Raw genomic sequence first — 57,671 nt, forward strand, 5'->3', positions numbered from 1 at the left:
GAGCGCTTTCACCCTCAACCGGGCATGCACTGCGCCTGGTGCAGCTTCCGGGGTGAGTGCGCGAAATGGACGGGAGGCGAGCGATGATCCAGGCCATCGTCATCGCCGTGGTCAGCGTCGGCGCTGGCCTCCTCATGCTGGGCAACGACAAGAACGAGCCGCCACCTCCGCCCGCCGCAGTGGTTGAGCAGGCTCCGTTTGTGCCGCTGGCCAATGCCCTGTATTGGGTGGGTGGGTGCTCGGTTGCCTGCTCGCTGATATGGGGCCGGAGCATCGTTCGGGCTGCGCAGTGCCGCAGGCAATAGCCGGTCATGCGCAGTCCGTTAAAAAAAACAACCACCCGCATCCAACCCATGAATGCCATCCTGAAAATCGCCCTGGTCGCGCTCACCGCTTACAGCGTGGGCACGCTCGTGGGGCCTGTGGCCATCGGCGCGGTCAACGAGGCCCAGGAAACGCTCAGCCCGTTCCTGGTCATCTCCGTGGCCATCCTCATCGGCTCCATTGGCTATGCCGTCGGAGCGGTGAGGCGTTCGCCCTTCGTGCCGGAATACCCCGAGTACCCGGAACGCGAACGCTACCGTTGAAGCCACCCGTGTAGTGGACAACCAATACAGCCCCGCTTCGTGTTATCCGAGGCGGGGCTTTTGTTTTTTCGCAAGCGCCAAGTCGGCGCATCACTCACCACCCTCAACTCATCAACACCATGATCACCGATACCATCGAACCCGTCTCAGCCACAACCACCAAGCCTTGCAACCTGCTCCTGCACTGCGGTAGCCACGCCGTCAGCCGTGGAGAGCTCGCGCAGGCACCGACGCCACCCCCGACCAGCACCTGGAGGCCGATTGCTCACTTAAAACTCCTGCAAGTCGTGGAGGTCGCCCTGCTTACCCAGGGCTTTGCCATTGCCGGGCAGGCGCATGGGCTCACCCATGACAACGCCCGTTACTTCGGCCTGATCGAGGTCAGCGGCTTTACCCACAACCCGGACTACCACTACGTGGTCGGCGTGCGAAACTCCCACGACATGCGCTTCTCTGCCGGGCTCGTCGCGGGCAGCCAGGTGCTTGTCTGCGATAATCTGTCTTTTTCGGGCGAGATCCAGTTGGCCCGCAAGCACACCCCGCGTATCCTCGACGACCTGCCCCGGCTGGTTGATGCCGCTGTGGGCAAGCTCAGGCGCTACTGGGACCAGCACGATTACCGGGTCATCCGTTACCGCGAGGCCCGCATCAATGACCGGCGTGCCCATGATCTGGTTATCCGCGCTGTCGATACCGGTGTCATGGCCAACGGATACATCCCCAAGGTCCTCTCTCTGTGGAGAAAGCCCCGTCATGAAGCGTTCATACCCCGCACCCTCTGGAGCCTCCAGAACACCTTTACGGAAGTCTTCAAGGGCCGCGTGGACCTACTCCCGGACAGAACCTGACGCCTGCACCGACTCCTCGACCATGAGGCCGGACTCAACTAGGCCTCACAAGCCCTTGGTGTAAACCATGGTTTACACCGGAGAAGCCCCACCATCGGCCCTGCCGCTACTCGGCAGGAACCAAGGGGGCTTTTTCTTTAGCTGCGGTATCTTAAAGCTCACAAGTAAGTGGACCACGGGGCAGTGCGTTGGGGCTCGGGGGCAGCCTCTTCATTCTTGTCTTAATGACCGGATAGCCTTCTTGGGGTTCACAGTGCTGGCGTCAGCCAAGATCAGGCGTGTGAAAACATTTTTGGGAGTAAGGGCCCTGGCGATGGTTCTCCCGACCACGCCACGATCTGGGGCTTTATGTCGCGTCTTGGGGTTGACGGGATGGTTGGGGTGTTTGAGTTGTTCAACGAGCAACTGCCCAGCCAGGGCTTGATCGCCAGTTTCGGCAAGATCATCGGCGCCAGTTTTATTGAAGCTTCCAAGCAGCGCAACCGCAGCTATGAGAACGAGCAGATCAAACGCGGAGAGGTGCCCGAGCGCATCGCCAAGAGGTCGAGCCGGGCCCGCCGGAAGGATCTCGATGCGAGTTGGACGCAGAAGAACCATGTATCCTACTTTGGATACAAGAACCACGTTAAGGTCGATGCAGCCAGCAAGTTAATCGATACCTTTACCCTCACGCACGCCGCCATTCACGACTCCCAACCGGTCGGGGGACTGCGACACGAAAGCGACCGCGAGACGGTCCTGTGGGCCGACAGCACCGACGTCGGGCCGTTCATCGCCGCGCTACTCAAAGGCTTCGCCATGCTCGCCAACATCTGCGAAAAGGGTACTGCCATCCGTCCGCTCAGCCGTGAACAAAAACGTGCCAACAAGGAAAAGAGCTTGGCATCTGAAATCTCATAGGTGGACTGCTCGCTCAAAATTATGCCCTTAATCGAAGTGGCCTTGAGCTTGCGGCTCCAGGGCAACCTTCGAAGAGAGCCGTAAGTTATTTTCAATAAACAAGAAACATACAAATCCCACACTCCACCATTTCAAGCATTGACCATTTCGATCAAAAACGTTCATTTTCAATCAATGCTTAAATTTGAGCGCACCCAGGCCATTCTCCGGGCCATCCAGCAGAATGGCAGCGTATCTTTATCCGAACTCGTCGAAGAACTCCACCATTCGGAGGCGACGATCCGGCGCGACCTGGCCGAACTCGAGCGGGAGGGAAAGCTCATCCGTACGCATGGGGGGGCCATCCTGCCCCAACGCCTGGCGCTGGAGCCGAGCTATGACGAAAAACGCAGTTGTAACTGGCCGTTCAAAAAGCAAATCGCCGATTGCGTTCTCAAAGCCATCCCCGAAGGCGTCACCATCTATCTCGACGCCGGCACGACCTGCCTGGAGGCCGGAATCCGGCTGCTGGAACGCAATGCCAACCCGATTTTCACAAATTCGATCCCGTTGCTTGTCGCCAGTTGCAATTACCCCGGAACGGTCACGGCAGTGGGGGGAGAAGTGCGTTCCATCAGCCGGGCACTCGTCGGAGCCATGTCGCTAAACTGGCTGGACAAACTCTATTTTGACATCGTCCTGATCGGGGCCTCAGCCATCCGGGATGATGGCGCCGTTTTGACCACAGAAATCCATGAAGCGTCGCTCAAGGCCCACGTCATCGAGCATGCCGACAAGGCATTCCTGCTGGCGGACTCGGACAAGCTCACGGCCTCCGCCACCCTCGAATTTACCACCCTCAAGCAGCTTTCAGCCTGGTACACCGACCATCGGCTGGACCGTAGCAAGTTCGCGCGTCTGCGCAAAAACTGCTCTGCCACTATCATTCGCACTCCCCAACCCTCATGATGTACTCAAAAAGCCTGGATCAGAAACTCGCCCGCATCCGCGCGGGCAAGGATACCCGTGAAGATTTTATCATCGCCGACGCCAAGGACGCCGACATGGCCTTCGGGATCATGGCTCCAGGCCCCAACCGGGCGGGAAGCTGTCCCCACGGCTACGACCAACGCCAGGGCTGCTACAAAACACTAGATGACTACCTGAGCCAGATCCGGGCCGTCATCCGCCAGCAACTCGTGGACATCGTGCTGCTCTCCGCCTCCAACCTGGAGAGGCTTGCCATCGACGAAGGATTGTTCAAAAGCTCCCCCATCACTCCGGCCGCTCGGGCCAATGACACCACAGATGTCTGGGCCGTGCGCCGCGGACAATATTCCAACCATCCCTCACGCCACTTCCGCACAGCCACCCTCGACCACATCAAGTACGGCCGACTTGAGAACAACTACCACCGGCCCTGCCTCGGGGCCGACCTGGGGCTGTACTCGGTGACTTTCACGAACAACCTCGACTGGGACTACGCCGCGCTCGCCGCCTTCCATGACTTTCGGCTGGAGGCCGAGCGCAAGCGTTTCCGCTATTTTTTGGAGGTATTCAACCCGAACGTCAATCCGGGCTTCGACCCGCGGGAAGTCGGCGGCTTCCTCAACGACAACATTATCCGCTGTCTGGCCGGAGTGACGCGAGCCGGCCGCCCCGTCTTTCTCAAAATCCCCTACAATGGCCCTGGGCCGCTGGAGGAACTGGTCTCCTACGACAGCAGCCTGGTCGTGGGCATTCTGGGCGGCAGCGCGGGTACAACGCTTGACTCCTTCCAACTGATCCACGACGCGCAGAAGTACGGCGCCAAGGTCGCGCTCTTCGGACGCAAGATCAACCTCTCCGAGCACCCGCTCGCCTTCATCGAATTCCTCCGCCGCATCACAAACGGAGAAGTCACGCCACGGGAAGCAGTCAAAGCCTACCACGGAGTCCTGCAGCACGACCGGATTGAGCCCAAGCGCAGCCTGCAGGACGACCTCACCCTGACCGAGACCACGATGAGCTATTCGTAGGCACTCAGTGTTTGCCGGTGTTCGCCTTTGCCACCGTACCGCGGTCCTCGTACTGCACCGGGAGCACGACTATGGCCGGACCGGTTGTAAAGCCTTCCGCCTTGAGGATCAGGCGCAGAACGCCCTCTTCCCCCACCCGTTTGAGCGGATACAGAACGGTCGAAATCTGAGTCTCAGATGTCGGAAGATGCGAATCGACGCCAATCGCAATCAGGCTGACGTCTCCGGGGATGGACAGGTTCGCCTCTTGCAAGGCGCGCATAATTCCGAACGGCTTCGAAAAGCCGGAAAACACGGCGGTAAAACTGGCTGCGGGGTTTTCGGCCAGGTAACGCTTGACGGCCTCATAGCCGTCGTCAGCCGAATCGCCATCGCTGCGGACAATGATCACGTTTTCCGCGCTCAGGCCCGCATGCATGATCGCCCGGTTCAGGTGCGAGGACTCAAAAGGAGAAAGTTCGTCGGAATAGGCGGACTTCACGCAAAGGATTTTGCGGTGCCCTTTCTCCTTGAGGATGTTCAGGGTCATCTCGAAAGTCGCCTCGTAATTGGGGATTACCGAGTCCCAGCTCGGATCGACGGTGCCGTTGACGATAACCACCGGGAGGTTGACCTTTTCCAGCTCCTTGAGCAGGGACGGCGGAGGCGGCCCCAGGACCAGAATCCCGTCCGCCTTGCCGCGGGTGAAAATATCCGTGCCGTGCAGGGAGTTTTTGTCGTGGAGCCGCTTGATGATGGCGTGAAAGCCGCGCTCTTCCATCGCCTCCTCGATCCCGCGGTAGATTTCCGAAAAGTAAGGGTTCTCAAAGCAAGACTGGAGATCCTCGAAGGTCGCGACGATGAGGGTCTTGCTCAGGCGGATACGGGCCTTTGAGCGGTAGCCCAACGCTTCAGCCGCGCTTTTGACCTTCGCACGGGTGCTATCCGGGATGGAAATGTCCTGCCGGTTGTTCAGCACCATGGATACGGTCGCCAGAGACAGACCCGTTTTTGCCGAAATATCTTTGAGTTTTGCCATACTCGCTTAATCGTACCTGTGTTCAGCCGGCCTGGGAGCGAAGAATCCGCAAGCCTACAGAGCGTTCTCCCCGTATCATCAGTTCAATTTCACGCTGACAGACAGACAACTAAAAAAAACGCTTCTTTTAGCAAAAAACAGGTCCGCAAGTTTTAATGCTTTTTACTGTGCCGCCCCGGCAACTGGCATTCGTAAGAGGTGACAGTCCGTTTTGATGCTCGGCCCAGCCGAATCCGCCGCGGGTACGGGCTGCGTAAGCCCGCATATATCATGCCGCATACTCTAGATTCATGTGACTAGAGATAATTGTCCAGCATATCGTCCCGGCAGCGCGGCTGAAAGGGGTTTGAGGCCCGCCCGTCCTCCTCCAGTCTCACCACCCGGGAGACTCCGAGTTTTTTCACGGTATCGATCAGCATCGGGGGCGTGGTCACACGTGCCGTCTCCACCAGCCATTCCAGCAGGCGCGTCCGCCCTTCCCAGACCTGTGCCAGAAAGTCCGGGTGGCGATAGAGGTTTCTGCGCTCCTGCGGGTCACACTCCAGGTCGTAAAGCTCCCCCTCCTCCTGGCCGCCGAAGAGCGACCGGGGGTAGAAGACCAGCCGCCATTTGTCCCAGCGCACGGCCTTGCTCCAGGCATTTTCGGTCACGGCGACCCGATCCGTCCCGCCGGACTCCCCGGCCATCAGCGGGCACAGGCTCCTGCCGTCCGCGTACCCCATAACGGGCACGCCGCACAGTTCGGCCAGCGTCGGCCCGATATCGACGTTTTCGACCAAGGCCGGGCAGCATCTGCCCGAATCAGCCAGGCCGGGAACGCTCCAAATCATGGGCACACGGCACACTTCGTCAGAGGGAATCCCGGGAGCTTTCTCCAGTAGCCCGTGAATGCTGTGGTAAGCGCCGTGATCGCTGCCGAACACGACAACGGTGTCCTGCCGCAAGCCGCGCTCGTCGAGAAAGTCCAGCAGCAGTCCGATGACATAATCCACCTGACTGACGCAGGCCAGCGTGCCCCGCCAGCACCGCCGGAAGAAAGCCTCAATATCTTCGCCGGGCGTGCCGTACTCGGCCGGGTACTGCCTCCAGCTTTCCCATGTCTTCCTGAAATGGGGCGGGCGTTGGTCCGGGGGCAGGTTCCAGGTCGGCGGCAGTTCAATATCCTCCGCATAAAGCTCCCAGAAGCGCTGGTTGGGCAGGAGCGGATGGTGGGGCTTTTGCATGGAAGCCTGGACAAAGAAAGGCCGCCCAGGCTCACGGTCGATGAAGGCCATCGTCCTTTCGGCGGTCCACACCTCCTGGGTCCGCTCCAGGGGCAGCAGCGACGGCCTCGCGTCAATGGGCACCCGCTTGGGGCCGTAGACCCCCGAGTCGTTGTGCCAACTGTCCTCATAATCAAGCAGACCGTCCCTTTCCAGTCCCGAGAGAAATTCACTGGAGCCATGCTGATTGTCGGCCGTCTCGTAGCTGTCACCAAAGACATCCACATCGTCGGCAATCCAGTTCCTCGGCGCACAGGGCAGGTGCAGCTTGCCGTAAGCCGCCGTCCGGTAGCCGGCCTGTCGGAAATGCCGGAAGCAGTTCGGCAGGCCGGGGTTGGCATTGCCGCTGAGCCCGTAGTAGCCATGATTGTGGCAATACTGGCTTGAGGCAATGCAGACACGGCTGGGCGTGCAGATCGGGTTCTGACAATAGGCGTTCGTAAAAGCCATGCCACTGCCGACAAGACGGTCCAGATTCGGCGTGAGTGCCTGGGGGTGCCCAAGCGCGTGGACCCAACCCGCATTGAATTCGTCGGCCAGGATCATTAACACATTCATGACGCGGAGTCCTTAGGTTCAACGTTTTCAGAGTAATAAAACCAGTCGTCGGCAAAAGCGCCCGCGCGACCGCTCAAGTCACACTGCCCCTTGCCGGTGACCGGAAAGTCGGCCCCATCCCTGGCGGGATCGACATAACGGGCAAACCATGCGGCAAGCTGGCCGCGCATGCGCTCGGCCAAGGCAAAGCACCGGGGATCCCCGATCAGGTTATGCGTCTCGCCCGGGTCTGACTGAAGGTCGTAGCATTCGTGCGGGCCGTCCGGAAAGCGATGGACGTACTTCCAGCGCTCGTCACGAATCATGCGCACGGGCCCGTACTCGTCGAAGACCACCACCGGCGCGCCGGTGGCATCCGCCCTCCCCTCCCACAGATCCGTCCGGATCGCGCCGGGCAAAGCCGCCGGCACCTGCCGCCCCAGTCCGAGAAAGTCCAGCAAGGTGGGCATAAAATCATAATGGCTGAAGAGAGCCCCGGCGCTCACCCCTTCCGGCACGCGCCCAGGCCGCGAAAGGATAAAGGGCACTTTGACCGACGTGTCGTACATGTTCTGCGGATAGGTGCCGTTGCCCTTGCCGTAAATGCCGTGGTGCCCCATATTCATGCCGTTGTCGCTGGTGAAGACGATGAGCGTTCGCCCGAGCTGGCCGCTCCGCTCCAGCGCATCGAGCAACCGGCCGATAGCCGCATCCATCGCCGTCACGGCGGCATAGTAGCCGCTGAGCATTTCACGGCGAGCTTCCCGTGTGTGCACCCGCGGGGCGGTGTCGATCTGCCAGGGATGCATGGGAAGCTCGGGCACCGACTCGAACGCACAATCGTTGAAATACGGTTCGTAATACTGCGCCGGGTGCTGGTCGCGCCCCCACGGATAATGCGGAGCGGTGTAGTGAACCCCCAAGTAAAAGGGCCGGGCTCCGTCGGCGTACGCCTCCAGGAACTCAAGCGCGTAGTCGGTGATAACATCGGTCACATAGCCGGGAGCCTCGCACTCCTGCCCGTCCCGAATCCAGGGCGCGTGGTAGTAGGAGCCGCCGCCCTTGGCATGAACGTGCCAGAAGACATGGTCCCCGCGCGGCACAGGAGCCTGCCCGAGGTGCCACTTTCCGCTCAAGCCGCAGCGATACCCCGCCTGCGCGAGCGCCTCCGTATAAGTTGGCAAGCCCTCCAAATAATCAATCAGTGAGCCGTCCCCGGACTCACTGGGGCAATTGCCCCGCCGCACCCAGTCGTGCACGCCGTGCTGGGACGGGATGCGCCCCGTCAATAACGACGCGCGCGCCGGAGAACAGACCGGAGAGACACAGAAAGCATTTTCCAGGCGCAATCCGCGGGCCGCCAAGCGGTCGAGATGGGGGGTGTGAATCTCGTTGTTGCCGGCACACCCGAGCGCCCAGGCTCCCAAGTCATCCGCAAGTATGAACAAGACGTTATCCATGTCTATATCCTAATCTACGCTCTGGCTGGCTTCTCACTCGCCCGCAGCCGATGGCCACACTGCACCGGGTGAGCCTGCCTGTTCTTGGCCGCTGGTGGATTGCCCTGACTCACGGCCGGGTCGCTCTCCAGAAGTAATCCGCCGGATCGCTCGGGATATCGCCCGCTTCCCGAAGTTCCAGATGCCCGTCGAGAAAAACGAGACCGACCTGGCCGTTGTTACGGGGATTGATCTGGGCAGTGGTCAGCCCGCTGCTGGTCTTCACATCTCCCAGGTAAGCGATGTTCCCCGGATCATCCAGCAGGTTGTACAAGCCTTCCCTGTATTGGTAAGAGAGGTGGGTATTCGTCCCGAAGGTGCGCGCGGCTGCCCCCTCTTCAATCAGCGGCGTGTAGAAAATGCTCCCTTCCATGTCCCGGCCGTAGCCGGGGAAATCAATATCCGGATAGGCATACGCCCACAGCACATTGAGCCAGGTGGTATTTACCGCCGTCGTAATGGAGTAGGCCGCCGGGTACACGCCTTTGTTTTCCTGCGCGTACAGCATCGAGTAGGTGAAGCACTGACGCATGTTGGCGGTGGACTCCGTGATCTGCGCGCTCATGCGGACCCGGGAGACCGCCGTGATCAGCAGCGCTGCCAGTACAGAGATCACAGCAATCGACACGAGCAATTCCACCAGCCCGAACGCCCTGCCCGCTCCGCACCGTGTGTGTGTCTTTCTCATGGTGGAGTCCCTATCGCTGAAGCCAGGATTCGTCCTGAACGGTTTCCTTTCCCCGCTCCTGCCAGATTTTCACATAATCGACTTCCATCTGGGTTCCGTCCACTTCCGGACCGACTTTTCCCGACCCATAGGTAATGGCCAGACTCAGCCATACGGGTGACTCGTAGAAGGCACAATAATTTTTCAGGCGACGAATCTCCTTCCCATCGAAGTACCAGATAAGCTCGTCCTCGTTCCACTCCAGGGCGTAGGTGTGAAACTCTTCGCTCAGGTCCTTATCTACCACAACATTGTCATCGAGCGAGGCGATCTCTACCCAGTCATTTCCGTTCCAGTACTCGATGCAATAGTCGTTAATGTAGCCGGTGTATCCGTTTTCGGCCGGATTGTTCCAGCCGGTCACGAATTGCACGCAGCCGACCTCGCGCGGCTCATCGCCAAAGTCCAGCTCGTAGACGGCCTCCCCCTGCCCGAGGGAAATCCACGAGGTCGAAATATTACCGTCCACCGCGGCTTCGGGCGGATTCGTTTGGGCGTAGGTGTCGAAGGTCCGGCTATGCCGGACGTTTGCCTCGCGAGCATAGTCCACTAGACCGTCCGGCAACTTGTCGACATAGGGCGAGGGATAGTTCCCATCCATTTTTTTGGGAAACACCCGCAACGAGCGCAGATGAAAATACGAGTCATGCTTCGTGGAAAAACGCAGCTTGGTCGTCTGAACCGGGATATCCAGAATGACTTCGCGGTCTGCCCGACTGTCCGAACGCGAACTGAGCGTATAGCTCTTGGGCCAGTTCGGCCGGTTGCGCCCCCGCGGAGAATTCGGAGACCAACTCACATCGGTGTAATTATGAAGGTTCATATTGATCTCGTCGGGGTAGTGTCCCTCGTTGATATCAATTTCAAAGCGCTTCACACCATCTTGCTCAGGCACATTCTGCCATTTTTGAGTCATTAGCCAGAACGAGTTGTTCGTCCCGCTGGCGGCGGCGTACTTGTAGCGGCACTCGAAGTACCCGTATTTCCAGATGGCCCGCGTCCAGATGTTTCCAGCGGTCCATTCCTGGCCGCCCCGCTTCTCCTTGCGCGCCACCAGCTTCAGCGTTCCCTCTGAGACGACGGCGTTTTCACGCCACCGACTCGAAAGGATGTGCCCTGCATTGGAACGGTTTTCGGAGATCCAGTTTACCTCCAGGGCATCGTCCGGGTAGTCGAAATCGTCTTCGAATACCAGCACCCAGTCACGGCCGGAAGGAGGTTCCGCCAGGCAATGCGCACCAGGCACAACGACCGCAGCACACAGAGTAAACAGGGGCAAACACTTCAGGGATTTAATCATAACAAACGGGATATAATATTAGCAACAAAAACAGGTTCGGACCGGGCTCTCGGGGAAGTTCAGGAGCGACGGCGGCGGCACTGGCAAACCACCACCAACAGGGCTCCCAACGCGCCCATCAGGCCAGAACTGGCTTCAGGCACCACAGTCAAGGTCACGCTGTCGTCCAGGTCGATGCCATAGCTGATGCGGTAGATGTTCGCGCCGATCACGACGGTGTCACCCTCTCCGAGGCCGTCGAAATAACCGGAAACACCCGCCAGCGTCGAAATAATCGTGAACCGGTAGCCCGCGCTCAGCGACGTTCTTCCCTGGTCGCTAACGATCAGGGAGGCCAGGCCCGACCCCAGGTTTGCACTACCGTTGACGTTGATGAGGTCAGCCGTACCGGAATCGGAATTCATATCGACCACATAGGCCGCATCCGTGTAGGCCATGTCGAGCGCCCCCATGCTCAGCGTGCCGATGTCGCCTTCAGCCACGCCCGCGGTCACCAACGCGCTCTGGAAAGAGCCGGTGCCGTCACCAACCTGCACCGCGCCCGTGATGATGCCCGTGCCGCCCAGCAGTCCTTCGCCAACACTGACTGCGGCGGTACCTGTGCCCGAGCCGCTGGCATTATTGACAAACAGGGATCCTCCGCTGATCAGCGTTCCGCCCGAATAGGTATTGCTGCCGGTCAGCACCTGAGTGTAGCTCCCGCTTTTGAGCAGCGCCAGGGTCGTACCCGTGCCCGTGCCGTCAACCATCAGGCCCGCGTAGGAGGAAACGCTCGCACCGGAGCCGTTCAGGGTCAGTGTCGCGGTGGAAGCATTGGACCCGTAGCTCTTGGCGGCGACGGTGCCACTGTTGCCCGAAAGGCTGGAAGCCGTCAGTCCCCCGGTGGAACCACCGGAAATGTCCGCATCATGCACGTACGTCCTACCGTTTACTGTCAGCGCCCCAAAGGTCGCGCTGTCGGCATTCACTCGCAGGGTCGCCCCGCTGGCGACGGTTGTGCTTCCGCCCACGCTCACCGAGGTCATCGCAATCCCGGACGATCCCATTAAGAGGACGCCGCCGTTGGTCTGCACATTCCCGCCAACGCTCAAGGTGTAACCGGGTGAAGTCGTACCGTAGGGGTGAAACAGGAGACTGCCGCTCCCGGACTTGGCCAGATCGCCCTCAATCGTATACGTGCGGGCAACGGACCCCGAAGGGGGGTTCATGATTCGCCAGTTCGCACTCAGGTCCACGGTGAAATTATTGACGCTGTTGCCCGGCACATCGTTGATAGTCGCCCCGGCATACAGGTTCGGGGTGACGATATTGTCCGAGGCGGTCGGTGCCGTGGTGGCGGTCGTCCACGACGAGCCGTTCCACACCTGCCAGTTGCCGGCGACACTGTAGGACGAGGGGTCATAGGAGCTGTTCCAACGGTAGTCGGCGCCCAGCGCACCCGCAACGGGGAAGGCGCACGCGGACACCACCAAGAATGTAAGCAATGAGTTTTTTTTCATCATGGGTAGATAGGGTTAAGGATTCAGATTGAAATCACATAAATCACCCAGCGGACTGGCATCCCGAAAGGGAGAAGAGACACAGACTGCGGATCTGAAAACGAAAAAGCGCAAAGGCGGGATGCGCCTTGGGTTTACTAACAAGCTTCGGCCATCAACACATTCACTTCTAACGCCAGAGTCAAGATTTTTTACTTTAAATTTTACTAAAAAAATAACCTGCTCCACACCCCCAAGAGATAGGACACCGCATACAGCCGGAGCACGCCTTCCCGTACCCGCAAGACGTAACAACACTCCCCCATCCTCTCCGCCTCGAGAGCGACAGCTTCCCGCATCCGAGGACGCACCGACCAGGCGGGCGTCCCGGCCGGCGCCCGGTAATCAATTCGCACCACCTCCGCCCCCCCGGATAAGCGAACATCGGCCACAAAGCCTGGAGACAAACAGAAGCAGTCGATTACTCCCGTCATTCAGGAGCAGCCCGACAAACATAGTAAACTTTTTAGTTAAATTTCCATTTACATAACTAGTGAATTTGCATACAAAATTTAAATAAAAAATAGCCATCGTTTTACTAATAACCCCCAAAGCCCTCTTTTCACACAAGAAGAATTATCGCTTCGATTAAGGCTGGGTTCCCGTCAGCGTGGAATTCACAAAGGGCGGGGAAGGCCGGGAACCACCCCCTTCATTCCGCACGCATCACTTTCAACCATGCCGCATCCGAAATCACCACACACATTGGTCTCACAAGAGCCCGCCTCCCGCTTCAGCCACTGTTTCGAGCAGGGGCCCCTTCCCTACAAGGAATCCCAAATCCACCGGGATCCGGGCTGGCATGTCTGGTGCGGAGCCTTGGTGCGGGACCCCGCCAGCGCCCGCTACCACCTATTTTACAGCCGGTGGCCTGCCGACAAAGGCTTTGACGCCTGGGTCACGCACTCTGAAATCGCCCGTGCCGAGGGCGATTCGCCCACCGGCCCCTTCCGCTACGCCGAGACACTCTGGCCGCGCGACGAAGCCGGTCGGCAGTGGGACGACCACTGCTTTCACAACGTCACCGTCAAGCACTTCGGGGACAAATACTACCTGTACTACATGGGCAACTTCGGCAACGGGGAATGGTGGACGCACCGCAACAACCAGCGTATCGGCCTGGCCGTTGCGAGCCACCCCCGCGGCCCCTGGATACGGCGGGATTCGCCGGTCCTGGATGTCAGCCCCGGTGCCTGGGACGGCCTCATGGTGTCGAACCCGACCGTCACCGACACGCCCGACGGTCGGTACTTGATGATCTACAAGGGCGTAGCCGATGGCCCCACGCCTTTGGGAGGGCGTGTCCTGCACGGACTAGGTCTGGCGGACTCCCCGGAGGGCCCGTTCGTCAAGCACCCCACGCCCATCTTCAATTTCGACGACAGCGCCTTCGGCTTCGAGGACCCCTGCGTGTGGCGCGAGAACAACACCTACTTCTGTATCGTCAAGGACATGGAAGGGACGCTCTCCCCCACCCGTTCGAGCAGCCTTGTCCTGCTTCAGTCCGGCAACGGCACCGACTGGATCCCGAGCCGCCCGCTCCACATCATCGGCAAGACCCTGACGGACAGCACGGGGCGGCAACTGAGCTTCGAGCGCGTCGAACGGCCGCACATCTTTATCGAACCGGGTGCCCCGCCCACGCTGCTGGTGGCCATCCAGCCCCACGATCCTCATGAGCCCGCGTTCAACATCCGGCTGCGCTTCTGAGCGCGCCCCGGATACGACATTGCCCTTTGGCAGCCTTCCCGCGAAAACCTGAGTTTAACCGTCTCGCCCCCCCGTTTCTCATGAATTTCACCACGCTTGACTGGGCCATCATCCTCGCCTTCCTCGTCTTCCTGTTTCTGATCGCACTGTATGCGAAGTCCCTGACCCGCAGCGTGTCCGACTTTCTGGCCGCCAACCGCTGTGCGGGACGCTACCTGCTCACCCTGGCCGACGGCATGGCCGCACTCGGGGCCATCGCCATCATCGCGAACTTCGAGAAGTTTTACAAGGCGGGCTTCGGCGGCGCCTGGTGGGGAATGATGATGGCTCCCGTCGCCATGATTATCGCACTCTCGGGCTGGGTCGTGTACCGCTACCGCAAGAGCCAGGCCATGACGATGGCGCAGCTTTTTGAAATGCGCTACAGCCGGGGCTTCCGGGTCTACGCAGGCATCCTGGCCTGGGTTTCGGGCATCCTCAACTACGGGGTCTTCCCCGGCATCACGGCGCTGTTTCTGATCCACTTCTGCGGGCTGCCCGAAAACTTCGAGTTTCTCGGGTTCATCTGGCAGACCAAGCCCGTCATCATGTTCACCATGCTGGGTATCGCGGTGTGCTTCACCTTGTTCGGGGGGTTAATCGCCGTCATGGTGACGGACTTTTTCCAGTCGAGCCTGCTCAACATCAGCTTTATCACGATATTCTTCATCCTGATCTTTTCGCTTTCTTGGGAGAACATCGGCGCGGTACTCAAGGACGCGCCGCAGGGCATGTCCATGCTCAATCCGTTCGACCAGCACGAACTGACCGACTTCAACGTGTGGTTCTTCCTGATTTTCGCCTTCAAACTCGTCTACAACTGCCTGGGGTGGCAGGGCAACCAGGGCTATAACGCGGCCGCCAAAAGCCCGCACGAGGCCAAGATGGCTCGCGTACTCGGAGAGTGGCGCAACGGCATCACCTACATGCTGATGCTCTTCGCCCCGATCTGCGCCTACGTGCTGCTCAACGGCGGCGGAAGTGAGGAGCTGACACACAGCGTCAACGCCACCCTGGACGCCATCGGCGACCCGCAGACCCAGGAGCAGATGCGTGTGCCCGTGCTGCTCTCGGCCATCCTGCCGGTAGGCGTCCTCGGCATCTTCGGCGCCTCCATCCTCGCCGCAGCCATTTCCACGGATGACACCCAACTGCACTCCTGGGGTAGCATTTTTATCCAGGATGTCGTGCTGCCCTTCCGCAAAAAGGCACTCAGCCCGAAGAGCCATCTGAGACTGCTGAGGCTCTCGGTGCTCGGGGTGGCCGCCTTCGCCTTTCTCTGGAGCCTATACTTCCCGCTCAAGGACTATCTGCTGATGTATTTCCTGCTCACGGGCACGATCTACCTGGGCGGCTCGGGGGCGGTCATCATCGGGGGACTTTACTGGAAACGCGGCACGACGCAGGGTGCCTGGGTCGCCATGACCACCGGCTGGGTCATCGCCGCGGCAGGCATCACGCTTCAGCAGTCCTGGGATCACCTGCCCGCGTTGACGCGTCTCGCGCCGGAGTTCCCGCTCAACGGGGCGTACATTGCCATGATATCCTACCTCGCCTCGATCGTTTCCTACGTGGCGGTTTCGTTGCTCACCTGCAGGAAGCCGTTTCCGATCCGGGAGATGCTCCGCGCCGACGACAGCAAGGACGAGGGTGCCAAGAACAAGCAAATCGTCACGGACACCCGCAACTGGCTCCACCGGATGCTGAACTTCAACCGTGAGTACACCCGCGGCGACCGTGCCATTTACTACCTGCAAATCACCTGGACCATGGGCTGGTTAGCCGTCTTTCTCGTCGGCACCCTCTGGGGCTTGATCACGGATCTTTCCAACGAGGCCTGGCTGAAGTTCTGGAAAATCAATGTCTACATGTATGCGGCTGTCGCCAGCATCACAGTCGTCTGGTTCGTCCTGGGCGGATGCCGGGACATCGTCGTCATGGTCCGCAAACTCAAAACCGCCCCCCGTGACGACGAAGACGACGGAACGGTTTACACGCACCTGGCCGAGTCCAGCCGCGTAGAAGTCGCCCCCCCGCCCGACACCGGCCGCTGAGCCGGTGAGCCCGCCAGACACCGCCTACTCGGGCAGATCCGGAACGGTGAACCGAAGGCGGTAGGCGCGGGGACTGAACCCGCTCTGCTTCTTGAAGGCATGGTAGAACCGGCTCAGGGACTGAAAGCCGCAGGCAAAGGCCACGTCGATCACAGGCAGGTCGCTCAACAGCAGTAGCCGGCGGGCTTCGGCCACTCGCTGGTGTTGCAGGAAGGTTCCCAGCGTCATGCCCCAGCGTTTGCGGAACAGCCGCATCGCGTACTCCGGATTGAGGTTCGCGCTGCGGGCGATTTGCTCCACCGAAAGCGGCTCGCGGAAACGCGCGGTGATCGTCGCGATCATCCGCTCCACATGGTGGCTTTGCAACTCTTCCGCGGGCGGCCCCTGGCGAATCGCACCGTGGTCCTGATCCCTGGCCGCCAAGCGGCGGAAAAACGACTCGACCTCCAGGCGAACCGCCAGATTAAGTTCACTTGAGGCGGAAAAGTCCTCTGCCCAATCCCGAAAAGACGGGATCCGTATGCGCGAACTGGCCCCATCCAGCCGCAGAATATCCCCCCCGATAATCCGCTTGTTGAAAGCAGGGGACAACCGCCAGCCGAGGAACCAGGCCAGCGGTATAACAGCCCAGGAGATTTCCGTGCCGGGAGCGACGGAGACGACCTGGTGCGGCACCGCCGCCCAGTAAACCGTCGTCGCTCCCTGCGGCAGCCTGACCGTCTCCACGCCCCGGCGAAACAACATCTCTCCGCATTCCACATGGTTCAGCTCGATCTCGTTGTGCTGGTCGGCCGTCCGCATCGGATATTGCCTCCCCCTGCCGATGCGAAAGCCGAAGGAAACAGTATTGACCGCAGGATAGGATAATGGCTTTCGCATGGAGGCAGAGATCAGAATCCGACAAAAAACAGGCTGAATACAGCCATTATCCCATCTAGCGGACACCATCCCCGCCGTCAATGATCGAAACCCCGCCGCGGCGAGCATGGCAAGTGCCAACGCCAGTCCCGGGATGTTTCGGCTTCAAGCGAGCTAAAGAGGACATTTCGGCCCGGATAACGGCCTGGGCCCACAAACGGGCCATGTAATCGACCCCTTCCACGTTCGGATGGACGGGATCAACGCCGCACCACCTGGGCTTGCCACTGGCGAACACCTGAAAGAAGTCCGGACATCCTCGATTCTCAGTTCGACGGCCCCTCTCGCACCGTTGAGGCGGATCACGCCCGGATGGGTACATGGACTCATGGCAAAGGACGTTACGAATCGCCCGGTCAGCGCAGGTCTCGAGTTGGTCACCGGCCCGGCCGCATCAGCTACCGTGCGCCCGGGCCAGCGGTGCCAACACCCCGTAGGGAATCGCCACCGAGCCGATGAATAAGGGGGCCTTCCGGAACATGCCGTCTTTGCCGAAGCATTCCCACGGGGCATTGAAATCCTCCCCCTTGCGAAAATCCTCCCGCTGGAAGTGCGTGATCATCTCGCGGAAGATACGCCGTGCCCATGCCGGCTCGCTCTCCATCAGCACGGCTATCAGCCAGCCGCTGGGCGAATGCCAGTAGGCACCGTTCTGGTACTGATTGTGGGGGGTATGCGTGCGTTCCCAGGCGGAGTTGGCGGAGGCATCCCGGTCGCTGGGCACATGCCGGACCCCACCCTCGTGGCAGATCGTCCCCCGCTCCAGTGCCTGCAGTATCGCGGCATGGGCGGCCGCCGCCCGCTTGCCATCCAGCACGCCCAGATAAAGCGCGTAAATCGTCCCCCACACATCCGCCTGTCGTCCAACCTCCGTTGCCGCCAGCAACCACCCGTCCGCGTCACCCTCGAAATGCGAGGCGATGGCGGCAGGGACTCCAGCCACGCTGTCGCGCCAGCGCCGGGCCTCGTCCTCATTGCCCAGGGCGGACTCCAGTTCGGCCAGTTGATGGGCCGACCGCCAGCGCAACAGCGAAGCGAAAAGCAGGTGCCCGGTCATGTAAATGGAGTCGCAGAAAATAAAGCCGACCGCTCGACTGGACGCCTCCGTATAAACCAGGCCCGAATCCGGGTCGATCCTGGGTACGCCGAAAGCCAGTCGCAGGCGATCGATGACAGAAACACCGCCGACTTCCTCTCCCAGAAAGGCCGTGTCGCCCGTGGCCCGCCACAGGTGCCAGGCGATAAGGATGAAGTCGTAGTGGTTATTAGCCGGAGGCAGGAGGCCCCAGGGCTCACCGCCCTGGTCCTCTCCGCTGGAGTAAGTGCCTGGGAAGTAAACGGGTTTGCCGTCAAAAAGCACGTGGTCGGGGATGGCATAGGGAGGAATGACTGCCCCGCTGGCCAGCCGCCGCTCGAAGCCCCCGTTCTGTCCCAGGGCGATGAGATGCAGGTGGTTTTTCATCTCCTGCGCGGTGACAAAGCCGGTCGCCAGCGTGACCGCGAAGTCCTGGGTCCAGACGGCCGGATAGCAGTCCCGCCCACCCGGGCGGATCAGCGGGAACCCGACTGTGTTCGCGGGCGCCTCAGGCCGCCCCAGCTCGCCCGGACGCACCCGGGCGGCTTCAAGGCTCGCCTCGGTGAAATCCGCGAAAAAGCGCATGGAAACGGGGTCAAGTATATCGTTGGCTGTCATTTTCAATTCAGAATAGTTTTTTCGATAATTCGCACAGGGACGCATAGGCCTCCCCGTAAAGGGTAGCCCGTTCCCGGTAAAAGCTCACGCGCTCGGGACACGGCAGCAGGGTTTCGCCCGGCCGGATCCACTCGGCAGCCAGTGCCTCAAGCGGCTCATGATACCGCGCCGCCCGCGCCAGCAGGGCAACGCCCAGGCACCCGGCCTGCGTCACCTGCGGAACCGATACGGGCAGGTTGAAGACATCGGCCTTGATCTGCAACCAGCGGCGGTTTTTCGCGCCTCCGCCCACCACGCGCAGCTCATCGACGGACAGCCCCGCGCCGTCCAGGATACGCAGGTTGCTTTCCAGCTCAAAGCACAGCCCCTCCAGCAAGGCCTTTAAAATCTCACCCCGATGCGTTCCCAGGCGAAGGCCGAGAATCGCCGCCGGCGTCTGCCCGTCAAAGCGCGGCGTCCCCGAGCCCGTGAAGTAAGGCAACACCATCAGGCCCGTCGGGGCCGCCGGCATCTCGGCCAGCATCCGCTCATAGGCAGGTTCACTCGGCGTTTCATTGAGCCACTGCCGGCAGTACCACTGAAGGACGTTGCCGCCGCTGAGGTTGTAGGCCAGCGTCGCGTACAGGCCCGGCATGGCGTGCGCGTAGGTGCATAGATTGTTGTCCCGCAGGGCGGGCTTCATGACGGGGTGGGAAAAGGACGCAATGATGCACTCGACCGTCCCGCTGCCAAGGGCCGCGATCCCCGATCGGACGGCCCCGCAGCCGAGCGCAGCGCACACCTGGTCGTGTCCGCCGGTGACGACGACGGCCCCGGAGGCCAGGTGCAGTTCCCGGCACAGTGCCTTGGGGATCACACCGACCACCTCCCCCGAAGACAGCGGACGGCTCAACTGCGCTTCGTGGATGCCGCAAGCCTCCAGCAACCCGGCATCCCAGCACGCCTGCCGGACATTGAACAGCATCGTGCGCGTCGCCAGAGAATAGCTGATGGCAGGCTCCACGCCGAGGCAATAGTGCACGTAGTCCTCGAAGCATAGGAAACGGGCCACTTGGCGCCAGACATCCGGACGTTCCCGCCGCAGCCAGAGCAGTTTGAAGAGGCTGAAAATGGGATAAGGGGTGTGCCCGGTCGTTTCATACAGCCCGTCGATCTCGCAGGCGTTCACTTGCTCCAGCGCCCGGCTGTCCGAAGACACCATTGCGTTGAAAAGCGGCCGCCCCTTCGCATCCACTCCCGTAAACGCTTCCCCCTGACTGCTGACCGCCAGCGCATCCACCGGATCATCCGTACACCGGGAGGCGACCTCCCGGATCACTTCCAGACAGCGCGCCCCCACCAACTGCGGGTCCAGCTCCGCCCAGCCCGGACGGGGTGACTCGACCGCGTACGCGCGGGCGGCCTCGGCCAACGGCTCTCCACGCGCACTGAAGACAACCGCCTTACAGCCGCTAGTGCCGACATCCAGGCCCAGGGTGCTCATGCCGGGAACCAGGCCTCCAGGTAGCCTTTGACGATACGCTTCATCCGCTCGAAAACCAGTTGCTGACGCCAGGCCGTGGTGAAGTAGCTGAGCGCGGCGGGCGAAGCCGTGTCCGCCTCCGGTCCCAGCAGCCCTACTTCGAGCATTTCCTCAGCAGCGGCGCTGCCCGCCACTTTTCCGGCCCGCCGCGCCATCTCGCGCAACAGGTGGCCGGAGGTGTCGCGCTCGAGCGCTGTCCACAGGTTGACCTTAGCGATACCGTCGGCCGCAAGCCCGGGCAACTGCTCCGGCGACACGGAAGAGGTGCCGTGCAGAACCAGACGCCGCCCCACACTTTGGCTGATTTCCCGGGCACGCTCGCGGGCGTATCTCAGGGCCGAAACGCCGGCCCGGTGTTCTGTCCCCAGATTGGGAACCACCCAGTCCACCCCGGTTTCCAAGCAGAAGCGTTCCGCCTCTTCCTGTGTGGTCAGATGGCTGTCTCCGCCGATGTGGTCGCAGGCCCCTTCGATCACAATCTCGTGCCCGCGTTCCCGTACAAAGCGCCGCGTCGCCGCGATATTCTCCTCGAAGGGCAGACCCGAGGCATCGAACATGAGGGAGGAAAAACGGCTGAGATCGCCTCGCCACAACTCCTCGTCCAAGTCGTGCTGGATATGGTCGAGGTGCAGGAGCACACGCAAGCCACCGAACGGAGAACCCGCCCCGGTCAGCACCCCGATATCGGCCAGAAAAAGTTCTAGCCCGAGGCGCCACTGGCGCGTGTGCGTATAGTAGGCGCTTTGCGTGCGCTCGGGGTAACGATTGGTCATAGCCAGCATAACCGGAAGGTCCGGACGCCCGAGAGCTTCGCCCTGTTGCCGGGCCGCGCTCAGAACGGCCTCCACCGTGGTCAGGTTTTCCACCCCGAAGGCCGGAATGACCCAGGCGTTCCGCCCGGCCTCTGCAAAAACCTCCAGCACCTCGTCACGTTGAGTAATTAGCGGCATGGCCGTTCAAGCGTTGAAGTACTTCGGATAATCCTGCGTGAGCAGATAAAGTGGCGTTTCGTCTTCCTTGATCTCGGGGAAGCGCCCGACCTTTTCGTAAAAGTGGTTGTCAATCCGGTCGTCGTTGACGCGGTTGACTTCACCCACAAGCACTGTCCCCGCCTCTGGATCTCCCCAGAACTTGTGATAGAGTTTCTGCGTCAGGCAGACTGATTCGCCCGGATGCAGGATCAGCGTACCGCCCGCCGGCAAGGTGCGCCGCACCCCATCACAACTCACGGTGACGGGCGAGTCGTCCAGCCCTGCGTCCGGGGTCGAATTCCACAGCTGGATAATCAGGTTCCCGCCGCCACGGTTGATGATATCCTCCATTTTCTGGGTGTGGAAATGCGTCGGCGTGATTTGCCCCGGCTCCACGATCAAGAGCTTCTCGCCATAAATTTTCCCCAGGGGCTTCTTCAACTCGTCGAAGGTTCCGTTGCGCAAAGTGAAGAGCAAAAGTCCGACTTCGGCGAAATCACCGGAACCAAAGTCTGTAATGTCCCAGCCCAACTGCTGCTCCACAATGTCGGAGCATGCTTCGCCGCATGAGCGCCAATGCTCCGGAGTCCAGAATGCGAAAGGAGGCAGGTGAAACTGATGCTCACGCAGGAAAATCGTCGCCTTGCGCATTAACGCGTTAATCTCTGAACGTTTCATGGGGTGAATGGGACTTGAGGTTAATGATGACTGCATTATAGCATCAAAATAAGGAAAATCTTCCCGCTCAGAGTCTATTTATTCCTGAATAATGACATCAAATGGGGCATCGGCTTTTTTCTGCTCTCTGGATGTGGCGGGACGCGGACCAAAATCCATAAGTCACTGACTACCAGTATTCAGCGATTTATTGCATTTCTCAGTTAAGGCTCAATTAAGGTCATTGAGTCGTACGCAGTTGCATTGACGCGCATCGCTCAGTCACTTGCGCGTGCCAGAAGTCCTTTCATTAGAGGGTTGGAGAGGCACCATGAAGAAGTCTATGGCTGCAAGTTGATCGGCGTGAACATGGATAAACGTCTTCCAATCCAAGCGACTGCTGCGCTCCGGCGAAGGCCGGATACCCGCCTCGCGCAGCACCTACCCGATAATCGAGGTACTCAGTTTGGGATAACTGAGATTCTGCGTCACCCCTTGGATACGTGTGTGTATCCCCAGCCTGAATTCTCAACTGCCAGCTTGATGGTGAGCGCATTGCGCTCGGCCCGCCGAGCATGGACAACAGAATGACCGTGGCCCTTCGGGGCATACGCAATCGCAACGAATTGACGATGCTAGCGATAGATCGTCTCTGGTGTCACGAGCGCTGCAATTTTCATCAACATCTTGCGCCCCAGACAACGGCCCTTTCTCTGCAAGCGCCTACGCTAGTTCACATTAAAACCGACACGCTCGCCCTTAGCGTTAATGTTCAGTTGCTCACGAAGGATGCGGTTTGAACGCTTCGCTTTGTCACCGAGGCTGCGCCTCAGTTCGGTACCTCGACCAAATACTCAATGACTTGCTGCTGCTGACGGTTCATAGGTCAGCGCTTAGCAGCTTCCCCCAGCCCGCCAACATGCTCAACAAAAGTAATGCTTGCGGTTTCAAGCTAACTTTGAAAAAAGCCATAAGTTACTGTCAAGGAACAAGAAACCATAAAATCGCATACTCCTCACCACACAATCTCCCTAAGCCATGGACAAATGCTCCTTTGCGGCAAGATCCTGTTGGCTCAAATAGAGTGATGGCCGTATTTTGAGTGTCGCGTATGCGCCTTGATGATGCCTGCCGGAGCATGACAACCGCGCATCGCGCTTACCATCGCAGGAAAAAACATCGCAGCGGGCCGGAGGCTGAGGTCCTCTTCTCTGCCCTTATTGGTTAATCGGGTTCAGGCCGGAACAGGCTGGGGCGAACGGAGCCCAAGGCGTTGAAACTGTTCGTCAGGAGCATCGCAGAGGATGAGCTCTTGGGCCAGAGCCGCGCAGAACCGGGATTCGATTTCAGGGGCTGCCATTGGATGGAGTTGGTGTGGGTCTCTCCCAAGAGCAAAGAGCTGGGTCGGCAGCCGTTGGCGCGCATCGGTGTTGTTTCCCGAAAAACAGCGCGTGGGGATTTTCAGATTCGGGCAATTTTTATCGAAGTCAAAGCGCGGGGCCAAGGATTCCGTTTGGCTGAGCTGCTCGACCGGATAGCGACTACGCATCCGCGCCGGGGTGCACGTATACTCATAGAGGGGTTGGTTATCGACGGAGGTGGGGCCGCGCATGTAGACATAGTCGCCGTCGGTGATGTTTACGTGGCCGCCAAATATACCGAAAATGGCGTGCTCGCGTACGGGTGTATCATCGCAAATGCAGGCGGAGAGATCCTGCCCCGTCATGGCCGCAGTGGGGGTACTCCCAAAGTAGTTCAGGAGCGTGACCGGGATATCGATGGCCGGTTGGATGAGTGCCTGCCGGCGCTCTCCGGCGTACTCGGGGTGCCGGGGGGACCAGATAAAAAACGGGGTGCGCGCGATCTCGTTGTAAAAGGGCATCCAGCACTTGGCCCAGCAGTCGTGCTCGCCCAGGAGAAAGCCATGGTCTGTGCAAACGATGAGCATGGTGTCCTCCCACAGATTGTATTGGTCGAAGGCATCCAGGACACGGCCCAGTTGCTGGTCACACCCGTTGACGAGGGCGGCGTATTCGTAGCGGAGGTGCTCGACCGAGGCAACGGGCTCGCGAACTTCGCGATACTCGGGCCATTCAAAAGGCTGTCCCGTATAGCTGTCGAAGTGGGCGCGGTAGGGCTCCCGGAACTCGTCCAGCGAGAAGAATGGCTCATGCGGGTCGAAGGACTCGATCTGAAGCATCCAGTTGTCGGTGGCGTGGTTGCGCTTCAGGAATTCAAGTCCCTTGTCAAAGGTGACATTCATCGGGTACTGTTTCGCGTCCGAGGTGTAGTTGCGATTCAGGACATCCTGAAGAGCCATGCGGTCAGTGCGCCTGCCTTCGCGCTGTGGCTCAGGCGGGAGACTGACCTGCGCGTACCAGGGGTCGCCCTCCTGGCCGCGTATCAGGTCGAAGGTTGTGTAGCGGGGATGATAGTTCGCGCCGCCGTCCTCCCAGTAGTGCTGATGGTCAGTGGCCAGGTGCGTGTGTATGCCACGCTCACGCAGTATTTCGGGCATGGAGTCGTCGTAGGGCTCCAGCGGACCCCATCCGCGATGGAGGAAATTGGGACGACCCGTGTGCAGATCCCGACGCGCGGGCATGCAGGGCATCGAACAGATGTAGCTGTTGTCAAATGTCAGGCTGCGAGCCGCCAGGCGTTTAAAGTTCGGTGTGCGTGCCCAAGTGCAGCCGTAGGGTTCCAGCATGTGCCGGTTGAGGCTGTCGTACATGACGATGACTGCTTTCATTGTTTCAAAAAGATGATGTATTGATTTTTAAATACATTTACAGGGGGCCGACTGTGTCCAATCACATCAGAGACAGGAAGGCGGGCTCATCCTGAGCGTCCGGCTATTCACCGCCTGAGGCGAGTATGTGGGCCGAAATCGACTGGAGGTGGCGATCATCCGTGGACGGCTGCAGGGCCTTGATCTGCGGGTAGACGGCGGCGGCATCCTTGCCAACCCAGTCGACGATGTTCAATACGCTCAGGCTCGCATAGGACTTTTCTTGCAAAAGCCGGGAGAGGCAGTCCGCAGCGGCGTCTTGCTCCCCAAGGCCAAAAAGCGCCCACGCGGCGACAGCACGAACCTCGTGAGAGTCGTCATCAAGCGCTTCCAGCAACTGCTCGCGCGCGGGCAGTGCGTTCTCTCCGAGCAGGAGGCAACCGCTCACCGCCCAATAGCGCAGGCCGACATCCTCGCTGTCGATATCCGCCACCATGGCCGACAGGTTCTCCGGATTTGCCGACAGGGCGCGGTCGGCGGCATCGAGATAAGCGGGCAGATTGTAGGCTCCGGAATCCCTGGCCCATTCGTAGATCGTGAGGCCGTGCCCGGCAGACAGACGGACCATCTCGCTCTCAGGCAGCAAACCCGTATCATGGATGTCGAGTTGCCACTGGCGCAGCGCCTGCCGCATACGCTCGGCCTCGCCAACGCATGCACCATTGCCGATCAGGTTGTGAATATTGTCCGGGTCCGATTGCAGGTCGTAGAGCTCTTCCGCATCCCCCTTGGGCCGGAAAAACCGGCCGGTCACGCTATCGGCCTTGCCCGCCAGGAAATAGTCTTCCCAGGCGCGGGTGGCCACCATCCTCCACAGGTAGTCAAGATGCTGGCCGTTGGGGACGGCGGGCATGTAGTTTTTGATATAAAGGTAGCGCCCGTCTGTCACGGCGCGAGTATTGTCAATGCGCTCGCCCATCCGCCCGCGGTAGGCAAAGTGATACTCGCGCGGCTGCTCTTCGCCAGGGCCGAGAAACACCCGCCCCTGCATGACCGGGGGGATGTCCGCCCCGGCGAGGCTGAGCCAGGTTTTCGGCATATCGATAAAGCTGACCAAACGCTCAACGGGCGAGCCGGGCGCGTCAGCGGGCCAGAGCGACTTGTATTTTTCGGGGATGCGGATAACAAGCGGGCAGTGCAGGCCGGACTCGTAGAGGAAGCGTTTGCTGCGGGGCATGACGCCGCCGTGGTCGGAATTGTAAATAACGATCGTGTCATCGGCCATCCCGGACTCTTCGAGCTTTTTCAGGACCTGACCGACCTGATCGTCCATTCGCTCGACCGCGTCATAATATTTGGCGTAGTTTTTCCGGATCGCGGGCAGGTCCGGGTGGTAGGCGGGCAGGTCGGTGTCCGCCGGGGAGTGGAGCGTGGACTCGACGTCCCCCTGCGCCCGGCTCTCGTGGGAGTCGAGGAAGTTGACCACCTGAAAGAACGGCTGGTGTTGCTTGAGGGTTTCCCATTCAGGCTGGGAAAAAGGCGTATTGGGCACCCAGCCCTCGGGCTTGCTGTCATCCCAGCAATCCTCATCCAGGCGGCCCGCTATGTTGTAGTCCGTCTTCGTGTAGTTGGCGCAGTAGTAACCGGCCTTACGCAGTTGGTCCGGGTAATACGGTATCTGCTCGTGCGGGATCTCGTAACGACTGCGCATGGGAAAGGTTCCCAGGGAGAGCGCGTGGACCCCCGTGATCCATCCGCTGCGCGAGGGCGCGCAGACCGGCGCGTTGGCATAGGCTTTGGTGTAGCGAAAGCCCTCCTTGGCCAACTGGTCAATGTTCGGCGTCTTGGCAAAGGGATTACCGTAGCACCCGATCCACGTCACTTCGTTGTCTTCACTGGTCAGCCACAGAATATTCGGCTTGGAGTCAGCCGCTGGCTGGGCACATGCGACGCCCGCAAGGGTAACGGGCAGAACCGTGCAAGCGAGCTTGAGCAGGCCGGGTATCCAGTTTCCACAGGGGGGGGGAAAGGAGGGAGATGAATTCATGATGGACGCTAAATGAATGGAGAAATCCGCGGTCACTGCAGCGACAGGACAGGTCGATCTACGGTGCCAGCTGTCTGAGTGGCGCTATATGCTGGCGACAGCCTCACGGGAGGGGCTGGCGGCACTTTGGAGCGCAGGCTTTTGCCCGAAAGGTGTCAGCGGGCGGTTTTCGATCCACTTGCCCTTGACGAGCGTGATGCGAAACGTCTCCGGGATCCCGCGCTCGCCTTGCTGTATCATGGATACGAGGTTGTCGGCGGCGACGCGGCCGATTTGCTCGGCGTCTTCGTAAACACCCGACAAGTCCCAATGGCTGTGAGGCAAAAAGGCGCAGGTGAGCACCAGCTCATCGACGGGCAATCCGGCCTCCCGAATACGCTCCTCTATGTCGGGAGGGCCGATGAGCGCGGTTGGCCGGTAGCGCTTGTACCACTTGGCAATCCCCCGGGGGTGACATTCGGTGGGATGGAGCGGAGGGGTTTTGATGGCTTTCTGGGCGATGAACGTTTCGGAGAGGAAGCCGGAGAGAATGTGGTTGTTCATCCGGTCGTCGTGGATACTCAAGTACCCAATGCGTTCATGCCCGGCGGCATAAAGCTTGCGCACAACGATGATCGCCGCGTCATACTGGTAGGGAGCGACCGTGTGGAGCCGGGGCTTCTTCAGGCTGAAGCCAAAGGTGATGGCTGAAAAGTGCTCCCAACTGAAGTCGATCTCCATGTGCGGGTCAGGCTGGGGGCAGACGAGAATACCCTGAATATTGCGCGAGCGCAGGATCTGGCTCAGGCGGTTGGTGCTAAGCCCCTTCTCGGCGAGATCAAAGGTCTCAATGCCATAGCCATGGGTGCGTGCCTGATCTTTAGCCGCCTCGTAGAAGCGGCGGTAGATGAGCTTCTTCCACTGGAAGTTCGGGGCCGTGTTTACGAGCCAGGCCAGTGTGCCCTGGAAAGACGCGTCATGCTTTTTATGACGGTAGGCCGCCAGAGCGGTGAGCATCGGGTCCGGCAGGTAGCCGATATCTTCGGCTATCTTCTTGATCCGGTCGCAGGTTTCCGAAGCAATGTTGGGGTGACGTTTCAGGGCGAGCGAAACGGTCGAGCGGTGCACCTTGGCAATGCGCGCCACATCCATCTGGGTTGGACGCTGCTTGGGATCGTTGCTCACACTTTCCAGCGTAGGCAGCCCGTCCGGAAGCGTCAAGTAGGGAGCGTACCCCCCCGACTCTGCAAGGGGGAACGACTTACGGGTTGTTCTTGGCTTCATTGCGTTCTAGGGGTGTGAATCTTCGGCGGCCCCCTGGCACTCCAGCGCATTATCCATAGCGGACGCGGCGGCCGAATCACGTTTGCGTTGACGGAGGCGGATGCGATGCGAGGCCAGCAGTAGCAACCCGGCGACCAACAGGACACACCCGGCAACTGAGAGGATGGCGATCCGGCCCGAAAGGGGGTTGGGCAGGAAAAGCAGCAGCAGGATGAAGCCGCCCATGACAAGCGTGGTCATACCCAACATGTGCGCCTGCACATGATCGGTGCTCTCGCCACGCTCTTCCTCGCTCAGTGGGGTGTGCATGCGCTCGAAGAATGCCTCCACCTTTTGCCTGAAAGCCGCTGGTTGGCTTCGGTAGAAAGGCATGCTGGCGAATGTGGCAACCGTCCCGAATATCATGACCCAGATACTCCGATCGACGTAGTTCCAGTCATTGCCGGTGATCGCTTCGTCGATCAGCGACCAAAGCGAAGGAATCATCGCGACACCAAGGATGGAGAAAAAGCCCCAGCGTGGCAGACTCTTGATCAATAGTCCGGCCAGCATGGGTATAATGAGCGGCATGCCGATGATGGAGCCAATGATCAGCATGGAGTCGAACAGGCCAAAGCCCTCCATCTGCGAATACCAGACCGCCATGCCGGTATTAAAAGCCCCCAAAACAACGGTGGCCACGCGCCCAACAAACAGGGAACGTTGGTCGGACAATTCCTCTTTGCCAAACACGCGTCTCAACGCTGGCAGGATATTGCGGATGAAAATCCCGGCATTGGTGTTAATCGTTGTGTCCATCGTACTGAGGGTAGCGGCCAGCATGGCGGAGACCATGATGCCCATCAGCCCGTTGGGAAGCACCTGCATCGCTGCGACCGCATAGGCTGAGCCCCCCACCTGTCCGACATCGATGCTCTGAACCTCGGGCGCCCAGAGCGCGCGGGCTACCAGCGGAGGGGTAAACCAGATCAACGTGCCCAGGATCATTCCGAAACCACAGAAATAAGCGGCCCTGGAAGCTTCCCGGCCATCTGCGGCGGCCAGATAACGCGTGGCCGTCAGCAGGTTGAGCTGCCCGGTGAGTTGGATAAGAAACGCGACCACCATCCACTTCCAGGTAAACTTCCCGTCCGGGAACGCCCCTTCAGGTTTGATGAGCGCAAAATCGGCCTTCAGGTCCGGGCGGGAGAAGACATCGACGAGCCCCTGTACGCCCCCGACTTCCTTTAGGCAGTACCAAGCCACGAGAATCGTGATGGGGAAGAGAACCAGAGACTGCACAAAGTCGTTGCCCATCACGGCCCACTTCCCGCCGCGGATGGAGTAAAGCGTGACGACGGTGCCCAGGATCAGGATCATCGGTACCGGCGGGATGTTAAAGACGCTGGCGCAAAACACCGCCAGCGCCCAGAGCGGAATGGCTCCCGAAAACAACCCGAAGATCAGCCCGTAGTAAGACTTGAACTGTTCGACCGACGGTCCGAAACGCCAGCGCAGCACGTCGGCTACGGTATAAGCCCGCGTCTGCCGCAACCAGCCGGCAATCCATGCCCCCTGGATAAAAAACGCGCAGATCGTCGCCAGATAAATAACGAGCAAAGTGGGGCCGGCTTCATAAGCGGCTGCCGCGTTACCGGTAAAGGTGAAAGCCGAGATGCCCGCCATCAGTGAACTGCTGCCGACCAGCCACCAGGTGGCCTTGCCTCCGCCGCGCACAAAGTCGCTGGAGCTGTGGCTGAGCCGGCCGAAAAACCAGCCGACGGCAACGAGGAAAACCAGGTAGATGCCTATTGTGATGTAATCGCTCGTTTGCATGGCTGGCCTACTCGGTGTAAAGGTCCCAGTCTTCGAGGGGGAGGATGTCCGGGGCACCCCCGTTGACAGAGCCGGGGGTCAGCGTAATGACCAGTGAAAGGTCGTTACCGGAGGCCGGGACGGTTGCTGTCAGTATTTGGCAGCCCTGATTCTGGTGCTCCTTTTTCGTGGGAGGGGCGGCTGATTCGATGCTGAAGGTCGCGTCAGCGGGCTCTATAATCTCAGCTGTCAGCTGTTGACCGTCCAGCGTCAGTTGCGCGCTGCGGCCGTCATCCGCGACCGTGATCGTTGCGCGCGTCATCATGCGCCAGACCAGTGGCTTGTCTCCGGTGGGGGCGTGCCACTCATCCTGAACGAGGACTTGCTGGTTATCGATCAAGGCAATGCCGCGCAGGATTCTTTCAGCGGTGCCGGGAAAGACCTCCGTCATGTCCACGACAGCACCGGCGAAGCCCGGCGCATCGAAGAAATGAATGACCGGGGCGGTGGCGTCCTCCTTCTGAATTTCCTCACCCGGACCGGCGGTGTTGTGGCTGAGGTTCGTCATCCGGAAGTAGCTCCAACGCTGCCCGCCGGGCTCACGTCTCCAGTAACCGGGGAGCGAATACTTGCCCGAGCCCAGGTCCTCGGCCCAGCGGACGCCGTCGGCCTCCATCACAAAAGACCCCAAATCGAGGTGCGCATGGGCAAAGCCGTTCAGCCCGGCCTTCATGGCAACCCAGACCGCGTCCGGATCCTCCCAGGAACTCCGTAAAAAGACCAGCTCGGCCACGCCGCGCTTATGGACATTGAGGGGAAGTGTTTCGAGAACGCCTTCCCCATCACTCCCCTCCCCGGCCGGCATCCACAGCGGGAGGAGAGCGGCGAAGCGGTCAGCCCCCCCCTTGGGCAAAGTGGCGGCGTAGCCGCTGAGAGGTTTTTCCTGCGCGTCGGCCAGTCGCTGGCGAAAAAGCGGGATGTATTCGTCTTGTCCAAAGTGTTTGATGAGCCACGCCGCGACCTTGGAGCCGCCCATTTCGGAAGCCTTGGCCGGGCCGCCGTCACCGTATGTAAAGGCCACCCCGGTCGGGCCAAAGATATAGGCCAGATACTCGCTGTTCTTGTCGAAGCCCTCCATCCCGGAGAGCCCGTAGTCGGTCCCGAGCTGGTCCTCCATCAGCGCAATACATAGGGCATTGAACATGACCCCATAGCCCATGTACGTGGGGCTCTCCGGCCAGACGCCATCGGGCGCGTAGTGGGCCATGGCCCGGGGCAGGCTTTTGCGGGCGCCCTCGACAACGAGTTCGGTCATCTCAGGCTCCTCATCCTGCAAGGCGAAAGCGGCCGTTAAAAACCCGCCATTGCAGACCTGGTTCCAGTTGTTGAAGGATATGTCCGTGTTTCCGACCGCGGACCAGTTGGGACGTTTGTCGCCGCCGGATACGCCATAGGCTACCGGTGCGTAGTCGAGGCACTTGTCCATCAATGCCTGGCGAATCGTTGCCCGGTCTTCGGGCGAGAGTTCATTATAAAACCAGTCGTAGCCGAAGCCGACGGCGGTCGCCATTTCAGCGGTTACAAGAAATTGTTTCGGTGCCCAGTCCGAAAAGGAACAGGCGTTGAGCAGTTCCTCACGGGCGCGTTCGGCGTAACGCTTATCGCCGTCGAGGTGATAGATAAGCCCCCATGTCAGGATGCGCCCAAGGATGGCACGGGCGATCTTCAGGCGATCAGTGCCCTTGGCATTGTATGCGAGCGGGGGCTCATGGTAGTAGCTCTCGGCATTCTCGCGCAACCCATCGATCTGTCGGGCCACGAGCGGGTCCGACTTTGCGAGTTGGCGGATATCCTCCGCGCGACTATCGGTTAACAGGAGCCGCGGATGTTGACGGTTCACGAGGGGGCTGGCGGGTGGCGTAGAAGCGTTTACTGCACGCGCCGGGACCGCTTCCGGTAACGGTGTGCGACTGATGTTGCTATCGCCAGGCTGATCGGAAGCGAATGGTCGATCGCATGCCGCGAAGGAAAAAGCGGCGAGCGCGCAAAGGGTCGATGAAAGCAGGCGTCGAAAGGCAGAAGGCATGGATGATTTGCGTTGTGGTCGTTAAGGATGAAAGCAAGGGCTCCGCGAATTTGGCTGCCGGTGACCGGGTTTTATTGGATCCCCCAAGCGGGAGCATCCATGTCCTGGGGGCAATCTTCTACGGTCCAACGGGTCATGTGTCCGTCGTGAAACATGATATTTGCATATCCGTCATGATTAAAACCGATATAAGACCAGGGACCGTTACTCTGTCTGATGCACCGGACGGAAGGCTTGTTGTTCTCGGCCAGCATGACGACTTTACTGCTATCGACATCGGCCAGTGTTCGGCTCTTCCCGTCCGTCCCAAAGGCAATCCCGACGGCATAATTACTCTCCCACCATCTGTCGGGGTTCTGCTCTTCCTCCAGACTGGGACAGGAGAGGGCCTCGCACATAAGGTCCGTGCCCTGCCCGTAAGCTTGCAGGTCATCAATACCGAGATAAGGCCGGACGACGACCGTCCAGGTCTCGGCCGCAGCCCCGCCCGAAAAGGCGTAGTTGGGCGGGAGTTTACTGCCGTGCTCAGCCTGATAGAGTAAAATGGCCTGTCCGAGCTGTCGCATGTTGCTTGCGCAGGCTGAACTGCGGGATCGTTCCTGGATCGTCTTGATTATAGGGAGGATGATCGCGGCGAGGATTCCAATCACCGCAATGACCGTGAGTAATTCGATCAATGAAAAACCGTTGGGGCGTCGGCGCATCATACGTGGGTAGGTAAAGGTGTGATGGGGGCATGGGGCGGAGGAACGCGCCTCCCTTGTGGACATAACAGTAAACGAACGCCTCATGTTTACAAAACCGTTTTATATAACACAGGTTATAAACCGGGCACATCCTCCCCGCCATACCTTTATTCATGGGGGATCCACGCGATTAACCCGTGTTATCATTCGAACGTTCCCGTGGTCCTGTTTCGGACTCAAGTGTCGTCCTGAATACAACCGCACGCCCGGCCTCGGCGCAGAGTTTTTTACGTAATTACAGAAGCGAACAGGCACAATATAACCTGTGTTACAAACCGGCTTCTTGAGAAGTTAAAGAGAAACGATAGCCTGCGAACCAAGACGAATCACTATCGAGCATGAGGGTAATCCTTCTGCCACCAGCCCCCCCCCCGGATGATGCCACCCCAATGTTCCCCTACCCTTTGCATAAGTCCCGGAATGCGAGCAGCTGTCCGGTAAACGACAACCCCAGACATCCCACCTTTCACTCCAATACCAACCACTCAGAATCACACGAATCATGAATGACCTACCCCGATCAAACCCAACTTCGACTTCAATTTCCTTCTTTCTCAGGAAGGGGCTTGCCCGGCTGTCGCTGAGTGCGCTCGGCCTCTGTGGACTTGGCTCCATGGCCGCAGCCCAGACACTCTACTGGAACGGCGGCTACGAGGGCGATCAGGGCTGGTCCACGACCGAATCGGTGACCCCCTGGGCCCTGACTCCCACGGGTGACCCTGAGACTTACTGGGTCCCCGGCTATGATGCCGTTTTTACCGCCACCACCCCGGATGTGGATGTTTGGACGGCTGTTGCCGGAACCGTTACGATTCAGGATGGTGCCACCTTTACGACCAAGGGCACCAGTGGACACTCCCTGACGGTTAACACCGGCGGCAGCGGCGATTTCACGATCAAGGATAACAGCACGGGTGACGGAATCCTGCGTGTCGTTCTCGACGGCACCTCTGCCTGGGACGGTACCATCACCGTACAGGAATTTAACGATGCGAACAGCGGGCTGGTCATCGATGACAGCAATGACGGCTCTGCCACCTCGACCGGCAAGAGCACGAAGATCGTCCTGGACGGAGGTAAGCTGATGCTGGGGGCTGGTATGGTCGCAACCACAGCGACGATCGGCGAACTCTCCGGCCAAGGCATCGTCAAGATCCGTGGCTCATACAGTAACACGCGCGGGGTGCGTATGCTGAAGATCGATCAGGACACAAACACGACCTTCAGTGGCACCTTTGGCGAAGACACCACGCGTGCCGACAACAGAATCGCAATGACCAAAGCCGGTACCGGCACGCTGGTCATTTCCAGTACCAGCGGCCTGGCAACGGATGCCTGGGGCGGATATTCTGGCGAAACTATCATCGAAGCTGGATCGCTTTACCTGATCGGCTCATCGGCCACCACGTACACGAACGTCAGCGGACAGAACAGCTACACGGTCTTCGGTGGTGCGACCTTCGGACTGGACGGCACCCTTACCTTTGGCAGTAATTTCGACGGTCTGGTTACCGTGCAGGACGGGGGCATCCTCGATCCGGGTCGGCAGAATGCCTCGGGCACGATGACACTGGCGGGCGGTAACGGTGCCGGGGCGGGATTGGTTTTTGAGGGTGCGGCCAATATCCGGTTCAACCTCGGTACCAATCAGGATATGATCGTACTCGAAGAATCTTCGATGGTGGGATCGGCCAACGGAGGCGATGGCAGTGTGACCTTCATCTTTTATAACACGGGCGACGTGGTCATTGGAGAAACCTACAATATCATTAGCTTTGGCGGCACGGCACAGGGAATCAGCCTGAACACCTTTGCCCTGTCCGAGGAAAGCCTGCTGGCAGGCTGGGACGGTACGTTCAGCTATGGCGGTGACGGCAACGAACTGCAGTTCACCGTGTCTGCCGTGCCGGAGCCCGCGGAAGCGGCGCTTTTACTCGGCCTGCTCGTGGGTGGAATCGTTGCACTTCATCGCCGCCGCTCCTGATGTGGACATTGAAGTTCGAGCATTCATTAACCCGCTAAAGCCATGAAGCATTTTACTCTTATCGGCATTCTGGGCCTACTGGCCGGATGCTCATCCCTGTGCTTGGCTCAACCGCTCAACCCGGACCCTGGCTTCGAGACGGGGCAAAGCGGCTGGGGCAAGCCCTTCGTCCCAGCCGACAGTCAAAACCGCGGCTGCACACTGGCCTTCAGCGCGGAAGATCCGCACGCTGGCAACCTCTGCGCAGTCATGTCCTCGGAGTCGGATAGCCGTTTTGCGATTACTCCCAAAGGGGGGACGATCAATGTTTTGCCAGGGCAGACCTATGCGATATCCATCTGGAGCAAGGCTGGCGCGGATTTCAAAATCCACCCCAAAACGCCGGGCTTTATCATCCGCGTGGATATGCTCAAGGGAACGCAACAGGTTGAATCGCTCTACATCGATGCGAGCGGCAAGGTGAGTGGGACGATTGGCCATGACGGGCCCGTAATTCCTGATAGCTGGACCCAGGTCAAGGGGCAGGTCTCCGTGCCCGATGGCACTTCTCGCATGCGCGTGAACATCTTTTTCTGGCGTGCTTCCGGCCATCTGTATCTGGACGATATGGCTATCAATCCGGTCAACGATTGAGTAGGGTAAAAGGCATGCCACTTCATCTCTCCCCGGAGCCACTCTTACTGCTAGTGGTTGGTACACTGTTTTCCTGTCTGGGGATAATCGCATCGCCAGTACAAACCGCTGACGATACGATCACGCTGGATGAGAGAGCTTATGCAGTGGAGTGGCTCCTCAATGAAGAATTTGAGGATGCCGGTTGGAAAACCCGTTGGAAGGTCGAAAGCCAGGGCCCAGGGGTCAGCGTGTCGGATGGCAGCATGCGGATACGGCGTGACGGGATGGAGAAGCCGCAGTCGGGCGTCACCGTCTGGTATGACCAAGACCTGCCGGACGATGTCATCGTGATCGTTGACGCGGTCACGGCTCCGGGGAATCACGCCTGTAATCTCAATTTTTTCCTCCATGCGAGTGAAGCCGGAGGAGCCCCTTTACGCTATACCCGCAGCGGAGCCTATCGGGAGTATCACCAGATCCCGAATTACCTGTTCACCTTTACCGGCGGGTTTATGAGCGGATGGTCTCGCGCCCGACGCAACCCGGGCTTCACGCTGATTGAGTCCGATGAGAAAGTTCGCGCCGAACCCGGCGAACACTACGAGATCACCCTCGTATGCCACCAGGGAGAGCTGAGCTTCTACATCGGGGACACATTAATCCATCGCTACAGAGATCCGAACCCGTTGCCAGGTGGAAGATTTGGGCTTAGGACATGGTTCTCCGACGTGGATTATGATCGCATTCGTATCGGGCATATCCTTACCGATGAAACACACACTTCTGACTGACGATTTCTCCTCGAAGATTTCTCATGAATGCGATTTCCGGGCCACACGCGCAGACTCGACCAACTGCCCCTATCCGTCTTGGCGTCATCGGATGCGGCTGGATCATGCGCGGCATCTACGCCCCCATTCTTAAACGGCTGGAAGGACAGGTCAAAGTCACCGCGCTGTGCGACATCTCAACGGAAGCGCTTACCGTGGTCGGGCAGATTTTTCCCAAAGCCAGAGCTTACGCAGGGGTCGAGCAGATGCTGGCAGAGGGAAATCTGGATGCGGTGATGGTCCTCACCTCCGAAGGCGTTAACGCCCGCACCGCCATTGCCGTGCTGACAGCGAATATCCCCGTCTACCTGGAGAAGCCTCCAGCCCGGGACCGGGAGGAACTGCACCTCCTGATCGCTGCCGTGGAGAAATCGTCGGCCACACTTTACGCTGCCTATAACAGGCGTCATTGCCCCTTACTGCGCGAATTGGAAATTCCGAAATCCCTGCGGCGCGTGAGTGGTCGGATGGAGCGGATGGGAAGAACGTTCCGAAGATTTCCCTATACCGCCTTGCACCTGATTGACTCCCTGCATTACTTCACGCGTACGCAGGCATTGGACATTGAAGCGAGCGTGCAAGACGGCCCGCCGCGTGGGTGGCGACTCAGCTACCGACTCGATACCGGCTGCCCGGCAGAGCTTACCTTTATCCCTGACGGAGACACACACTGCGAAATTCTCGTGCTGGAGGGGGTGGAGAAGAGCGTAGAGATTCACTTCCCAAATCCTGAAAGCGACGACGCGCAAGGGCGGCTGATCATACGCAACGCTAGCGGCGAGGTTCGCGTTATTCCGGGAATAGCGGGTGATCCCGCTGTGCAGATGGGATACGAGCCGGCACTACAAGGTTTTTTGGATAACCTGGCGGCGTCGGGCACCGTACCGGAGGCCTACCGGCTTGATTATGCCGCACCGGGCATCAGTCTGATGAATGCCATGTTTGCAGCGATTCCAGATGCCGAAACGGTCGTAAAGCGCTAGTGTTATGTTAGCTATGTTCTTGCTATAAACCTTGGGTGGAGGTGGCGGGTCGCGGTCGTGCAGCATGTATTTCTTGCCGGTCAGGAATCCTTCGAAAGCATCCGTCAGATTCCGGGCAATCTGAAGCATCAGCTCGCCGGAGTATTGGCAACCGATATGCGTGATCTCCACCTTGCGTGTCAGCAGGTCTATCACGAAATGCACCCGATACATAGCCAGGCCGCGCAACGTCCAAACCGGCACCATGAAGAAGTCAGTGGCTGCAAGCTGATCGGCGTGAACGCGGATAAACGTCTTCCAGTCCAGACTGGTTGCTGCGCTCCGGCAACGGACGAATACCTGCCTCACGCAGCACCTCCCCGATGGTCGAAGTGCTCAGCTTGGGATAACCCAAATTCTGCATCACCCCTTGGATGCGCGTGTATCCCCAGCCCGAGTTCTCCACGGCCAGCTTGATGATGAGCGCATTGTGCTCGGCCCGCCGAGCATGAACTACGGAATGATCTCGACCCTTCGGACCATAAGCCATAGCGACGAATTGACGATGCCAGCGATAGATAGTCTCTGGTGTCACGAGTGTCGCGATCTTCATCAGCATCTTACGCCCCAGGCAACGGCCCTTCTCGGCCAAACGCCTGCGTTGGTTCGCGTTGAAGCGGACGCGCTTGCCCTTGGCGTGGATGTCGAGTTGTTCGCGAAGAATACGGTTCTCCTCGACCAAATACTCAATGACTTGCTGCTGATGACGGTTCATCCAGCCAGCCAACATGCTTAACAAAAGTAAAGCTTGCGGTTTCAAGCTAACTTTTTCAAAAAACTATAAGTTGCCGTCAAGAAACAAGAAACCATGAAATCGAGCGCTCTAGAAAATGGCATAAGGCTCCACTCGCCATAGACTAGGTCGGTTGAAGCTCCTCTGAAGTGATGACTAGGCGCCCAAAGGAAAGCGTCCGGGAAAGCTAGTATTGGTAGATGCGGACCCCCAGCCCACCACGCTTATTGTATGGATGGGGCGGGAGGATGATCACTAAAGTTCGCCCCCGGTCGTCCGGGGAACCGACCTTAAAATGGGTGACCTCTGCACTGCCGTTATCGCTGCTGTCAGTGAGCCTGAGCAAAACACCCTCGAAGGCGTTTTTACTGGAAATGGGCATGTCACGGATTTTTCCTTCCTCGAGCTTCCAACGCTCATCGCCAATCTGCCCGTAAACAACCGTGTTGGTTTGATTCCAGAAGCGGATATTGGAGGCCCCCTGCTTCGAGTCGTTCAGTACACCGATCTGGTACTGGTTGACGTCGCCGGGCGACTCCCTGATATAGAAGAGCAAGCGACGGGCCTCAGGATCGACTCGGGCGCTGCCCACCGCGCGGTAGTTAGGCGTACCGTCCTCCATCGGTGGCAGCTTTTCATAGAGGACAAAAACATCGTCACCCTCATATTTATAAGGGATGGGGCTGATGCGGGTAAAGGATGGCGTAATAGGCTGGAAGCTGCCTTCAGTGCGGTAGTAGAGCTGCTGCTCATGGGATGGTTTCGCGCTATATAAAACACTGAAGTCGAATTGAACCAGTGGCGGTTCATTAAGCTGAGCGCAAACGACCGATGTGCCCAGCGTCATGAAAATGAGGATACACAGTGCTCGTTTTTTTATTACTGCATACATACGATCGTCGGGCTAGTTGGTATTAAATACGGCTTGTTCACGCTGAATATCCGCTTCACTCATCCACCGGAACGCTACTATGGTATAGCGTCGGCCAAATCTTTCGTTAATTGAGCCAGGGGTGGGTAATTCATTCGCAGGAAGTGTTTCGTCCACGTAGTCGGGGGTACGCTGCAGCAGGGCTTCGCACCAGACTTTCGAGTCGTCATATTTACCATAGGCGCGCACACGGAAGGTATCGGACCGAGCCTGCAGGCGAGAGCCGATGCGCGCGAGCAGGCTACCGGCCGTCAGGTATCGGGGCTGGATGGCCGTGGGCTCGGGCAGGCTCTCCGTAATCATGTCGGCGTGCTCATTGATATTCGACGCAGTCAACGCGTCCTCCAGTACCTGGCTGTCAATGAATCCGCTCAGCGACGGGAACGGTCCTCGTTCTTTAACGAGTCGCGCGATTTCGCTCGCCAGCGTTTCCAGTTCATCGGTGCTAACCGGGCGCACACTGCTCCACTCCCGACGGACCGGATCGCTATCGGTATGCAACAGGTCGTAATAGCCCAGCCCCGGATGCGTGTCGATGCGGCTGCTCATGATGTACGGCTGCCCATCATTACCCGGATCGATCTGGACAGAGGCCGCGGGATCGTCGTCATCAGGATCGGCAGGATTATTTTCTGAATCGGGGCGATAGACGTAGAGTGAGTCGAGCGAAGCAGAGCTGAGCAAGGCCAGCCAGGCATCCGGGGAAATCGAGTTCACATTGAAGCTCCCCTTACGGCCCAGCTCAGACGCCATAAGTTCGGGCTGGAGGGACAGCGAGCTGACGGGTTTAGAGTCAAACGTCATGTAGCGGGGACTGATTTCGACATCATCCGGATCTCCCGTATAGCCCGAAAGAAAGCTCTTGTCCCAAAGCTGTGCCTGCAACTGACGTACGGCGGCACGCACCTCGGTATTCATGTCGCTGTCATCCTCTAGGTCGATCGTATCGGCAGCCGTCGTCAGACTCCAGGCCGGCGCATAAGACAAGCCCTCCAGAAGCCCTGTCATATCAGCCTCGATCTGCTCTTCAGACAGATTGGAAAAGCCCGCATGCCGCAAATTGGCGATATTGTCCGGCGACCACGCAGGCACATCAAACAGCAGTGCCCGCTGATGCGGTTCTTCGCCCTCGGCCTGCCCGAAAACTCCCTGTGTCTGATCCCCCTCGGCGGGAATGCCACTCACAATCTCGTAGGGGTCGTCATTGCCCTCATAAACCGCTTCGTTAAGACCGTAGGGAACGCCTCCGCCAGGCTGGCCCGACGAGTTCTTCGTCAAGGGGGCGTGAATAGAGCGTGGGTCAGGCGTGCGCTTCAGCCAGTCGGCTGAATGCGTATCGTCGGCCAACTGATAGCCGATCACGACATTGGGCGAGCGACGACCGTCCGCCCCGAATGTGCGCATCCCCAAACGACCACTCTCGGTCTGAAAGGGTTCGGCATACATGGGAATCCAGCGCTCCTCCAGCAGCACGTCCTCGCTCCGGTCCGGATAGGTTCCTCCCCCGGCATATTCGTTGGGCACGTAATAGAGGCGTACGCGGAATTTGTGAGGTTCCTGACCGGGCATAGGCGATCTGAAATTAAAGCGCATGGAATACTCGAGAGGAGCCAATGCTTGTGCGGTGGCGGAGTTTTCTCCCCTATCAATACGCTGGTTATAAGCGTAGCCGATGCCCATGCTGTCGTTCGGCACAACGTTACTGTTACTGATGTCCTTGGGCTTCCTAAAAAAGCTCGTATTGGCATCCGGCGACACACTATCGGTCGTATCGGTAAAGCTGGTACGCGCATTGCCGATATTCTTCCAGCTCTGCTTACGCACATCGTGGCGCGAGTCAGTCTGATAACGCTGACTGAACAAGCTGGAAGCGCCGGGGCGCAGTCCGACCGGGTCAAGCAGCATCTCAATCTGCGGATTATCGGCATCACGCGCTTGCAGATAATCGGAGTTCAGATCGAGATAAAACGTATGACGCCAGGATTGCGTCCACAGGGAATCAGTGAGGTCAGGACTCGCGCTCGGATAGACGGTGACCGAAAAATACTCGGAGCCATCCCCTTCAAGCTGGTTCCACGCCGTCCCGATCGGCCCAGGCTGGAGGTAATCCGTGTCACTAATAGCGGGATCGCGACCGGGCAAGTGATCGACAACCACCCGGTAACGCGAAGGATCAAAAGCGACCGCGTAGGGATTGGTGATCTCGACATTTGGGAATAGATGAAACTGGTACGTGAACTGATTAGCGACCATACCCCCTCCGGTCGCATAGCTGCCATTATTCTCAATGTGGAGCCAGTAGTTGAGCTTGATTTCACTGATGATAGGATGAATCGTCGAGTTCGGGGTTATTGACTGCCGGAAGGGACTGCCGTTGAAGGCGGCTAACACCTCCGAGGATTCGATATAATCCCTCAGCTTCTGCTGTACTGCTTGCGGCAGATCGATGGAGAAAGCCCTCAAATCGGGATCACCACTATCAAAGGCCCAGGTACTCAGGTCGTAGAGCAGACCGCCCTCACCAGAGGACTGCGCCAGCACGCCTACCGTCTCCGCAGTCAGTCCGAGCGGATGATCCGCGACATTGTTCTTTTGCAGAAACAATTCCAGCCCCGATGCATTCGAGGCCTTGTCGAATTTATCGGTATCGGTAGCCGGCTGACTGAATACATTGACCGGCAATCCCCATGACGCGCCATGCAACCACTGGGAGCGGATTTCGGGGCTGGAGAAAACCATCCCCAGCGCCTCTGGCGTAGCGTGGCCAGGGGCCAGCGATACCCGCTGGCTTTCATCGCCGATCCACCACGCCGCTTCATTCGCCCCGCTTAATCCAGCGCTTCCGGCGCCCATGTCGATAAGGTTGGCACGTACCTCCACCGGCACCACTTCGCCCGTGTCGTTCCTTTCGCCGTAGGTCATGAGCAAAGCCCTCTCCCCGCCCTCACGTTGGCTGGCGAGGGTGGCAATCGGAGCGTCACTGCCCAGGTCGCTGGAGACATTGCTGTTGTAGACATGCACCCATCCCTCCTCTCCCTCCACCGAGGAAGGGACGGTAATTCTCGTGTCGGGTCCGGTGTACAACTGGAGTTCACCGATAGCCATCTGTAGAGCGGTAAGGGCATTTTCACGGGCATGAACGATCTCCACGCTCGTGCCCGCATTACGGGTCTCGACACGGATCATAGTCGTGAGGCTGGACAGCAGCAGAAAGATGAACGCCATTAGCACCAGCGAAATGACAAGGGCAAAACCCTCTCTGTATGCAGAATTTGACGGGGTTCTGGGGAGCATGAGATTTATGTGGTTAAAAAGTTAGCCAAGGCAGACAAAGGCATCTGCCTATAAGTGAAATATTATAGAAAACTACGAATAGTACAATTCCCGCAAGAAGGCATCCAATAACAACCAGTCTCCATGATGGTCATTAACCATACATAGGCCCCAATCACATGATCACTCAGGTATCTATTCATAGATAAATGTAGCCTCTTGAGAGGGATAAAAGTCTACGCGCAGCGTCGCGCTGTTTTGTCCGGGAAGACGCACCGTGTAGCGGCCAGCGCTGCCAGTCACCTCGATATCATCCAGCAGGGCGGCCACCAGGCTGGTATCCCGAATCGGCATCACCAACGAAACGACTTCGACCGTTTCGCCGACACCGAGTGTTTTCCAGGCGCAGAAAACGTCGTTCACCGAGGCGTACTCGTCATAGGGATTGTTAACGTACTTAACGGACGCGCTGCCCACGGAGGGGAAGTAAAAGAGCGTTGGTATATCCGGCCGGGGCACCGAGCTGCCCCCTGGCAGAGTGGCACGGTGCGCGGACTGGAGCACCCAGTCGTCACCTTGCTGTGCGGGCGGGCCAAAGATTTGAAAGAGCGTGCCGACCTTGACCCCGCCACTATAACCGCTGACAGCCTTGATCCGATCCAGCAGAACAAGCACGCCGTTATTGAGCAGAACGGCCTGGCGCTGAGCCTCCACCCCCGGATAGGCAAACTGTTCATAGTCCACGACACCATAAGCGACATCGTCCGATATCTGAACAGCCTCCCAACTGCGAATATGATAGTCAAAGGCCGCCACATAGCCGACATATTGCGAATAGGCATCCGAACCGTTGCTGGGCGCGGTCACATCCGAGGAGGCCGTCGGCACAATCGGATAATCGATTTGGGCCGGTCCGGCAAAGATGCCGTTCGTTAAATTGGCGCTGGAACGCCGGCCATAGCGAGTTGCCAGATGCGCGCCCTGGTACATCAGCACATCGACACCGATCCGGTGATCATGAGCGGCCTTGTGCCCCGTATAGCTGAGATCCATGAGCATATACGGAGAGCGCGGATGGTGCCCCGTAGACAGGATCAGCTTATCCTGAACATGGACATAGTTCGTGTCTCCACGCCCAAGCAGTAACCCATCATAATAGGTCGAGGAGGTGATGCGGTCAGTGATGCGGGATGGGACATCCGCTTGGCCCGGTACAGCTGTCACCTCAAAGGCCTGAATATGCTCGGGCCATATCCACAGGTGCGGCAGGACTTCATTGGTCAGGCGCTCTGTGGCGTCTCGCAGATAAATATCCGCGTATTTGCGGGCGACGTATAAATAGAATGGGTTTTGATAGAGCTGATAGCCGACCATCAGGTCCCAGGTCAGCCACACGCCGGCATCGAGTTGCAGTTCGTTAGTCGTTCCCTGCCCCACCATGCGCTCCATGCTTTTCCCCCACTTGGCAGACTGCCCGCTGCTGCACACCGTACGCGCCATCCGGTCGATGATCCGTTGGATATGGATGGAATTCTGAAGGTCACTGACCCGGTCCATTTCATACCCCATCCTAAGAATTTCCCTCAGCCCGGTACCAGCATCGTAGTGCGGGGAGTTGTCCGCGTCATAGGACATGTTAATGACATTATCCCAGAACGTCTCGAAGGTGGACTTTGTCAGGGGGTAAGCGCTGGCGTCGTCTGCGTAAAGGATGGAAACCAGGGAGGCCACCCTCATCGCAAAGACCTCTTTGTTATAACCGGTTGTGTAGTATGCCCCATCGTAATAACTCTGGCCTTCGATATACGTCTCAATGATAGCCTCGACATCCTCCTTAAAATCGCCGGTGTAGGCACCCAGACGCTTCAGTTCGCAAGCCATTTCAAGCAAATAAATCGCGGGCTGAACCGTGTCCAAATCCCAGATGCGTTGCCCTTGCGGAGAAGTATTTATCGCATCGACAAGGGCTTGGCATCCGGCCTGTCCACGCGCCAGCATCCTGGGCGTTATGACCGTGTTGATCCCCGGCATATTATACATCGTACCCATGCGCGAGAAATGCAGATATAGATCCTCAACGGCTCCGCTTTGTGTCGCCTGCGCGGCCAGACCATCGACATAGGCTTCAAATGTCCCGTCGGCCAGCTCTGAGCTGACCTCATCCATATGGTCCTGCCAACGCTGCTGGAGGAACCGCTCTCGCTCGATGACTGCGGCATCCGCCTCCTCATGCGGCACCGCATCCATCGGAAACAGGGCCGACTGAGCGGGAACCTGCGTCACCTGAACCTGTAGCTTGGAACCCGTCGAAGTGTTGTTGATCGCATAGCCGGGCGTCACGCAATGAAACACCATGTTGCTGGTATTAATTAAGGGCGTATCATTTTGCCCAAATGCTTTCCCCGAGCCCAAAACAATGGTTTCACCATGACCAGGCCGATAGGTGTCAAAATTGACATTGACGTTAACGACCCCAGCCCCGCTGCAATCCAGCACCTCGGACACGGCCATTTCCCCGTTCTGTCGATCCCAGCTCCAATCGATATTGAAGTTTAAATCAATAGTATCGACGGCATTCGCGCCAGAGATTTTCCTGAATCTGATTAAATCTGCGTAAGAACCTCCAATGGTGAGGATCAAGCTCTCGGGCTCATTATTGAATAAAACCTCATCCGCGATGAAACTGCCACCGGAGATGTACGCGTCAAAGGCACCGTTTTTGAGACTCAAGTCCTGAGCGCTGGGATTAAACACTCCCCCAACCTGCGTAAAGATCGTCGGCGATCCATAAGTCATCAGCAGCGTATTATCGGCGACAAGCTCTCCTTTAAGTATTTCAATATTAGAGGTCATAGTCCCACCCACCTGATTACCAAAGCGGGTGGAGTTACCTCCTCCGATCAAATGCAGCGTCCCTCCACTGAGGCGCAATGTAGGCTGTGAGCCTGCGCCCTGCTGACGATAGTAGCCAACTGTCAACGCCCCTCCCTCGGTGATATTCAATTCTCCGTCCGAAGTGTGGACAATAAAGTCGCTCGCTTCCCCAACGCTCACCGGTTCATCGACGGTCATGACATAGGGGCGATTAAGATTAATCCTGTCCGCCACTGATGGGGTGTTACTGGGCAGGCTGCCGGGCGTCCAGGTACTGGCAGGGTTCACCGTCCAATAGCTGTCGCCGACATTATTCCAGCCCCACGTGCTGGCATGAACGAGACCTGACATCGAACATGCCACAAGGGTGAGTACAAGCAAGTGTCTATGGGGATTTTTCACAACGGGAGGATGATTCAGGGGGGATTATTTTAGAAACATTTTGACGTGGACTCCACCTCCGGGGGCATATCCCAGACTGTGAGACCTGTCAGATCTTTGCGATTTCCACCGGTGAGCAGACTGGCGAAATATCCGACGAACATGGCAAACACGAACGCGATCACGGGGTAAAGCATCCAGTTCACGCTCGTGTACGTCTGCACCAGGTAGACAATGACGAAGCCGCCGATCAGGGCGCTGATCGCACCGAACGAGTTTGCCCGCCGCGTCAACAAGGCCAGCGTAAAAACCGCCGGGAACGCACCAATGATCAGTGACATGAGCCGGGAGAAAGTCTCTTGAGCGGAGGCCAGATTTAACGAAGCGATCAAGATGGCCGCCCCCATCCCGAGCAGGCCCGTTATCACCGTCATCAGCCTGGCCATTTTCAGGCAGTCGCCTTCCGTCGGATTTTTCTTAAAGTTGCGATAAAAATCGGTGATGATGACGGTTGATACACTGTTCATGGAGGAATCCAGTGAAGACATGGCCGCTGCGAGAATGCCAATCACGACCAAGCCCGAAAGGCCTGCCGGCATTTGCCCGGATATGAACTGGGGGAACACCGTATCGGTCGCCTTCGTCAGGTCCAGCTTCATGGGAAAATGTTTATAGAAGACAAAAAGAGCGATCCCGACCAACCACATGCTGCACTGCAACGGCAGGGCCCATAGGTAATTCCATAGCGTTGCCTTCTGCGCACTCTTGACATCCTTGACCGAGGATATCCGCTGGATAAACGCCTGGTCACCGATCGACATAAACGCAGTGACCGGTGCCATCAGCAACAGTATCCAGAAAATCGGCAGGGTGAAATCCAAGCTAAAATTGAAGACCTGCCATTTATTATAATCGGTGGAGACCTCCAGGAAAGTGCTCAGGCCTCCGTCAATCCGGCTCAAGATCAGGAAGACACAGAGGATGGCCCCCCCCAGCATGATGCCAAACTGCACAACATCCGACCAGATAACGGAGCTGATACCACCCAAGGTCGTATAAAACATGGCGACCATCCCCGTGACGATAATGCAGACGTAGACATTGATGCCTGACACCGAACTCAGAGCCAACGCAGGCAGCAAAACGACTACCCCCATGCGACCGGCCACCTGGCTGACCACATACAAACCAGCACCTAATAAACGGATACCTTTTCCGAAGCGGGCCTCCAGATATTCATAAATACTGACAATGTTGAGCTTGCGGATAATCGGGATCAAAAAGATAGCTGAAAAGACCACCGGGATGATTCCCAAAAACAGATTCGCTCCGAAATAAACAATGCTCTCTTTATAGACCAGAGCGGGAATCGCCATCATGGTGATCGCGCTTGCCCCCGTGGCCTGCGCACTGATTGCCGCCGCCCACCACGGGATTTTTCGACCGCCGACAAAGAAGTCCTCACTGTTTTTTTCCTTGCGCGCGTAGTACAGGCCGATCGCCACCATGACGAGAATGTAGATCCCCATCAGGGTGTAATCGTAGGCCCCTAGACTACCACTGTCGGGGGTGACCCAAATCTCACTGACATGCACGCCCTCCTCGCTGAAATTAAAGAGAACAGGGACATCTTTTTGCATGGCCTTGAAACCCGTTCGCTCCGTCACCCGCCAGTTAGTCATCCGACTCCGGCTTTCGAGTGCAGGGAGTGTTTCGAGTTTAAACCAGCTATCGGTGATGATATTGTAGGCCAACACCAACGGTAGATTTGTGCGCGAAACATCCATGATCTTTGAGAACCCGTCAGCATGTCCCTTCGCGGGTAGATTGGTGAACAACAGGTGCGACTGTCCCACGCAGGCACCGTCAGCGTCTCCGACGGGGAAGGGCGCTGCGGTTAACTCGGTCCAGCCGGTGCCCGAGCGGGACCCCTCCGTACGATAGCGCCACAGATCATTCCGAGCCGCCCAACCAGTCTTATCCGCATTGTCCCGACTCCATCCGCCCGTGACAATGATCGAGCCCAACTGTGTACTCACACTCGGGAGCAGACGTGCGGGCAGCGGACTCGGTGTCTGCTGCCAGGTCGCATCAGGGTCATCAATCGCCAGCGTGAATATCGAGTCGCTCATGTGAAGGGGCGACATAGAGGTCAGACCACCGATGACCCATATTTTTCGGTCAAAAATGACCGCTCGCGCAAACGCCAAGGCGGTTGGCAGGGCCGGAAGCCCTGTGCTTGTCACCTCATCGCCATCGATCCGATAGAGCACCGCACTGCGACTGGGTTCGCCTGAGACAAGCCCTCCGATCAGATAGAGGCCGTTGTTGCCCCCCAGGACAGAAGCCGCATAGGCCCGATCATCCTCTAACGGATAGGCATCCCACGCTTCCGCATTTTCAACCAGACGATACAAGTACGGGATCGGCGTGCCACTGACTGACTGACCAGTCGAAGGCGGCTCAAGCATCCCGCCAGCCGCGAACAAAGCGGCATCACCACCTTCGATTGTTATTCCATAACCCTGGGCAGGAAGCGGCGGCAGATCATACTGCGTCAGGGCCTGCGCGGCCGCCGCCTCGGTCAGACACAAAGGTACCAGCAACAGGGGTATAAGTCTGATGTATTTCGCTAAAATCATTTCAACGTTGGCATGTTCTCCCAATCGAGAAGCTATAAAGTCGAGACGGGTAGCTGGGCATTGAGCAACTCGACGGAGACCGACGGACTTGCCCAGGGCAGGTTTAGCTCAGAAAATAGTTTCCCGGTATCAAAGGCGGTCACCATAGCATTATCCATTTCCTCCATATACATGAGCACGCCATCGTCCCCGAGAGGCATTTTGCGGATTTGGTCTTCGCCGAAGGAATGTACGGGCATTTGTTGCATACCATAGACACACACGGTGTGAGCAAATGCGGCGTCGACTCCACATAGCGGTCCCACTGCATCAATGTCCTGCACCCGCCGGATGCAGTGCCACAGCTTGCACATGGGATCGGCTTCCGGATTCCCGTAGTTAATGGGTTCACTGTTTGCGCAAATGGCGACAATCTCGCCGTCCTGGGTCAATCCGACCGTTGCATGCTCAAACTCAAACTCGAACACAGGGCCGTCGTTGTTTTTGACGCAGTGGGCTGCGTAGAAAAGAATCTCCACATCTTCCAGAGTCTTGATTCGGCAACATGCTGCATCGAAATTCTCAATTGCATTGGCCCGATAACATTCTCCGGTGATCTCAATGGGAGTCGCCGCCTGAGCAATCGTCGGCCCCGTCAAGTAAAGCATGTTATGCAGGTAATGGGCTGCCGCGTTGTTGATCGGACTGTCATTCACGTGTCGCCCTTTGGGGTCACGGATTTTTCCGGCCCAGTGGTTACGCTGGTAGTAAGCACTCGCCCGGGGCCAGGCCACTCGTGTTTTTAAGCGTAGAGGCTTGCCCAGGCGTCCGCCGAGGATATCCGCCTTGAGGCGTTGGATGGCATCACTAAATGACCACTGGTAGCCGATCTCGATAAAACACTCTGAGACCTCTGCGATTGCGCGCATCTGCTGCGCCTCCGCAAGCGTGGCCGCCATGGGTTTCTCGCACAGCACGTTATATCCTGCCCGCAGCAGTGCACAGCTCTGCTCCGCATGATAGCTGATCGGTGTGGAGATGACCACCAGGTCGGCTTGATGCTTCGAGCGCAGAAAATCATCAAGCGACGAGTAGTGTGCGATTTCAGAAGATGTGAGCCCAGGATAATTTTCAAACTGCGTCCGGACAGGATCAACGATCGCGGAGATAGAAGCTATCCCCTGCGGATAGATTCGCTCTATTGCCTTCATGTAATCGCGGCCATAGCCGCCACTACCCACAATGACGATATCTGTTGAGCTTTTAGGAATATTCATTTTCAAAATCCATGTGTGGCCTTCATAACGACAACTGCCGTCAAGGCCGGCTAACCATCGACATCAATCCGTTGGTCGAAGTTGGATGCGCTTAATTTGCATGAGGGCCTCACCTTTCGGCAAATTCACGGGAGTGAGGACAATGTTCTTCCAGCCAGCGCTGACAAAGGAGAGAGGACCAACATCGACAAAGGTCAGGTTATTATCGCCTCCGGTGTTTTTTACCTGTGCCGTGAGGGTGTTCCCATCGGCCTCTATCTGGTAGGTTCCATTAGCCCTGCCGGAGCCCTGCTCCACCCGGAGCTCATAAGTGCCCGGCTCGGGGACGTAGATCGGATAATCGACGGAACCGCTTATCCACTTACTAATGACATCGGGGCTCCGGAATTCCCACCCCTGCTGCCCTGCTATATTTGCGATGGCATCTTTGGGCTCGGCTACTGCAGGTCTGCGAGCCGGGTACGCATAGCTGTTCGGCTCACGCGACACAGACCATTTTCCCTTCCCGTTATTCAGGACAGTGAGGGTCACTCCCGGCAGCACGATCCTGGCCGTATCACCGGATACCCGGATACCCTGGGCGACATCGCTACCGGCGACCCCACGCTTTTGTGGCACGACAATGGTGAACCATGCCATCGGCTCCGTACCGGCCACGGTCCGCTTGGCATAGGCCGTGTTCAGCAGCCCCTCGCGCTGATACTGAAAGCCCTTCATATTCCCATGCCGGAATCCGCCCGAGATTTGCTGGACACCGATCTGATTTAACTGCGGCTGATCGAACCAGACGGTCATGCCGCTGCCGCCGTACCCGATATCCTCAGAAATCGACTTCATCGGAGCCTCGCCATAACTGGTAAACCAATTCTCCCCCTGCTCATCCAGCGAATAGAGCTGCCATATCGAGCCTGCATCCAGCCCTTGGGCTGTGCTTCCCGGTTCAAGCACGTCACGGATCACCAGCACGCCTTCTTGCGTCAGGACGACCCCCCGGCTCAGCGCCGAATCATAAGTGCCGTACTGGTCGAACGCCATATAGCCGAAGACATCCTGCCCCCGTTGCTCGATCCACGAGTCATCGAGATTTGCCAGGAGGGTCTGCATACTCCAGTGGTGCCAGGCATTAATGCCGCCGCGCTGATCAGGGAAGCGGATCTCCATCCCCGTCAAGGCCTGCAAGGGAAACGGCCCCTCATACATTAGATCATATTGCAGCAAGGGGTAATCTTTGACGTTGAACTTGAAATCATAGGGCGTCGTCGGGCTGTTGATAGAGCCGTTGGCGCTTAGCTGGACACACAGGGAGCTGCGCCCTTCGGTGTGCTCGCTCGATTTACTCACCAGCTCAGTCGGCCACCAACTGTTTTTACGGTCCGCACTGGCCGGCCCCTCAAGGTCGTCCACGACAATCGTGCCCTTCGGCCCAACCAGCCGAATGTTGTCGATGTACAACTTTACCTTAGCGAATGCGGGATTCAGAAAGCGGATGCTCATGCCGGTCAACTCGCGCATGTCAGGATCGCTCTCGCCTTCGATCGTGTTGAGGCGGTCTGTCGGAACTTGTTGCGTGCGCCAGGTTTTCTCTGGCCACTCCGGTCTTCTTGGCCACTGGTCAGAGTTTTCACCGACGATGACCTGATTGCCAAAGGGCGCCCCAGGCACATGCCGCTCATAGTTATAGAAAAGCGGGGTACTGTCGGCCTCGTAATAGCTGACGGAAGGACGGTTATCCATCGTCGCCTGCGAGTGATCACCCCGTGAATACAGGTCGATCATGACCATGGAATCGCCGGGCTCCTGGCCGGTTTTGAGCAGCATTTTATCCTGATGGGAGTTGCCAAGACGATCATTTCGGATCGTGGTGATGCTGTTTTCCGGCAGTGGCATCACACCGGACTTTTCATAGAGATCGACATCCAGAAACAGCGGATAATCCACCTCCTGGATATCCCAATATCTGCCATAGTCCGAGTACCTCGCCTCGTAGGCACGGTAGAGCTTGCGGGCGCCACCGGCGAAGTGCGGGTCCTGGTAGATACTGGCCGCGTATTCGAAGAGATTGATCCAGCGGATAAGCGGAGCGGGGTGAAAATAATCGTCGCCCCACTCCGGCATGAAACCTTCCGGAGAAATCATGTACAGGTACTTTTCAAAGGCGTTATGAAACTGATCGCTCTGGAAATCGTCTTCCACGCCCAACTGCTGGGCCAGCAGAACAATGCCAGCGAAGCCCAACGAACTGTAGTTACCGGAGTTTTCGTCCAGATCACCGACTTCGCATACCATCTCCCAATATCCTTCCATCGCGTCTTCCAGCTCGTGCATCCGTCGGTCATTCGGATACATCTTGAGCAAGGCTGCTGCACCGGCCAGCGGGACCGTCACGCGGTTTGAGTGAGAGCGACTGTTCGCCAGGCCAGTCCCCCACTCGATGGTATCGGCGACCATCACTTCGAAATCTGCGTCCCACTCCGCTTTGAACGCATCAGCTTCTTTCAGCATGCGCGCGGAAATCATCATGGGCTCCATCAGAAAGCAATCCGTACGGTGAATGTTGCGGTTGTTGGATGCCGCCCTCAACTCCATGCTCCAGGCGAGTCCTTTCCCAAAAAACGCCTGCGCGATCTTGATGTATTCAGGATTCTGCGTGCGCGCGTAGAGCATCATCGAGAGCTCGGAGCATTTAAAGAGATCGAAGGGGCGGCGTGCTTTCAGCTCCGTGAAGCTTTTCTGCTCAAAGGGCTTTACCGCATCCTCCCACCCGTATTTGCGGATATTTGCATCCAGAATCTGTTCGTACTTTTGGATGTAGTCCGGCAGCGGATACGACTCCCCTGCTTCATTCGCACGGCAACTGAGACAACTCATGAGCACGGGAAGCAAGACAGACACAAAAACGATAGAGTGGATGCGCATATTCACGGGGTTTAACATTTGAGGTATTACTTGTGACACGGCGAATTACTCTGACTCTGGGTAATGAGCCGGAGGCACCATATTCTCCGGGACATAGGGTGACTGCCAGTAGGCACTACGACGCCGGAAACGCAGGTCGGATGTCTGCGGCCACCAGTTCAGCCAACTCCTGGGATCACTGCTGACAGAGATGCTTTTAGGCCCCTCGCCGTTTTGATTAACCGACGAAATCGCGTATTCATAAATCGTTACACCTGACATATCCCGTCCGGCATTCTCTGCATCACCCGGAAGCGGGTATTCCTGAACAACCCCAGTTGCCGCAACATCCACACAGGTGTTACTAAGCGCATCCTGAACCAGCGTCCACTGTTCAGTCCCCTGTTTTCGGCGATAAAGGCGGTAGGAGCTCGCCCCCAGCACCTCCCCCCAGCTAAGCGCCACCTGATCGTTGCCCAGATCAAGCGTAAGCCCGTCGGGAGGGAGAAGCGGCTGGTCGCTCACGTACAAAGGATAAGCCGGAGAGGGCTTCGCGCTGCGTTGACCGTTCAGGGAGATCGCTCGCAAATGCACTTTCTCCCGGTTAGTTAAACCATCGATTCGATGGCTGCCCTGTGGGGCATCCACATCGAAGGTCACGAGCGGCTGCCAGCTCTGCGTATTATCTGTGCTGATTTCCAGGCGTATCTGTTTCGTACCGGCGCCGGCCTGCCAGAAGACATCCGCCCCGCCGCTAAAGTTCTCCGTGCGCACAATGCTGCTGCGCATGGGCTGGACGGTATCTTTGGTCAGCTCCCATTGGTGAGCCCCTGCCGGCAGGTCAACCGTCAGCAAGGTACCCTGCCGTTTGACGGGGACCAGCTCCGCGTCGATATAAAACTTTACCGAAGGAGTCAGCCGATTGCCGCGGATTTGTAGTTGTCCGCCTTCAGGGCTGGAAAATTGCCCCTGTGCCGACGCAGGGTCGGAGGAAATAAGGCTGATACCGATATCCGGACGATCGACCTCCAGCATAAAGCCGTTTGAGCCGATCTTTTTACTCTGCACCATGGCCATTTCCAGAGTATCTCCCCCATGCCGGATCACTCCGGCTTTACCGTCAAAGACATCGCGTCCCATCTGATAGATGACGCCGTTTTCGTTTCGGAAAACCGTGTCGTCACTGGCGGCTGTTTTGACCTGATAGACCCCATCGGGCAAGGAAGTGCCTCGGGCGTTTCGATACCCCTTGATGCTGGGCTCCTCCAGATATGGCAGATCCACAGCCGTGAGGTTCTTGACCTCGACATCGTCCTTGGGAGTTACCAGCACACGGCTGCTACCAACAAACTGCCGCTCAAAGCCTTTGCTCGATGGCGTCCGAACCTCTGTCCAATGGTCTTGGCGGACCATCATCGGCTTGAGGAACACCAAATGGGGAAATTCCGCATCCTTGGCGGTAAACCAGGTGAAACGACTCTCTGTGCCGCTCAGCACCTCATCGCTGAGGATAAAGTAATCGGTGCCGACCATGAATACATTCCGACTCTGGTACTCGGGCCAGGAATAGGCGCCCTCGCCCTTGCGCGGGGTGAGCTCGGCAAACTGTGCCACCCCGAGGTCGTAGAGTGGTTTCTCCAGCAGGTTCATCCCGATAGAACGAAACGCACCGTCTTTCATCACGCCGAAAGTCGTCACTCCGTCCGTATCGTCCATCGTACGATCGCCCGCACTCTCGCGCTCATGCCCGGTAAAGAGTTTACCCTGTGCAAAGAAATACAGGCTGCCGCTGGCCCCCTCACCGGCATTACCCCAGCGATAATTCGGACCGCGGTCCACCTGCTCCATATGGAGCGAGAGCTCGTCCGGCGCTCCAACACCGGCTCGCAGCACGATACCATGCCCGGTGTATTTAGTGGAGGTCAGCTCAGGCGGTGTCCCTTGCATATCCCAGTTGAGAATCTTCTGCTCGACCCCCAGCCAATCGGCGTGTCCGGAGTGGTTTTCATAGTCCTGATTAATTCTATCAATCCAGAGCAAATGCTCGCCCAGCATAGGCTTGTATCGAAGCATCATGTTCCCCAGCAGCCACACGACAGAAGGCGGCTCGATGCCGGTGCCGGACCCATGCGCACCGTGGGCGGGATACTGACGCTTGAAGCCCAGCTCGGGGTCCAGAGGGTCGCCCGGCTCCCAACTCTCAGAGATAGGCGGAGGCGCCTTTTGGTTACGGAAATCCTGACGCCAGAACGGATCGGGGTTATAGACCGGAGCCGAAAGCATATCCACCAGCCATTGGCCGCGAGAGGCCATCCAGGGATTCGCCCAGCGGTTTTTGCCATCGGTCAGGAGACCCGCCACCAGTGAAAATGAAAGTGGCCTCAAGTCCGCCCAGTTGTAAGTGCCAAGGCTTTCGGTCCAGCGCCCGCCGTTGCTGTTTAAGCCAGGCACTTCTGGGCGGGTAAAGAAACGGCTCGTCAGCCTGACGCTTTGTTCGTAGTAATCCCGCCACTCCTGCGACATAGGATGAGCCGGGAAAAGATAGGCCATCTGCATCGGCACGCACCAGCCGTCCGCGGCCATATTGGGTGCGCCCGCCAGCGCGCTGCGGATCGGGTGCATGCCCTCCCCTTCTGTGATGTAGCCAGCAGCCAGCATCAGCGCATCGACACGCTTACGCTGCTCCGGCGTAAACTGGGACTGCAGGCGATTGTAAGCATCTGTCACCCAGCCATAGACGAAACGATGCTGAATCGAATTGATGCCCGGCCAAGTATTGAGCCCCAAGGGATAAAAGACAAAGCTCGAACGAAAGAGAAAATCCTCGAACTGCTCGGGAGTCTTGATTTTACCCTCATCGAAGATCTGCTCGGGGTGCGGCTGGCCCTCGGGATATTCCAGCACCCAGTCTTTGACCTTATCCAGACAGAGAAACCCGTAGCGCGCGCGCAGCAATTGTATATAGCGCAACTGCATATCCTTGACGGAGAAGATCGCATTGGACGTGCGCCCTTTCTGCTGCACCGGCAAATAAATCTGCCGCATATTTTCCACCTCGGGCTGTTTGGTGTGCGGATCATAAAGAGCAATGCCGGTCGAGCGCGTTCCCTCCACCAGCGGCCACGTCCAGACCAGGGTGTTGTCCTGCCCGGCTTTCAGCGGTGTATTCGGGCCATAACGGAAACGCACCTGCAACAAGGTCGAGGGCTGCCAGATCGGATAAGTGCCGTCGTTCCATTTTTCATCGTCGAGCACGAAAACGCCCAATTCTTCACCGTCAGGGCCATCCTCCCAGAAAGAGATGTGAGGCGGAATTTCGCGCACACCATTGCCACCGTAGGGAGACAGGCGAAACACCATTTCCTCGCTGGGCTCTTCGTTCCATCCCGGTTCCCAGTGAGGATCCTCTTTGACGTAGGGCCTGATAATGGGCTCGGCGATGGCGGGCCATTCGACATTCGGATTCGTCGGCCCCTTCCACCACCCGGCGGCGAATCGAAAATCTGGGTCGAAGTTATCCCACTGCATTTCGACCTGTACTCCATCGGATGGCGAAATACCCGCCATGGACTCATCGAACTCGATAAAATCATAGTCGGACACGACCTTGATTGTCGCCGTATAGGTCGCGCCATCGGTGAACAGGTAGCTCAGTCGAATCTGGGCAAAGAGGTCACCGGACTGCACGACTTCAGTTGTCAAAGAGCGAACGGATTTGGCACCAGGCTCCAAAACTGAGTGACCGATCCAGCGATCCTTTTGGCGGAGAGACAAGATCGGGCCGGGGACCTGATCGTGCCGGGCAAACGTCTGCGAGTCCGGAAGACGTACTGCCAGCGTGCCCGCATTAACCTCCAGGACGCCCGCGTCTTTTGTGACGATCACGGGATGCTCAAGTTTGTTCGCGGCTATCGGGCTCGCGGCAACCGAAAGCTCGAATATGCGCTGACCACCTGAAGGCAGCTCACTGAAAAAGCTGATATGAGCAGTTCTCTCGCCTGACGCCCCTTGCTCGATGTCTGAAAGCTGAAAGGGGAGCTGACGCCCGGTGTCCAGATCCTTCAGACTGAGCACATCCACATCGACGTCTTTAGCCAGTGTGACAGGATAGGTTAACAGAGTCCTCGGCCAGGCATAGGCCGGAAAATCGATATTGTCGCTGATCTCGAAAACCTGCGGGTTCCCTTGCGAGAGAACATGCTTCGCGTCACTGGTCGGCTGGGCCGAAAGCGCTGCCAACAAGCACAAGCAGCCGATCGCTGCCGATGCGAATTGCTTAAAAAATGAGGGGCTCTGGAGTCGGTTCATCTTTTGAAAACGATGGATACGTACGTTGTCCGTCCACGATCCATCCGGAGGGGATGGGGACAGCAATACGAGTAAGATGGGTAAGCTATCGCAGCCCTCCCGCGTGGAGAGTCACAGCACAAGCAGCGGGGGATCAGAAAAACCAGCTCTGACGAGGTCCGATGAAGAACCCCGCCAGAGCCAGGTGTAAGCTCTAGCGACGGCGCTTCGCGACGGAGTAAACCGCCAGACCGATAGCAACAAGACCGCCCAGAAGGGAGCAGGATGCGTTCGGCTCAGGAATCACTGTCACCTGCAGGATTTGGCCATTGCCACCAGAGACCACTTCCCACTTCTCGACGGAGAAGCCATTGGTCAAGTTGTCGTCCAGCACCAAGCCCGAAGTCGAGATGCTGGTCGCAGTCAACAGATCATAGGTGCCGGCTTGGCCGATGAACCCGTCGGCGAAGTTGAGTTCAAGCGTAGAGTTGTTCAGTGAAGCCGAACCTGCGACCATGATTTCTTCGATGCCTGCCGCATTCAAATTGTAGGCAAGCACTGAGACCGGGCTGCTCAACTTGAAGTCCCCTCCGACATTGATGCTGTTGTCACCATCCCAGTTCCCCGTCACCTCAATGCGTCCCACAGTCGTCGCTGAGCTTGCCACTTCAAAATCACCGGTAACACTAAGAGTACCGCCGGAAATAGAATAAGTGCCGCCAACACTGGGGTTATCTCGGCCAATCTGTAGATTCTCACCGACCGTGAAGGCCCCACCGGTCTGCGTAATCAAGCCTTCACCTTTGCGCCCGATAAAAACGGACCCGTTGGTAACATTCAGGGCGCCACCACTCTGGATCGTGATCTGGCCGAAACCGGCCCCATTCACGGGGCTCAGATTAATCGCACCGGTTGAGCCCGCCGCGCCGGTCACGTTGAGCGTGCCGCCATTCTGGATGACCAGAGAACCAGCGCCGGCATATTGACGGCCGGCTTGCAGGTAAGTGATGGTCTGAGTCGTACTCAGTTGTGTTTCACCGCCTTTATCAAGATAGACGTTGTCTGCTGAAGTTGGCAAGCTACCGCCGTCCCAATTCGTGGGAACACTCCAGAGGCCCGTGCCTCCCGACCAGTAAACACTATCGGCACAGGCCGTGTTAGCAGCTATCGAGAATAGACCCGCAGACAGGATGCAAGCGATGAATGGGGTTTTATGTGTATCTTTCATGATTAATAATTTCAGGGTTAGGGTTTCAAGGTGATCAAATGAATGACAAGTAGCACTATGAGTGGGCGATCGTGCTTCCGCGCTCGACGAGTTCCGCCTCAAAAATCAGCTCCGCGGGTTCTGCGCCCTCGTCCATCTCGATAATCTTATCGAAGGCCTTTCTCCCCATCACCTCCATCGGCTGACTCATGGTGCTGAGGTCCAAGGTCTTGGTAAACGGAGCTCCGTCGTATGACAGCAAGGAAATATCCTGAGGGACGCGAATACCTATCTGATAAA

39 protein-coding genes (1 of these 39 running past the window's edge) are annotated in these 57,671 nt (G+C 58.2%); 12 read left to right on the plus strand and 27 right to left on the minus strand.

From position 1 onward, the window contains the following. The first annotated feature begins 83 nt into the window (after positions 1-83). The 6 genes from H5P28_RS16655 to H5P28_RS16680 all read left to right on the plus strand — a co-directional run bounded on the left by H5P28_RS16655 (position 84) and on the right by H5P28_RS16680 (position 4,332). Positions 84-305, plus strand: a complete 222-nt coding sequence (locus H5P28_RS16655; RefSeq protein ID WP_185675461.1) for a hypothetical protein — start codon at positions 84-86, stop codon at positions 303-305. A gap of 48 nt (positions 306-353) precedes the next feature. Further along, entirely contained in the window at positions 354-587 is a 234-nt protein-coding gene (locus tag H5P28_RS16660; protein WP_185675462.1) for a hypothetical protein, read from the plus strand. Between the two features lie 119 nt (positions 588-706). Further along, positions 707-1,435, plus strand: a complete 729-nt coding sequence (locus H5P28_RS16665; RefSeq protein WP_185675463.1) for a DUF932 domain-containing protein — start codon at positions 707-709, stop codon at positions 1,433-1,435. 348 nt (positions 1,436-1,783) lie between these two features. Further along, on the plus strand, positions 1,784-2,335 hold the full coding sequence (locus H5P28_RS16670; RefSeq protein ID WP_185676829.1) for a transposase: 552 nt from the start codon (positions 1,784-1,786) through the stop codon (positions 2,333-2,335). Between the two features lie 174 nt (positions 2,336-2,509). Beyond that, on the plus strand, positions 2,510-3,283 hold the full coding sequence (locus H5P28_RS16675) for a DeoR/GlpR family DNA-binding transcription regulator (RefSeq protein ID WP_185676830.1): 774 nt from the start codon (positions 2,510-2,512) through the stop codon (positions 3,281-3,283). Beyond that, complete coding sequence (locus H5P28_RS16680; protein ID WP_221773465.1) at positions 3,280-4,332, plus strand: beta/alpha barrel domain-containing protein; 1,053 nt, start codon at positions 3,280-3,282, stop codon at positions 4,330-4,332. The genes H5P28_RS16675 and H5P28_RS16680 overlap by 4 nt, the downstream gene beginning before the upstream one ends. 4 nt (positions 4,333-4,336) lie before the next feature. Here H5P28_RS16680 and H5P28_RS16685 read toward each other — a convergent pair whose 3' ends face one another. The 6 genes from H5P28_RS16685 to H5P28_RS16710 form a co-directional block, all read right to left on the minus strand. After that, the gene (locus tag H5P28_RS16685) at positions 4,337-5,350 is read right to left on the minus strand and encodes a LacI family DNA-binding transcriptional regulator (protein WP_185676831.1); all 1,014 of its coding nucleotides are present in this window, start codon (positions 5,348-5,350) and stop codon (positions 4,337-4,339) included. A 296-nt stretch (positions 5,351-5,646) separates the two neighbouring features. Beyond that, complete coding sequence (locus tag H5P28_RS16690) at positions 5,647-7,170, minus strand: sulfatase family protein (RefSeq protein WP_185676832.1); 1,524 nt, start codon at positions 7,168-7,170, stop codon at positions 5,647-5,649. Then, positions 7,167-8,609, minus strand: coding sequence for a sulfatase family protein (locus H5P28_RS16695; RefSeq protein ID WP_185676833.1), 1,443 nt, complete (start codon positions 8,607-8,609; stop codon positions 7,167-7,169). Before H5P28_RS16695 ends, H5P28_RS16690 begins: the two co-directional genes overlap by 4 nt. A 109-nt stretch (positions 8,610-8,718) precedes the next feature. Further along, positions 8,719-9,336 (minus strand): type II secretion system protein, encoded by a 618-nt coding sequence (locus H5P28_RS16700; protein ID WP_185676834.1) that lies wholly within the window; start codon positions 9,334-9,336, stop codon positions 8,719-8,721. A gap of 10 nt (positions 9,337-9,346) precedes the next feature. Then, positions 9,347-10,675 (minus strand): family 16 glycosylhydrolase, encoded by a 1,329-nt coding sequence (locus H5P28_RS16705; RefSeq protein WP_185676835.1) that lies wholly within the window; start codon positions 10,673-10,675, stop codon positions 9,347-9,349. Between the two features lie 59 nt (positions 10,676-10,734). Then, positions 10,735-12,177, minus strand: coding sequence for an autotransporter-associated beta strand repeat-containing protein (locus H5P28_RS16710; protein WP_185676836.1), 1,443 nt, complete (start codon positions 12,175-12,177; stop codon positions 10,735-10,737). 714 nt (positions 12,178-12,891) lie between these two features. Between H5P28_RS16710 and H5P28_RS16715 the strand changes: the two genes are divergently transcribed. Together H5P28_RS16715 and H5P28_RS16720 are read left to right on the plus strand one after the other, a co-directional pair. Continuing rightward, complete coding sequence (locus tag H5P28_RS16715) at positions 12,892-13,923, plus strand: glycoside hydrolase family protein (protein ID WP_185676837.1); 1,032 nt, start codon at positions 12,892-12,894, stop codon at positions 13,921-13,923. A gap of 80 nt (positions 13,924-14,003) precedes the next feature. Beyond that, positions 14,004-16,016: a sodium:solute symporter family protein gene (locus H5P28_RS16720; RefSeq protein WP_185676838.1), complete on the plus strand. Its 2,013-nt coding sequence runs from the start codon at positions 14,004-14,006 to the stop codon at positions 16,014-16,016. A 24-nt stretch (positions 16,017-16,040) separates the two neighbouring features. On the opposite strand, the gene H5P28_RS16725 is transcribed toward H5P28_RS16720, so the two are convergent. The 11 genes from H5P28_RS16725 to H5P28_RS16775 form a co-directional block, all read right to left on the minus strand. Next, a complete protein-coding gene (locus H5P28_RS16725; RefSeq protein WP_185676839.1) occupies positions 16,041-16,895 on the minus strand; it encodes a helix-turn-helix domain-containing protein in 855 nt (284 codons plus the stop codon). Positions 16,896-17,328: 433 nt separating this feature from the next. Next, positions 17,329-18,627 (minus strand): hypothetical protein, encoded by a 1,299-nt coding sequence (locus tag H5P28_RS16730; protein ID WP_185676840.1) that lies wholly within the window; start codon positions 18,625-18,627, stop codon positions 17,329-17,331. Between the two features lie 7 nt (positions 18,628-18,634). Next, complete coding sequence (locus H5P28_RS16735; RefSeq protein ID WP_185676841.1) at positions 18,635-20,110, minus strand: FGGY-family carbohydrate kinase; 1,476 nt, start codon at positions 20,108-20,110, stop codon at positions 18,635-18,637. Beyond that, a complete protein-coding gene (locus H5P28_RS16740; RefSeq protein WP_185676842.1) occupies positions 20,107-21,099 on the minus strand; it encodes a class II fructose-bisphosphate aldolase in 993 nt (330 codons plus the stop codon). Before H5P28_RS16740 ends, H5P28_RS16735 begins: the two co-directional genes overlap by 4 nt. A gap of 6 nt (positions 21,100-21,105) precedes the next feature. Continuing rightward, positions 21,106-21,798 (minus strand): D-lyxose/D-mannose family sugar isomerase, encoded by a 693-nt coding sequence (locus H5P28_RS16745; RefSeq protein WP_185676843.1) that lies wholly within the window; start codon positions 21,796-21,798, stop codon positions 21,106-21,108. A 1,213-nt stretch (positions 21,799-23,011) separates the two neighbouring features. Beyond that, the gene (locus H5P28_RS16750) at positions 23,012-24,526 is read right to left on the minus strand and encodes a sulfatase (RefSeq protein WP_185676844.1); all 1,515 of its coding nucleotides are present in this window, start codon (positions 24,524-24,526) and stop codon (positions 23,012-23,014) included. Positions 24,527-24,629: 103 nt separating this feature from the next. Next, positions 24,630-26,552 carry a sulfatase-like hydrolase/transferase gene (locus H5P28_RS16755; protein WP_185676845.1) on the minus strand — a complete coding sequence of 641 codons (1,923 nt, stop codon included), beginning with the start codon at positions 26,550-26,552 and terminating at the stop codon, positions 24,630-24,632. Between the two features lie 84 nt (positions 26,553-26,636). Next, positions 26,637-27,815, minus strand: coding sequence for a LacI family DNA-binding transcriptional regulator (locus H5P28_RS16760; protein WP_185676846.1), 1,179 nt, complete (start codon positions 27,813-27,815; stop codon positions 26,637-26,639). Between the two features lie 6 nt (positions 27,816-27,821). Next, entirely contained in the window at positions 27,822-29,630 is a 1,809-nt protein-coding gene (locus H5P28_RS16765) for a sodium:solute symporter family transporter (protein WP_185676847.1), read from the minus strand. A 7-nt stretch (positions 29,631-29,637) separates the two neighbouring features. Further along, entirely contained in the window at positions 29,638-31,509 is a 1,872-nt protein-coding gene (locus H5P28_RS20050; protein WP_185676848.1) for a heparinase II/III domain-containing protein, read from the minus strand. Positions 31,510-31,766: 257 nt separating this feature from the next. Then, entirely contained in the window at positions 31,767-32,402 is a 636-nt protein-coding gene (locus H5P28_RS16775) for a type II secretion system protein (protein WP_185676849.1), read from the minus strand. Positions 32,403-33,054: 652 nt separating this feature from the next. Between H5P28_RS16775 and H5P28_RS16780 the strand changes: the two genes are divergently transcribed. The 4 genes from H5P28_RS16780 to H5P28_RS16795 all read left to right on the plus strand — a co-directional run bounded on the left by H5P28_RS16780 (position 33,055) and on the right by H5P28_RS16795 (position 36,853). Beyond that, positions 33,055-34,425, plus strand: a complete 1,371-nt coding sequence (locus tag H5P28_RS16780; RefSeq protein WP_185676850.1) for an autotransporter outer membrane beta-barrel domain-containing protein — start codon at positions 33,055-33,057, stop codon at positions 34,423-34,425. A gap of 42 nt (positions 34,426-34,467) precedes the next feature. Next, positions 34,468-35,058 (plus strand): carbohydrate binding domain-containing protein, encoded by a 591-nt coding sequence (locus tag H5P28_RS16785; RefSeq protein ID WP_185676851.1) that lies wholly within the window; start codon positions 34,468-34,470, stop codon positions 35,056-35,058. A 146-nt stretch (positions 35,059-35,204) separates the two neighbouring features. Beyond that, positions 35,205-35,831, plus strand: a complete 627-nt coding sequence (locus tag H5P28_RS16790; protein WP_185676852.1) for a DUF6250 domain-containing protein — start codon at positions 35,205-35,207, stop codon at positions 35,829-35,831. 23 nt (positions 35,832-35,854) lie between these two features. After that, on the plus strand, positions 35,855-36,853 hold the full coding sequence (locus H5P28_RS16795) for a Gfo/Idh/MocA family protein (RefSeq protein ID WP_185676853.1): 999 nt from the start codon (positions 35,855-35,857) through the stop codon (positions 36,851-36,853). A 253-nt stretch (positions 36,854-37,106) separates the two neighbouring features. Here H5P28_RS16795 and H5P28_RS16800 read toward each other — a convergent pair whose 3' ends face one another. The 10 genes from H5P28_RS16800 to H5P28_RS16845 all read right to left on the minus strand — a co-directional run. Further along, entirely contained in the window at positions 37,107-37,652 is a 546-nt protein-coding gene (locus tag H5P28_RS16800; protein WP_185676854.1) for a helix-turn-helix domain-containing protein, read from the minus strand. Positions 37,653-37,812: 160 nt separating this feature from the next. Continuing rightward, complete coding sequence (locus H5P28_RS16805; RefSeq protein WP_185676855.1) at positions 37,813-38,472, minus strand: hypothetical protein; 660 nt, start codon at positions 38,470-38,472, stop codon at positions 37,813-37,815. A 57-nt stretch (positions 38,473-38,529) separates the two neighbouring features. Then, on the minus strand, positions 38,530-41,850 hold the full coding sequence (locus H5P28_RS16810; RefSeq protein WP_185676856.1) for a hypothetical protein: 3,321 nt from the start codon (positions 41,848-41,850) through the stop codon (positions 38,530-38,532). A 174-nt stretch (positions 41,851-42,024) separates the two neighbouring features. Further along, positions 42,025-45,084, minus strand: coding sequence for a hypothetical protein (locus tag H5P28_RS16815; protein ID WP_185676857.1), 3,060 nt, complete (start codon positions 45,082-45,084; stop codon positions 42,025-42,027). A 50-nt stretch (positions 45,085-45,134) separates the two neighbouring features. Next, positions 45,135-47,726 (minus strand): sodium:solute symporter, encoded by a 2,592-nt coding sequence (locus tag H5P28_RS16820; protein ID WP_185676858.1) that lies wholly within the window; start codon positions 47,724-47,726, stop codon positions 45,135-45,137. Between the two features lie 32 nt (positions 47,727-47,758). Then, positions 47,759-48,982, minus strand: a complete 1,224-nt coding sequence (locus H5P28_RS16825; RefSeq protein WP_185676859.1) for a Gfo/Idh/MocA family protein — start codon at positions 48,980-48,982, stop codon at positions 47,759-47,761. 63 nt (positions 48,983-49,045) lie between these two features. Then, positions 49,046-51,904, minus strand: a complete 2,859-nt coding sequence (locus H5P28_RS16830) for a carbohydrate-binding protein (RefSeq protein ID WP_185676860.1) — start codon at positions 51,902-51,904, stop codon at positions 49,046-49,048. Between the two features lie 39 nt (positions 51,905-51,943). Further along, a complete protein-coding gene (locus H5P28_RS16835; RefSeq protein WP_185676861.1) occupies positions 51,944-56,185 on the minus strand; it encodes a fibronectin type III domain-containing protein in 4,242 nt (1,413 codons plus the stop codon). Positions 56,186-56,378: 193 nt separating this feature from the next. Then, positions 56,379-57,392, minus strand: a complete 1,014-nt coding sequence (locus H5P28_RS16840) for a hypothetical protein (RefSeq protein ID WP_185676862.1) — start codon at positions 57,390-57,392, stop codon at positions 56,379-56,381. Between the two features lie 55 nt (positions 57,393-57,447). After that, positions 57,448-57,671, minus strand: partial view of a GntR family transcriptional regulator gene (locus tag H5P28_RS16845; protein ID WP_246456474.1) — the end only. 865 nt of this gene lie beyond the right edge of the window; the window shows 224 of its 1,089 coding nt (coding positions 866-1,089); its start codon lies off the right edge, out of view; the stop codon is at positions 57,448-57,450.

This window comes from Ruficoccus amylovorans (assembly GCF_014230085.1).
Lineage (GTDB): Bacteria > Verrucomicrobiota > Verrucomicrobiia > Opitutales > Cerasicoccaceae > Ruficoccus > Ruficoccus amylovorans.

Coding starts and splice junctions, on each gene's coding strand:
- H5P28_RS16685 (WP_185676831.1), bottom strand. CDS start 5,350: ATGGCAAAACTCAAAGATATTTCGGCAAAAACGGGTCTGTCTCTGGCG.
- H5P28_RS16755 (WP_185676845.1), bottom strand. CDS start 26,552: ATGAATTCATCTCCCTCCTTTCCCCCCCCCTGTGGAAACTGGATACCC.
- H5P28_RS16820 (WP_185676858.1), bottom strand. CDS start 47,726: ATGATTTTAGCGAAATACATCAGACTTATACCCCTGTTGCTGGTACCT.
- H5P28_RS16795 (WP_185676853.1), top strand. CDS start 35,855: ATGAATGCGATTTCCGGGCCACACGCGCAGACTCGACCAACTGCCCCT.
- H5P28_RS16725 (WP_185676839.1), bottom strand. CDS start 16,895: ATGCGAAAGCCATTATCCTATCCTGCGGTCAATACTGTTTCCTTCGGC.
- H5P28_RS16760 (WP_185676846.1), bottom strand. CDS start 27,815: ATGAAGCCAAGAACAACCCGTAAGTCGTTCCCCCTTGCAGAGTCGGGG.
- H5P28_RS16785 (WP_185676851.1), top strand. CDS start 34,468: ATGAAGCATTTTACTCTTATCGGCATTCTGGGCCTACTGGCCGGATGC.
- H5P28_RS16810 (WP_185676856.1), bottom strand. CDS start 41,850: ATGCTCCCCAGAACCCCGTCAAATTCTGCATACAGAGAGGGTTTTGCC.
- H5P28_RS16735 (WP_185676841.1), bottom strand. CDS start 20,110: ATGAGCACCCTGGGCCTGGATGTCGGCACTAGCGGCTGTAAGGCGGTT.
- H5P28_RS16775 (WP_185676849.1), bottom strand. CDS start 32,402: ATGATGCGCCGACGCCCCAACGGTTTTTCATTGATCGAATTACTCACG.
- H5P28_RS16690 (WP_185676832.1), bottom strand. CDS start 7,170: ATGAATGTGTTAATGATCCTGGCCGACGAATTCAATGCGGGTTGGGTC.
- H5P28_RS16710 (WP_185676836.1), bottom strand. CDS start 12,177: ATGATGAAAAAAAACTCATTGCTTACATTCTTGGTGGTGTCCGCGTGC.
- H5P28_RS16825 (WP_185676859.1), bottom strand. CDS start 48,982: ATGAATATTCCTAAAAGCTCAACAGATATCGTCATTGTGGGTAGTGGC.
- H5P28_RS16805 (WP_185676855.1), bottom strand. CDS start 38,472: ATGACGCTGGGCACATCGGTCGTTTGCGCTCAGCTTAATGAACCGCCA.
- H5P28_RS16700 (WP_185676834.1), bottom strand. CDS start 9,336: ATGAGAAAGACACACACACGGTGCGGAGCGGGCAGGGCGTTCGGGCTG.
- H5P28_RS16695 (WP_185676833.1), bottom strand. CDS start 8,609: ATGGATAACGTCTTGTTCATACTTGCGGATGACTTGGGAGCCTGGGCG.
- H5P28_RS16680 (WP_221773465.1), top strand. CDS start 3,280: ATGATGTACTCAAAAAGCCTGGATCAGAAACTCGCCCGCATCCGCGCG.
- H5P28_RS16740 (WP_185676842.1), bottom strand. CDS start 21,099: ATGCCGCTAATTACTCAACGTGACGAGGTGCTGGAGGTTTTTGCAGAG.
- H5P28_RS16780 (WP_185676850.1), top strand. CDS start 33,055: ATGGCCGCAGCCCAGACACTCTACTGGAACGGCGGCTACGAGGGCGAT.
- H5P28_RS16840 (WP_185676862.1), bottom strand. CDS start 57,392: ATGAAAGATACACATAAAACCCCATTCATCGCTTGCATCCTGTCTGCG.
- H5P28_RS16730 (WP_185676840.1), bottom strand. CDS start 18,627: ATGACAGCCAACGATATACTTGACCCCGTTTCCATGCGCTTTTTCGCG.
- H5P28_RS16745 (WP_185676843.1), bottom strand. CDS start 21,798: ATGAAACGTTCAGAGATTAACGCGTTAATGCGCAAGGCGACGATTTTC.
- H5P28_RS16705 (WP_185676835.1), bottom strand. CDS start 10,675: ATGATTAAATCCCTGAAGTGTTTGCCCCTGTTTACTCTGTGTGCTGCG.
- H5P28_RS16835 (WP_185676861.1), bottom strand. CDS start 56,185: ATGAACCGACTCCAGAGCCCCTCATTTTTTAAGCAATTCGCATCGGCA.
- H5P28_RS16665 (WP_185675463.1), top strand. CDS start 707: ATGATCACCGATACCATCGAACCCGTCTCAGCCACAACCACCAAGCCT.
- H5P28_RS16720 (WP_185676838.1), top strand. CDS start 14,004: ATGAATTTCACCACGCTTGACTGGGCCATCATCCTCGCCTTCCTCGTC.
- H5P28_RS16670 (WP_185676829.1), top strand. CDS start 1,784: ATGTCGCGTCTTGGGGTTGACGGGATGGTTGGGGTGTTTGAGTTGTTC.
- H5P28_RS16765 (WP_185676847.1), bottom strand. CDS start 29,630: ATGCAAACGAGCGATTACATCACAATAGGCATCTACCTGGTTTTCCTC.
- H5P28_RS16715 (WP_185676837.1), top strand. CDS start 12,892: ATGCCGCATCCGAAATCACCACACACATTGGTCTCACAAGAGCCCGCC.
- H5P28_RS16750 (WP_185676844.1), bottom strand. CDS start 24,526: ATGAAAGCAGTCATCGTCATGTACGACAGCCTCAACCGGCACATGCTG.
- H5P28_RS16655 (WP_185675461.1), top strand. CDS start 84: ATGATCCAGGCCATCGTCATCGCCGTGGTCAGCGTCGGCGCTGGCCTC.
- H5P28_RS16660 (WP_185675462.1), top strand. CDS start 354: ATGAATGCCATCCTGAAAATCGCCCTGGTCGCGCTCACCGCTTACAGC.
- H5P28_RS16675 (WP_185676830.1), top strand. CDS start 2,510: ATGCTTAAATTTGAGCGCACCCAGGCCATTCTCCGGGCCATCCAGCAG.